61 protein-coding genes and 1 pseudogene (2 of these 62 cut by a window edge) are annotated in these 57,671 nt (G+C 51.8%); 52 read left to right on the top strand and 10 right to left on the bottom strand.

Annotation, left to right across the window (positions count from 1 at the left end; all coding sequences use genetic code 11):
- Positions 1-523 carry the 3' portion of an aldo/keto reductase gene (locus NSQ80_RS15310; protein ID WP_260071671.1) on the top strand. It extends 329 nt beyond the left edge of the window, so the window shows 523 of its 852 coding nt (coding positions 330-852); its start codon lies off the left edge, out of view; its stop codon occupies positions 521-523.
- A gap of 57 nt (positions 524-580) precedes the next feature.
- On the opposite strand, the gene NSQ80_RS15305 is transcribed toward NSQ80_RS15310, so the two are convergent.
- Entirely contained in the window at positions 581-1,126 is a 546-nt protein-coding gene (locus NSQ80_RS15305; protein ID WP_339299741.1) for a TetR/AcrR family transcriptional regulator, read from the bottom strand.
- A 182-nt stretch (positions 1,127-1,308) separates the two neighbouring features.
- Here NSQ80_RS15305 and NSQ80_RS15300 point away from each other — a divergent pair, with 182 nt between their 5' ends.
- From NSQ80_RS15300 to NSQ80_RS15245, 12 genes are all read left to right on the top strand, one after another.
- Positions 1,309-2,172 carry an aldo/keto reductase gene (locus NSQ80_RS15300; RefSeq protein ID WP_260071669.1) on the top strand — a complete coding sequence of 288 codons (864 nt, stop codon included), beginning with the start codon at positions 1,309-1,311 and terminating at the stop codon, positions 2,170-2,172.
- 19 nt (positions 2,173-2,191) lie between these two features.
- Positions 2,192-2,596: a cupin domain-containing protein gene (locus tag NSQ80_RS15295; RefSeq protein ID WP_028540255.1), complete on the top strand. Its 405-nt coding sequence runs from the start codon at positions 2,192-2,194 to the stop codon at positions 2,594-2,596.
- A gap of 131 nt (positions 2,597-2,727) precedes the next feature.
- Positions 2,728-3,426: an RNA polymerase sporulation sigma factor SigK gene (sigK, locus tag NSQ80_RS15290; RefSeq protein ID WP_339299738.1), complete on the top strand. Its 699-nt coding sequence runs from the start codon at positions 2,728-2,730 to the stop codon at positions 3,424-3,426.
- A gap of 163 nt (positions 3,427-3,589) precedes the next feature.
- Complete coding sequence (locus NSQ80_RS15285) at positions 3,590-4,222, top strand: TetR family transcriptional regulator (protein WP_009224298.1); 633 nt, start codon at positions 3,590-3,592, stop codon at positions 4,220-4,222.
- 80 nt (positions 4,223-4,302) lie between these two features.
- Positions 4,303-5,190, top strand: coding sequence for a transporter substrate-binding domain-containing protein (locus tag NSQ80_RS15280; protein WP_036644787.1), 888 nt, complete (start codon positions 4,303-4,305; stop codon positions 5,188-5,190).
- A gap of 92 nt (positions 5,191-5,282) precedes the next feature.
- Positions 5,283-5,927 (top strand): amino acid ABC transporter permease, encoded by a 645-nt coding sequence (locus tag NSQ80_RS15275; protein WP_009224296.1) that lies wholly within the window; start codon positions 5,283-5,285, stop codon positions 5,925-5,927.
- Between the two features lie 19 nt (positions 5,928-5,946).
- Positions 5,947-6,693: an amino acid ABC transporter ATP-binding protein gene (locus NSQ80_RS15270; protein ID WP_009224295.1), complete on the top strand. Its 747-nt coding sequence runs from the start codon at positions 5,947-5,949 to the stop codon at positions 6,691-6,693.
- A gap of 22 nt (positions 6,694-6,715) precedes the next feature.
- Positions 6,716-7,138 (top strand): OsmC family protein, encoded by a 423-nt coding sequence (locus NSQ80_RS15265; RefSeq protein ID WP_016311267.1) that lies wholly within the window; start codon positions 6,716-6,718, stop codon positions 7,136-7,138.
- A 111-nt stretch (positions 7,139-7,249) separates the two neighbouring features.
- Positions 7,250-8,149, top strand: a complete 900-nt coding sequence (locus tag NSQ80_RS15260) for a manganese catalase family protein (RefSeq protein WP_009224293.1) — start codon at positions 7,250-7,252, stop codon at positions 8,147-8,149.
- Positions 8,150-8,305: 156 nt separating this feature from the next.
- Positions 8,306-9,163: an ABC transporter ATP-binding protein gene (locus tag NSQ80_RS15255; protein WP_339299735.1), complete on the top strand. Its 858-nt coding sequence runs from the start codon at positions 8,306-8,308 to the stop codon at positions 9,161-9,163.
- Complete coding sequence (locus tag NSQ80_RS15250) at positions 9,132-9,812, top strand: ABC-2 transporter permease (protein WP_323077273.1); 681 nt, start codon at positions 9,132-9,134, stop codon at positions 9,810-9,812. The genes NSQ80_RS15255 and NSQ80_RS15250 overlap by 32 nt, the downstream gene beginning before the upstream one ends.
- Positions 9,809-10,174 (top strand): GntR family transcriptional regulator, encoded by a 366-nt coding sequence (locus NSQ80_RS15245; protein ID WP_085168734.1) that lies wholly within the window; start codon positions 9,809-9,811, stop codon positions 10,172-10,174. Before NSQ80_RS15250 ends, NSQ80_RS15245 begins: the two co-directional genes overlap by 4 nt.
- Here the strand turns inward: NSQ80_RS15245 and NSQ80_RS15240 are convergent, their stop codons facing one another.
- From NSQ80_RS15240 to NSQ80_RS15225, 4 genes and pseudogenes are all read right to left on the bottom strand, one after another.
- The gene (locus NSQ80_RS15240; RefSeq protein ID WP_339299732.1) at positions 10,175-11,458 is read right to left on the bottom strand and encodes a glycoside hydrolase family 27 protein; all 1,284 of its coding nucleotides are present in this window, start codon (positions 11,456-11,458) and stop codon (positions 10,175-10,177) included. It abuts the gene before it with no gap.
- A 113-nt stretch (positions 11,459-11,571) separates the two neighbouring features.
- Positions 11,572-12,453: an AraC family transcriptional regulator gene (locus NSQ80_RS15235; protein WP_339299730.1), complete on the bottom strand. Its 882-nt coding sequence runs from the start codon at positions 12,451-12,453 to the stop codon at positions 11,572-11,574.
- 472 nt (positions 12,454-12,925) lie between these two features.
- Positions 12,926-13,180, bottom strand: a complete 255-nt coding sequence (locus NSQ80_RS15230) for a TRAP transporter large permease subunit (RefSeq protein ID WP_232282256.1) — start codon at positions 13,178-13,180, stop codon at positions 12,926-12,928.
- Between the two features lie 64 nt (positions 13,181-13,244).
- Positions 13,245-13,340: pseudogene (locus NSQ80_RS15225) on the bottom strand (DNA-binding response regulator); the annotation flags it as partial.
- Between the two features lie 131 nt (positions 13,341-13,471).
- On the opposite strand from NSQ80_RS15225, the gene NSQ80_RS15220 reads away from it, so the two are divergent.
- A complete protein-coding gene (locus NSQ80_RS15220; RefSeq protein WP_009224279.1) occupies positions 13,472-13,690 on the top strand; it encodes a hypothetical protein in 219 nt (72 codons plus the stop codon).
- Between the two features lie 5 nt (positions 13,691-13,695).
- Positions 13,696-14,376 carry an S-layer homology domain-containing protein gene (locus tag NSQ80_RS15215; RefSeq protein WP_339299727.1) on the top strand — a complete coding sequence of 227 codons (681 nt, stop codon included), beginning with the start codon at positions 13,696-13,698 and terminating at the stop codon, positions 14,374-14,376.
- Between the two features lie 62 nt (positions 14,377-14,438).
- On the opposite strand, the gene NSQ80_RS15210 is transcribed toward NSQ80_RS15215, so the two are convergent.
- Positions 14,439-15,419, bottom strand: coding sequence for a glycoside hydrolase family 43 protein (locus NSQ80_RS15210; RefSeq protein WP_009224277.1), 981 nt, complete (start codon positions 15,417-15,419; stop codon positions 14,439-14,441).
- A 232-nt stretch (positions 15,420-15,651) separates the two neighbouring features.
- Here NSQ80_RS15210 and NSQ80_RS15205 point away from each other — a divergent pair, with 232 nt between their 5' ends.
- Positions 15,652-16,872, top strand: coding sequence for an oxalate decarboxylase family bicupin (locus tag NSQ80_RS15205; protein WP_260071885.1), 1,221 nt, complete (start codon positions 15,652-15,654; stop codon positions 16,870-16,872).
- On the opposite strand, the gene NSQ80_RS15200 is transcribed toward NSQ80_RS15205, so the two are convergent.
- From NSQ80_RS15200 to NSQ80_RS15190, 3 genes are all read right to left on the bottom strand, one after another.
- Positions 16,857-17,240, bottom strand: a complete 384-nt coding sequence (locus tag NSQ80_RS15200; protein WP_260071884.1) for a hypothetical protein — start codon at positions 17,238-17,240, stop codon at positions 16,857-16,859. The genes NSQ80_RS15205 and NSQ80_RS15200 overlap by 16 nt on opposite strands.
- A gap of 2 nt (positions 17,241-17,242) precedes the next feature.
- Positions 17,243-17,842 carry an ImmA/IrrE family metallo-endopeptidase gene (locus NSQ80_RS15195; protein WP_339299724.1) on the bottom strand — a complete coding sequence of 200 codons (600 nt, stop codon included), beginning with the start codon at positions 17,840-17,842 and terminating at the stop codon, positions 17,243-17,245.
- A 121-nt stretch (positions 17,843-17,963) separates the two neighbouring features.
- Positions 17,964-18,320, bottom strand: coding sequence for a helix-turn-helix transcriptional regulator (locus tag NSQ80_RS15190; RefSeq protein WP_036644664.1), 357 nt, complete (start codon positions 18,318-18,320; stop codon positions 17,964-17,966).
- A 295-nt stretch (positions 18,321-18,615) separates the two neighbouring features.
- Between NSQ80_RS15190 and NSQ80_RS15185 the strand changes: the two genes are divergently transcribed.
- The 19 genes from NSQ80_RS15185 (at position 18,616) to NSQ80_RS15095 (ending at position 34,509) form a co-directional block, all read left to right on the top strand.
- The gene (locus NSQ80_RS15185; RefSeq protein WP_009224272.1) at positions 18,616-19,104 is read left to right on the top strand and encodes an ArpU family phage packaging/lysis transcriptional regulator; all 489 of its coding nucleotides are present in this window, start codon (positions 18,616-18,618) and stop codon (positions 19,102-19,104) included.
- A 388-nt stretch (positions 19,105-19,492) separates the two neighbouring features.
- The gene (locus NSQ80_RS15180) at positions 19,493-19,978 is read left to right on the top strand and encodes a hypothetical protein (protein WP_157273365.1); all 486 of its coding nucleotides are present in this window, start codon (positions 19,493-19,495) and stop codon (positions 19,976-19,978) included.
- 6 nt (positions 19,979-19,984) lie between these two features.
- Positions 19,985-20,209 carry a hypothetical protein gene (locus tag NSQ80_RS15175; RefSeq protein WP_009224270.1) on the top strand — a complete coding sequence of 75 codons (225 nt, stop codon included), beginning with the start codon at positions 19,985-19,987 and terminating at the stop codon, positions 20,207-20,209.
- Positions 20,210-20,212: 3 nt separating this feature from the next.
- Positions 20,213-21,670: a phage tail sheath family protein gene (locus tag NSQ80_RS15170; protein WP_339299720.1), complete on the top strand. Its 1,458-nt coding sequence runs from the start codon at positions 20,213-20,215 to the stop codon at positions 21,668-21,670.
- Between the two features lie 33 nt (positions 21,671-21,703).
- Positions 21,704-22,120 carry a phage tail tube protein gene (locus NSQ80_RS15165; protein ID WP_339299718.1) on the top strand — a complete coding sequence of 139 codons (417 nt, stop codon included), beginning with the start codon at positions 21,704-21,706 and terminating at the stop codon, positions 22,118-22,120.
- A 397-nt stretch (positions 22,121-22,517) separates the two neighbouring features.
- On the top strand, positions 22,518-23,003 hold the full coding sequence (locus NSQ80_RS15160) for a hypothetical protein (protein WP_339299716.1): 486 nt from the start codon (positions 22,518-22,520) through the stop codon (positions 23,001-23,003).
- Between the two features lie 487 nt (positions 23,004-23,490).
- Complete coding sequence (locus tag NSQ80_RS15155; protein WP_339299006.1) at positions 23,491-24,690, top strand: IS4 family transposase; 1,200 nt, start codon at positions 23,491-23,493, stop codon at positions 24,688-24,690.
- Positions 24,691-25,018: 328 nt separating this feature from the next.
- Positions 25,019-26,644, top strand: a complete 1,626-nt coding sequence (locus NSQ80_RS15150) for a hypothetical protein (protein WP_339299714.1) — start codon at positions 25,019-25,021, stop codon at positions 26,642-26,644.
- Between the two features lie 19 nt (positions 26,645-26,663).
- A complete protein-coding gene (locus tag NSQ80_RS15145; protein ID WP_339299712.1) occupies positions 26,664-27,305 on the top strand; it encodes a LysM peptidoglycan-binding domain-containing protein in 642 nt (213 codons plus the stop codon).
- The gene (locus NSQ80_RS15140; RefSeq protein WP_339299711.1) at positions 27,302-28,300 is read left to right on the top strand and encodes a phage portal protein; all 999 of its coding nucleotides are present in this window, start codon (positions 27,302-27,304) and stop codon (positions 28,298-28,300) included. The genes NSQ80_RS15145 and NSQ80_RS15140 overlap by 4 nt, the downstream gene beginning before the upstream one ends.
- Positions 28,290-28,691, top strand: coding sequence for a hypothetical protein (locus tag NSQ80_RS15135; RefSeq protein ID WP_260070965.1), 402 nt, complete (start codon positions 28,290-28,292; stop codon positions 28,689-28,691). The genes NSQ80_RS15140 and NSQ80_RS15135 overlap by 11 nt, the downstream gene beginning before the upstream one ends.
- A complete protein-coding gene (locus tag NSQ80_RS15130; RefSeq protein ID WP_339299708.1) occupies positions 28,684-29,145 on the top strand; it encodes a DUF2634 domain-containing protein in 462 nt (153 codons plus the stop codon). The genes NSQ80_RS15135 and NSQ80_RS15130 overlap by 8 nt, the downstream gene beginning before the upstream one ends.
- On the top strand, positions 29,145-30,263 hold the full coding sequence (locus NSQ80_RS15125; RefSeq protein ID WP_339299706.1) for a baseplate J/gp47 family protein: 1,119 nt from the start codon (positions 29,145-29,147) through the stop codon (positions 30,261-30,263). The genes NSQ80_RS15130 and NSQ80_RS15125 overlap by 1 nt, the downstream gene beginning before the upstream one ends.
- Positions 30,256-30,882, top strand: coding sequence for a YmfQ family protein (locus tag NSQ80_RS15120; protein WP_323077254.1), 627 nt, complete (start codon positions 30,256-30,258; stop codon positions 30,880-30,882). Before NSQ80_RS15125 ends, NSQ80_RS15120 begins: the two co-directional genes overlap by 8 nt.
- A complete protein-coding gene (locus NSQ80_RS15115; protein ID WP_339299703.1) occupies positions 30,872-32,203 on the top strand; it encodes a GDSL-type esterase/lipase family protein in 1,332 nt (443 codons plus the stop codon). Before NSQ80_RS15120 ends, NSQ80_RS15115 begins: the two co-directional genes overlap by 11 nt.
- Before the next feature lie 107 nt (positions 32,204-32,310).
- On the top strand, positions 32,311-32,598 hold the full coding sequence (locus tag NSQ80_RS15110; RefSeq protein WP_009224258.1) for a hypothetical protein: 288 nt from the start codon (positions 32,311-32,313) through the stop codon (positions 32,596-32,598).
- Positions 32,599-32,960: 362 nt separating this feature from the next.
- The gene (locus NSQ80_RS15105; RefSeq protein WP_339299699.1) at positions 32,961-33,893 is read left to right on the top strand and encodes a peptidoglycan recognition family protein; all 933 of its coding nucleotides are present in this window, start codon (positions 32,961-32,963) and stop codon (positions 33,891-33,893) included.
- A gap of 20 nt (positions 33,894-33,913) precedes the next feature.
- On the top strand, positions 33,914-34,192 hold the full coding sequence (locus tag NSQ80_RS15100; RefSeq protein ID WP_009224256.1) for a holin: 279 nt from the start codon (positions 33,914-33,916) through the stop codon (positions 34,190-34,192).
- Between the two features lie 110 nt (positions 34,193-34,302).
- Positions 34,303-34,509 carry a hypothetical protein gene (locus NSQ80_RS15095; protein ID WP_339302177.1) on the top strand — a complete coding sequence of 69 codons (207 nt, stop codon included), beginning with the start codon at positions 34,303-34,305 and terminating at the stop codon, positions 34,507-34,509.
- Between the two features lie 241 nt (positions 34,510-34,750).
- Here NSQ80_RS15095 and NSQ80_RS15090 read toward each other — a convergent pair whose 3' ends face one another.
- Positions 34,751-34,864: a putative holin-like toxin gene (locus tag NSQ80_RS15090; protein ID WP_339299696.1), complete on the bottom strand. Its 114-nt coding sequence runs from the start codon at positions 34,862-34,864 to the stop codon at positions 34,751-34,753.
- 367 nt (positions 34,865-35,231) lie between these two features.
- Between NSQ80_RS15090 and NSQ80_RS15085 the strand changes: the two genes are divergently transcribed.
- From NSQ80_RS15085 to NSQ80_RS15005, 17 genes are all read left to right on the top strand, one after another.
- Entirely contained in the window at positions 35,232-36,344 is a 1,113-nt protein-coding gene (locus tag NSQ80_RS15085) for an amidohydrolase/deacetylase family metallohydrolase (protein WP_339302176.1), read from the top strand.
- Complete coding sequence (locus NSQ80_RS15080) at positions 36,310-37,413, top strand: DgaE family pyridoxal phosphate-dependent ammonia lyase (RefSeq protein WP_339299694.1); 1,104 nt, start codon at positions 36,310-36,312, stop codon at positions 37,411-37,413. Before NSQ80_RS15085 ends, NSQ80_RS15080 begins: the two co-directional genes overlap by 35 nt.
- 1 nt (position 37,414) lies before the next feature.
- Complete coding sequence (locus tag NSQ80_RS15075; RefSeq protein WP_339299692.1) at positions 37,415-38,170, top strand: KDGP aldolase family protein; 756 nt, start codon at positions 37,415-37,417, stop codon at positions 38,168-38,170.
- Entirely contained in the window at positions 38,163-39,185 is a 1,023-nt protein-coding gene (locus tag NSQ80_RS15070; protein WP_339299690.1) for a sugar kinase, read from the top strand. The genes NSQ80_RS15075 and NSQ80_RS15070 overlap by 8 nt, the downstream gene beginning before the upstream one ends.
- An 11-nt stretch (positions 39,186-39,196) precedes the next feature.
- Positions 39,197-39,919, top strand: coding sequence for a GntR family transcriptional regulator (locus NSQ80_RS15065; RefSeq protein WP_009224250.1), 723 nt, complete (start codon positions 39,197-39,199; stop codon positions 39,917-39,919).
- A 204-nt stretch (positions 39,920-40,123) separates the two neighbouring features.
- Positions 40,124-41,143 (top strand): glycosidase, encoded by a 1,020-nt coding sequence (locus NSQ80_RS15060; protein WP_009224249.1) that lies wholly within the window; start codon positions 40,124-40,126, stop codon positions 41,141-41,143.
- A 281-nt stretch (positions 41,144-41,424) separates the two neighbouring features.
- The gene (locus tag NSQ80_RS15055) at positions 41,425-42,753 is read left to right on the top strand and encodes an extracellular solute-binding protein (RefSeq protein WP_339299687.1); all 1,329 of its coding nucleotides are present in this window, start codon (positions 41,425-41,427) and stop codon (positions 42,751-42,753) included.
- 111 nt (positions 42,754-42,864) lie between these two features.
- Entirely contained in the window at positions 42,865-43,740 is an 876-nt protein-coding gene (locus NSQ80_RS15050; protein WP_260070978.1) for a sugar ABC transporter permease, read from the top strand.
- A gap of 18 nt (positions 43,741-43,758) precedes the next feature.
- Complete coding sequence (locus NSQ80_RS15045) at positions 43,759-44,589, top strand: carbohydrate ABC transporter permease (protein ID WP_028537387.1); 831 nt, start codon at positions 43,759-43,761, stop codon at positions 44,587-44,589.
- A gap of 43 nt (positions 44,590-44,632) precedes the next feature.
- Positions 44,633-46,438 (top strand): sensor histidine kinase, encoded by a 1,806-nt coding sequence (locus NSQ80_RS15040; protein WP_009224245.1) that lies wholly within the window; start codon positions 44,633-44,635, stop codon positions 46,436-46,438.
- Complete coding sequence (locus tag NSQ80_RS15035; RefSeq protein WP_339299683.1) at positions 46,428-48,071, top strand: response regulator; 1,644 nt, start codon at positions 46,428-46,430, stop codon at positions 48,069-48,071. Before NSQ80_RS15040 ends, NSQ80_RS15035 begins: the two co-directional genes overlap by 11 nt.
- A complete protein-coding gene (locus NSQ80_RS15030) occupies positions 48,058-50,367 on the top strand; it encodes a glycoside hydrolase family 3 N-terminal domain-containing protein (protein WP_339299681.1) in 2,310 nt (769 codons plus the stop codon). Before NSQ80_RS15035 ends, NSQ80_RS15030 begins: the two co-directional genes overlap by 14 nt.
- Before the next feature lie 470 nt (positions 50,368-50,837).
- Positions 50,838-53,093 (top strand): AraC family transcriptional regulator, encoded by a 2,256-nt coding sequence (locus tag NSQ80_RS15025; protein WP_339299679.1) that lies wholly within the window; start codon positions 50,838-50,840, stop codon positions 53,091-53,093.
- Positions 53,094-53,320: 227 nt separating this feature from the next.
- Positions 53,321-54,937: an extracellular solute-binding protein gene (locus tag NSQ80_RS15020; RefSeq protein WP_339299677.1), complete on the top strand. Its 1,617-nt coding sequence runs from the start codon at positions 53,321-53,323 to the stop codon at positions 54,935-54,937.
- A gap of 75 nt (positions 54,938-55,012) precedes the next feature.
- Positions 55,013-55,915 carry an ABC transporter permease subunit gene (locus tag NSQ80_RS15015; RefSeq protein ID WP_323077238.1) on the top strand — a complete coding sequence of 301 codons (903 nt, stop codon included), beginning with the start codon at positions 55,013-55,015 and terminating at the stop codon, positions 55,913-55,915.
- 53 nt (positions 55,916-55,968) lie between these two features.
- The gene (locus NSQ80_RS15010; RefSeq protein WP_260070985.1) at positions 55,969-56,844 is read left to right on the top strand and encodes a carbohydrate ABC transporter permease; all 876 of its coding nucleotides are present in this window, start codon (positions 55,969-55,971) and stop codon (positions 56,842-56,844) included.
- Between the two features lie 58 nt (positions 56,845-56,902).
- Positions 56,903-57,671, top strand: partial view of a hypothetical protein gene (locus NSQ80_RS15005; RefSeq protein WP_339302175.1) — the 5' portion only. Its footprint extends 1,127 nt past the window's final position; only the first 769 of its 1,896 coding nucleotides appear in the window; it begins with the start codon at positions 56,903-56,905; the stop codon falls past the right edge of the window.

The following is a 57,671-nucleotide window of genomic DNA, read 5'->3' as shown; positions in this document are numbered from 1 at the left end:
TAACGACTACTATGGAACATATCGAGCGATGGAAGAGTATTACAAGAAAGGGATCATTAAAGCGATTGGAGTAAGTAATTTCTATCCTGATCGGTTTATTGATATTGCCAAGTTTAGTGAGATCACTCCAATGGTGAACCAAGTGGAAACCCATGTCTTTAACCAACAAAAGCAAGCCCAAAAGATTATGGAGAAATATGGTACTCAAATTGAATCCTGGGGACCTTTTGCAGAAGGAAGAAATCATTTCTTTACGAATGAAACCCTAAAAGAAATTGGAGTGCAATATGGGAAATCGGTTGCCCAAGTTGCGCTTCGTTATCTCATTCAGCGTAATGTGGTTGTTATTCCTAAAACAGTTAGGAAAGAACGGATGATTGAGAATTTCGATGTCTTTAATTTTGAACTAACCAATGAAGACATGGATAAAATTGCGAAACTGGATCAAGAACAAAGCTTATTCTTCTCACATTACGATCCAGAAATAGTTGAATTTTTAACAGAACGCAGAATTGGTAAGTAGAATACAGCGGCGATCACTTCCCGGTATTCCACTGGGGAGAGGTCGCCGATTTACGTCTCAGATATTCCGATCCAGCAGTATCCCCGTTTGTTCAGCGATTACGCGAGGGGGCAGCGGCATCCCGTTCCTAAACCACCATTCTACTGTACCAACGATCGCTGCGCCAAAAAATTGAAGAAACATTTCTTCATTTAACCCCTGGTTTTTCCCTTCGGTAACATTTACGTCCGGCCTGTATTCTTGAATGACTAAATCAAGGAATCGACTGCGAAAATAAGCGGCACTTTTCGTATTTAACATCGTGGAAAAGAACAAATGATGTTCGGCAAAGTAATCGAACCAGACGTAGTTGCCCTCTGTAAACGTCATTTCGGATGCGGATTGGCAGAGATCCCGGAGATTATTAATATGTTCTTCGATAATCTTGTCAAGCAAGTCGTATTTGTCAACGTAGTGGAGATAAATTGTGCCTCGGTTCACATTGGCTTTGTCGGTAATATCACGGATGGTTATGTCCTCAAAGTCTTTTTCAGCCATTAATTCAAGAATCGCACTTTTGATCGCGGTTTGCGTTTTTTGTACCCTTCGATCCACTTTCGTCATTTCTTAATCTCCTCTCCAAGATCATCGTCAATTTTCAGTATTTTGTTCAATATTCAACATACCCAAAGGTATTGACGATTGTAAGTTGATTCATTCTGTTTAAAATTATAAACACGAGTTGATTAAACGATCAATGTTAATAATCTTCAATCCCAGATGAATAAGTAAAGGAGAGAAATACTATGTATAATGCTACATCAAAATTATCTAACGGAATCGAGATACCGAATATAGGGCTTGGCACTTGGTTGCTGAATAATGAACAAGCAGAACGAGCATTAAAGGATGCGGTATCCCTCGGATATCGCCATATCGATACAGCTCAGGCTTATATGAATGAAGAAGGGGTGGGCAAAGGCATACGTACATGCGGCGCGGCCAGGGAGGAACTGTTCATCACGACCAAGGTAGCCGCAGAGGCAAAGACTTTTTTTACAGTTACACAGTCTATTGATGAGTCATTAGCCAAGTTAAGCGTCGATTACATCGATCTTCTCATTATTCATAGTCCGCAGCCTTGGGTAGAGTTTCGTGGGGAGAAGCGTTACTTCGAGGAAAACAAAGAAGTATGGAAAGCGCTGGAGGCTGCTTATAAAGCTGGAAAAGTGAAAGCGATCGGCCTTTCGAACTTCCTTCAGGATGATATCGAGAATATTTTAACGAGTTGTGAAATCAAACCGATGGTTAATCAGATCTTGGCTCATGTGGGCAACACGCCATGGGAGCTGATTGATTTTTGCCAGAAAAATGACATCCTGGTTGAGGCTTATTCTCCTATCGCCCATGGCGCTGTTCTTAATCATGCGGAGATCAAGGCGATCGCTGATAAGTATGGGGTGTCGGTGGCACAGCTTTGCCTTCGATATGATATCCAACTTGGTCTTGTAGTTCTTCCGAAGACGGCCAATCCGGATCACATGCGGAATAATGCCGAGCTTGATTTTGTGATCAGTGATGCCGATATGGAAATCTTAAAAAATATTGAACCGATTCAAAACTATGGGGAGCACAGTTTCTTCCCCGTATTTGGAGGGAAATTATCATAAAATTAGGCGGGGGATATCAATGGCGAAACATGAAGAAGTGAAAAATGGAGTTCTATTCTCTCTAGGTGATAAAAATCCATTCTCTCAATTTTTTGTAGGTCAAAGCTATCTTCAAGGGTTAGTCTCTGATCCTCATGTGAATGTCAGCGTTGGGAATGTTACCTTTGAACCGGGATGCCGAAATAACTGGCATATTCACCGCGGGGGGTATCAGATTTTGCTAGTTACAGGCGGGGAAGGCTGGTACCAGGAAGAAGGCAAACCTGCCCAAAGCTTGAAAGCAGGGGATGTCATTGTCACACATGATGGCGTCAAACACTGGCATGGTGCCAAAAAAGACAGCTGGTTTGTTCACATCGCGATTACGTCAGGCAAGCCGGAATGGTTAGAACCCGTATCGGACGAAGAATACCATAAACTTTGAGAGAAGTTCGAAAGAGGGATTTCTTTTCCTCCGTACAGGCACGGATGGGCCTCCGCCCACATACAATGAATTGACCCAAAATGAAGCGAGGTTGTATTCATCGTGATGTGAATCTGCGGGAGGTGTCATCTTTGCCGGGATTGTTTACCGCAATTGCTTTATTCATTAAACAGCTGACGTTGCTCGTATCGTATGTCAAAAATAATGCGTTTCCGCAGCCCCTGACCGAGGAAGAGGAAACGAAGCATCTGCAGCGTATGGCGGAAGGGGATGCGGAGTCTCGCAATATCCTGATTGAGCATAACCTGCGGCTGGTGGCGCATATCGTCAAGAAATTCGATAACACCGGCGAGGATTTAGAGGATTTGATCTCGATCGGGACGATTGGTCTGATCAAGGCGATCGAGAGCTTCCGGCCGAATAAAGGGACGAAGCTCGCGACCTTTGCGGCCCGTTGTATCGAGAACGAAATCCTGATGCATTTACGTTCGCTCAAGAAAACACGCAAGGACGTCTCTTTGCATGATCCAATCGGAACCGACAAGGAAGGAAATGAAATCACCCTCATTGATATTTTGGGGACGGAAGCGGATGATGTGGTGGACCGGGTGCAGCTCAAAATGGAAAAGAGCAAAATTTACCGCAACCTGGACATCCTGGACGCGCGGGAGCAGGAAGTCATCAAAGGGCGTTTCGGGCTGGAGCATGGGGGAGAAGAACGGACTCAGCGCGAGATCGCCAAGGAGCTCGGCATCAGCCGCAGCTACGTGTCACGAATTGAGAAGCGAGCGCTCATGAAGCTGTATCATGAGTTTTATAAGAAGAAATAATGTTGTTGTTGATCGAAATATGACTATATAAAAGCGGGTTTGCGTTGCTGCGCAAAACTCGCTTTTTTTGTCTCCACAATACAAGAGTTGACAATATCATATAAATCCTATAGGATTTAATTACAAACTGACTGACTAGTCAATCATGTGGGGTGGGAACAGATTGAGCGGAGAGAAAGAAGCCCAAATCAACAGTGATCGCAGAGAGCATATTCTGCAAATTGCCATGAAGCGATTTGCCAAGGATGGCTATCATGCAACAAAAATTTCCGATATTGTCGCTGAGGCGGGGGTGGCTCAAGGGACGTTCTACTGGTACTTCAAAAGCAAAGAAGCGATTGCGCTGGAAATTGTGAAGGAAGGCCGGGAAAAATTGCTTGACGTCATCCGTCATGGATACCGACGGGAAGCAGGATCGGTGCAGGACATGGTACATGCCTCCGAAGCTCTGCTGGAAAGTCTGTTTCGGTTTGCCGAATCCAACCGGTATTTAATAGAGCTTATTTTCGGCAGAGGTGAAGGGGTTGAAACGATTCGCCATGCGATCCGGGAAACGAGAGCAGCTATGGAGAACTCTTTTCTTCTTAACATTCGCAGGGCGATTGAGTTAGGCATGCTCCCGGCTTCCATCGATGCTGAATTCCGTGCCACGATGATTATGAGCTTGATCGAAGGCGTCATTTCACGTTGGTTGCTCGGGTTCGCGCCGCCAGGCAGCGGGATCGAATCCAAAACGGCTCAGCAGCTTGCCGCGGAGACGGCCAGATTCGAATTTTTTGGTTTGCTTGGTGTTTAGCTTTGATTGGATAATGATCTGCCGTTTCGGAATTTTACCCATTCTGCTACCCAATAAATAAAAAGGAGAGAACATCCATGCTGAAAAGTAAGAAATCCAGAAATATGCTGTTTCTAACATTATCCGCCGTATTGCTCGTAGTTCTGGCATTGACTGGCTGCGGTTCTAACAATAACGGCAATAACGCGCCAAGCTCGGCTCCTTCCAACAATGCGGCGAACGGAGGAAGCTCCGCAAATACCGGAAGTGATTTATTGAACGAAATTAAAACAGCGGGTGTGATAAAGGTAGGGCTTATGGGGACTTACGCTCCTTACAATTTCCTGAATGAAAACAAGGAAATCGATGGTTTTGATGCTGACGTTGCGAAAGAAGTAGCCAAACGGCTCGGCGTTAAAGTCGAGTTTGCTCCGCAGGAATTCTCTGGACTGATTCCTAGTCTGCAGGCTGGAAAAATCGATGCCATTATCAGCCAGGTTACGATTACTGACGAACGCAAGCAGCAAATTGATTTTACCCAGCCGTATATTACGAACGAAGTTAAAATCATCGTAAAAGAGGATAATGACTCGATCACGAAGCTGGAAGACTTTAAAGGGAAAAATATCGGCGTGGGACTCGGCACAAACGATGAATCCTATCTCCGGAATGACGTGCTGCCGCAGGTTGGCAACTTCGAGATCAAAACTTATGACGATGTGATTACTTCCCTGCAGGATTTGAATGCGGGACGGATCGATGCCACCATCAATAACTTGTACGCCTTGAAACCCATTGTCGACAAAAACGGCTATAAAATTAAAGCGGTGGGCGATGCGATCAAATCCGACCAAGCGGGTATCGCGATCCGCAAAAATAACCCGGAATTCCTGGCCGCTCTGGATCAGGCTTTGACCGATATGAAAGCGGATGGCACCTATAACACTATCTTCCAAAAATGGTTTGGCGAAGAGCCGCCGGCAGAATAAAGAATCGTGAAAAGGATAAGGCCTTGAAGAATTCGTATTTTTTCATGGCCTTCTCGCTTTAACCATGGAATCAAAAGGGGATTCAAACGACAATGAATCTGGTATGGGATAACCTTCCTTTCTTGCTGAAAGGTGCTTATTACACGCTGCTTGTTACGGTTGTATCCATGTTTTTCGGACTGATCATCGGTTTGGTGGTTGCGATTGCGCGACTAAAAGGGAATTGGCTGGTTCGCGGAATTGCCCGCGTATATGTGTCGGTTATTCGAGGTACGCCGCTTCTTGTCCAAATTTTTATCGTTTATTACGGGGTTGTAGATTACGGAATTACGCTGGGTCCGCTGACAGCCGCTTATGTGGCATTGAGCATCAACGTGGGCGCCTATCTGTCTGAAACGTTCAGAGGGGCGATTCAGTCAATTCCGAAGGGCCAGACGGAAGCCGCTTATGCGACGGGCATGACGGGCTGGATGACGATGAGAAGAATCATTCTGCCGCAAGCAGCTCGGGTGGCCATTGCTCCTATGGGTAATACTTTTATCGGAATGCTTAAAGAGACGGCGCTGGTGTCGGCCATTACGGTCACCGAGTTGCTGCGTTCAGCGCAGCTGCTGATCGCTCAATATTATGTCTATATGCCTTTTTTCGTTGGGATCGCCGCCATGTATTGGATCATGAGCACTGTGTTCTCGGCCATTCTGAATGCGGTGGAGAAGCAGTTGTCCAAAGTATATTGAGGCATGAGGTGGAGCAAATATGATTCAAACGACAGGATTGTCCAAGTCTTTTAACGGAGCAGAGGTGTTGAAAAGCATTGATCTGCATGTAGCTCCCAAAGAAATCGTTGTGCTGCTCGGACCAAGTGGTTCCGGCAAAAGCACCCTGCTGAGATGTCTGAACGGCCTTGAGGAGCTGGACGGCGGATCGCTTGAGGTGAATGGTGTTCGAGTGGACGCATCCATGCCGTCTAAGAAGAAACAGGCCGCCTTCCGTGAAATTCGTCGTCATACGGGAATGGTCTTTCAGCAGTTTAACTTATATCCGCACAAGACAGCGCTTGGCAACGTGATCGAATCGCTGTTATCTGTGAAGAAAATGAAAAAAGAAGAAGCCGTACAGATCGGCGAACGACTGCTGGATCGGGTTGGACTGTTGGCGAAGAAGGATGAATATCCCTCGAGGCTGTCCGGCGGCCAGCAGCAGCGGGTGGCAATTGCCCGAGCATTAGCCATGGAGCCGGCGATCATGCTGTTTGACGAGCCTACTTCAGCTCTTGATCCCGAGCTTGTCGGAGAGGTGCTGGAAGTTATGCGCCAGCTGGCCCGGGATGGGATGACGATGGTCATCGTCACTCATGAAATGAAATTTGCCCGTCAGGTCGCCAATCGGATCGTGTTTATGGATGGCGGTGTAATTGTGGAATCGCAGGAACCGGAAGTTTTTTTTCAGAATACGGAGTCCGAAAGAGCTCGTAAGTTTATCAATCAACTTCAGGAGCATTAACAACAGAAAGTAGGTAATGATGATGAAGGTTATGACAACCTGGAATGGAAAACGTTTGTTTACATCAGTCGGGGATTCCGGTTATCCGGTAAGAATGGACGCTACGCCAAAATACGGCGGCGACGGCACAGGTGCAACACCCATGGAGCTTTTGCTGGCCGGACTGGCCGGATGTATCGGCATTGACATCACCATGATTCTGAATTCATTCCTTGAGAAGATCACTTCACTAGAGATCGAAGCGGACGGTACCCGGAAAGAGCAGAATCCGTCCGGCTTTACCGCCATTGAGCTGATCTTCCGCGTTGAAGGAGACATTCCAGATTATCAAATTTGGAAAGCTATTCAAATGGGCAAAGAGAAATATTGTGCTGTATCGGACTCGCTGAAGGCCGACATCAGCTACAGACTGATTCTCAACGGTCAAGAGGTTTTCCAGCCATAAACAAAAGGCACTTCCACACCAAAGCTTCGGACGATCAATACCCGTCCGGCATAATATCCGAGCTATCCCCCGTAGGCTTTTAGTAATTGAGACTTATGGGGAGGTACATGCATGTTTAAACGCGTAAACCGATTGGCCATTGAATTGCCCAGACCGAAAGCCCCGGATCCGAATGGCGCCAGCGTCGTTCAGGAACTGTTAGGCGGACGGTTTGGTGAAATGTCTACGCTAAATAACTATTTGTTTCAGTCCTTTAATTTCCGGGGAAAAAGCAAGCTCAAGCCGTTTTACGACCTCGTCGCGAGTATTACGGCAGAGGAGTTTGGTCACGTTGAGCTGGTGTCGAATACGATCAATTTAATGCTGGAAGGTACGACTCGTCCCGGGGATCCGGATTCCACTCCGTTAGGGAATACGAAGGATCTTCGTTTCTCCCCTCACTATATTGAATCCGCTCAGACCTCTCTGCCGTATGACTCAATGGGGCGTCCTTGGAACGGATCGTACGTCGTTAGCAGCGGCAACTTGATCTTCGACTTGCTGCATAACTATTTCCTGGAGTGTGGTGCACGGACGCATAAGGCCCGCGTCTATGAAATGACCGATCATCCGACGGCCAGAGCAATGATCGGTTATCTTCTTGTGCGCGGCGGCGTGCACGTGTTGGCGTATGCGAAGGCGCTTGAGATCGCAACCGGAGTGGATGTCACCAAAATGCTGCCCATCCCGAAAATTGAAAATCGGAAGTTTGATGCGACCCGTCCTTGGGAAGCCGCTGGTGAGCATCGCAGATTGTATACGTTCAGCGATCATGACTATCACGGCATCGCCCAAATTTGGCGCGGCCAGCATCCGACGGACGGCGGCAGGCTGGAAGCATTTGCCGGACTGCCGGGGTACAGCGGCGAAATTCCAGAACTGGAGCCGATTCAGGAGGAATTCGCCCCCGGCATATCGCCAGAGGATTTGGTGGAAATCGCGAAACGGCTGCAACGCGCCGCTGGGCTCTGAGTTTTGTACGAATACTCTGATTTTGAACACCCGTCAACTGCAATGTTGAGCGGGTGTTTTTTTACATATGAAAGGCGGCCTTCGGTTGACGCCTCCTCCCATCCGTGATATATTGTGTATACACGATATACACAATTTAAAAAGAGGGGGTATTCCATGCTGGCATTAGATGTTCGACATATTCATAAGAAATTCCCCGCCTTTGAGCTGAAGGATGTTTCTTTCCAGTTGGAGAAGGGATACATCATGGGCTTTATCGGAGTTAACGGTGCAGGGAAAACGACGACGATCAAGTCGATTTTAAATATGACTCGGATCGACAGCGGTGAGGTTTACATTCTGGGCAAGAACATGGCGGAACATGAGCTGGAATTAAAGCAGGAGATAGGATTTGCTTTCGGGAGCATTGATTTTTACACGCGCAGTAAGATTAAGACGTTGACGGATACCATTAAGAGGTTTTATGAAAATTGGGACGATCAAATCTACTCCTCCTACATGAAGAGATTTAACTTGGATGAGAATAGAAAGATCGCCGAACTGTCAACGGGCATGAAGGTCAAATACAGCCTGACGCTTGCTTTGTCCCATGGGGCCAAGCTGCTGATCCTCGACGAGCCGACCAGCGGGCTGGATCCGGCTTCACGGGATGACCTGCTGGATCTTTTTCAGGAGCTGATTGCTGATGGCGAGGTGAGCATTCTGTTCTCCACCCATATTACCTCCGACTTGGAGAAGTGCGCAGATTATATTACCTTTATCTCAAACGGGCAAATTGTGCTGAGCGGGGAGAAGGATGAATTCAAAGAATCCTATCTCCTCGTGAACGGTTCCGAGGGCCAGCTTGCACAGGTGAAGGAGCGGATGATTTCCTACAAAACGAACTCGTTTGGCTTTACGGGCTTGATCCATGCGGATGACTTTGACCCGACTTCGGGAATCCGAGCCGCCACGCCAAGCTTAGAGGATATTATGATTTACTATGCGAGAAAAGGGGGGCAGAACCATGATTAATTTGATCCGAAAAGATATCCGACTGGGTGTACATCCTCTATTATTGAGCATGCCTGTGTTAATGGGCGTTTTGATGTTTGTTCCTGGCTGGATTTACTTCATAGTGATTTTGTATTTTTGTTGGATCACCATCCCCAATATGTTTAACCAACTGAGAGCACAAAACGATTTGATGTTTACCTCGATGATGCCTGTTACGAAACGGGACATTGTGAAAGCGCGGATTATCGTGATCGCCGGACTGGAATTAGCGCATGTGGTGATTGCCCTAATCTTTGGCCTGGTCAGTCAGCGCTTCTATTCGGATATAACCTACTTCTTCTTCCCGCCGAACTTAGGATTCTTTGGTCTCTGTTTGGTGATGCTGGCGATCTTTAACCTGATTTTTATTCCGATGTATTACAAGACGGCGTATAAATTTGGTATGGCACTGCTGATCTCCACTGTAGCAGCTACATTGTTTGCAGGGATCACCCAGTGGATCGGGATCGCGAATTCGGGGATGAATCGTATGTTTTATGGGACGGAAGCGAATCATTTGGCAGTTCAAGCCTATATTCTGATCGCAGGAATCGTGATTTTCATTGCGCTTACCGCAGTGGCTTACCGGATGGCGGTCAAACGATTCCTTCAAGTGGAGATCCAATGAACATCGCGATATCCAATACTTCGGAGAAACCGATCTATCAGCAACTGTTCGAGCAAATCAGCGCCCAAATTCTAAAAGGGGAGCTGGAGAGCGGCTATATCCTGCCGCCCATCCGGCAAGCCGCCCATGAGCTGCGGGTGAGTGTCATCACCGTCAAGAAGGCGTGGGAAGAACTTGAGCGGCGCGGCTTGATCCATACGGTGACCGGCAAAGGGTGTTTTGTCGCTGAATTTTCCCCCGAAGAGATGCAGCGCATCCGCAACGAAATGGTGATGGAACAGTTGGCTAGCGAAGTGTCCTATTACAAGTCCTTTGGTCTGACCTTGGATGAGATGATTGAGTTGTTGAAGAAGGTGTACTGACTATTCCAACCGATACAACCGCACCCCGTGCGGCGGGATCGTAGTCCGAAGCTCCCCAGCCGTCGTAAGCTCCGCGGGAGCTTCGCTCCACAGCTCGGTTCCGGAAGAAATGCCGGATAAACCGATTTGCTCCAGAGGGAGCTCCAGCGGCAGCGCGCTTTCCCCTACATTAAAAACAGCTGCATAGTTGAACCCTTCGGGATGGTCGGCTGTCCAAATGATCAGGTCGTCTTGCCGAAGGGCTTCTTTGGCGCCGCGGCTTTCCCGGTGCATCCGCAGCACCTCGCGGTTGGTCAGCAGCGACAAGGTCCATTCGTCGTTGTCTCGGAGTTCCCCGCCAAAGATCAGCGGCGAACGGAAAATGCTCCAAAGCGACATCATCGTTAATTGTTCGTCGCGGGTGAACCGGGTCCAGCGATCCGCCCCGCCGCCGTCCACCGAGCGGATGCCGATATGCCCCAGCGGCAGCATGTCGCAGTCCGGCCATGACCCGGCTTGCGGGACGCCCTGCCATGCCCGGCAGCGGTCGAACATGTCCCTTAGCAGCGGCCACTGGTCCCAGAAATCGTCCGTCATGCGCCACATGTTGGCATGTTCGGCGAAGAAAGCTGCAAGCTCCACCGGAGCCGGTCCGGGGGATAAGCTGAGCACCATCGGACGGCCGCAGCGCTTGATCGCCTCGGAGATCAATGCAATTTCGGCTTGGTGGGTGCCGTAAAGCCGGGAAGCGGCAATATCGTCCACTTTTACGAGATCAACGCCCCATGAGGCATACAAGGCAAAGAGCGAATCATAATAGGCCTGCGCCCCTTCTTTGGAGGCATCCACACCGTACATATCGGTATTCCAGGGACAGATCGAATTGGGATGTGCAATATCACGTGCGGTTGCGGTCGTCCCCAAGATCGGTGTGGCGGCGTGAACGGCTTGCCGCGGAATGCCGCGCATGATATGAATGCCGAATCGCAGCCCGAGGCTATGCACATAATCCGCTAACGGCTTGAAGCCTTGGCCGCCGGCCGCAGAGGGGAAGCGATTCTCGGCAGGCATCAGCCGGGAATAGCCGTCCATCACAAGCGGAACAAACGGCCGATATTGAGACGAAAGGGCTCCTGGTTCATACCATTGAATATCCACGGTGATATAGTTCCAACCAAAGTCTTTCAGATGCTTGGCCATGTATTCCGCATTGCCCCGAATCTCTTCTTCCGTCACAGCTGCGCCGTAGCAGTCCCAACTATTCCAACCTAGCGGTGGAGTTGGGGCAATCTGCTGATGGTTCATTTGCAAAACTCCTTTACGGATGGATCTTTATTGCTCTTGTTAGGTTCATCTTACCTAAAGGAGTTTTGCTATATCTATAGTAACTTTGCGATATGAATAGCAAAATATTGCGTTTAATCGAAGAACAGCTTGCGATAGACCAGACTTTCGCCCCCGCTGCGGAACTCTCCGGGGGTGAGCCCGGTCAAACGGCGGAAGGCCTTAATGAAGTAGCTTCCGCTGGAGTAACCTACCCGCTCAGCAATGGTCTCAATGCTAAGTGACGTACCGCGAAGCAGGTCCATCGCTTTTTCGGTGCGGACACGGGTCAGATAAGCGCCTGGCGTAAGTCCCGTACTGTCCGAAAACCGGCGGATCAAGTGGTACTTGGACAAGCCAACATGCTCGGAGAGCTGATCGATGCTGATCATCTGCGCATAGTTGCTCTCCATCAACTCGGCGGCGCGTTTGACGCTCTCCGGCCAGTTCTTTTTGTCTTTCCGCGACGTGACCTGCATTCTGGCTAATTCTGTGACGAACTGATAAACGCAAGACGAGGCGATGAAGGGATCGGTGATGCGACCTGCCCCTGCATCGGTGACGATCATACGCGCCAACCGCACCGGTGCGGAGTCTGCGGGAAGATGAAGAACTTCTCCGGCTTCGCTGAGGAATCTTCGCCATAAGGGGAGAACCACATTCGGCCGGAACAGCAGGAACAAGAACTCCCAAGGCGCTGCAGCTTCTTCCGGGTAATAATAGCGATGGGAACTCGGAATTTCGGCGAGGAACGCTTGTCCGGCGGTAACGCGGTGAGATCGCTCGCCCAACTCAAAGACACCTTCTCCGGAGAGGGTATATTGGAACAGGAGCAAAGGCCCGTCCGTTCGCTCTAATCCATCCCAATAATAAGAGGGATCCGTGATCGAGTCATAGCCGGCGGCAAATAATACGCACAGCGGGAGTTCCTGATCTTCAGCGAACCGGAAGCCATAAGTTCCTCTTGTCATGACCATAGGGATCCTCCTTACCACTTCAAGTTTGGAACGAAAAGGCCATTATCCCATAAGTATAAAGGAGAAAACATACGGTGGACAAAGAAATGCAATAACAAGCCCTTGTCAGGCACCAACACTTTCGTTTTATAAAGCAGGTGGATAAAAGTTCCTTCTTACGCATCCCATCATGACCTGTTATAGTGGACCCGGAAAAACCATATAAGGGGAAGGTCATGATCAAAGTACTTATCATTTACGATGAATCCAATTATCCCGCATCATTGGTTTGCGACCTTAAGCGTGAAGCCATTCAGGTGGAAAGCGTGCAGGACGGGGGAGAAGGCGCTTCGTAAAACCGCTGTTTTCAAGCCGGATGTATTGATTCTGGATCTAGCCGCTCCCCAATATAAAAGGTACGAGGGTCACCGCGTGCCGCTAGATAGTAGCCAGCCAGGGGTGATTGTGCTGAGTGAACAAAACGACATTGCCGTTAAAGTGCGTGCCCTCGAACAGGTATCATGAACAAAATGATATAAGGGTTATCTGATACATCAAGGAACAGATCAGTCAGCAAAGAAGGGACTTGCAGATAAGCGAGAATCCAGCCGAAGGCATCGCTTGCGGCGATCTGGAACAGCACCATCGCCACCGTGCGAAACGTCCGCTTGAACACAAGGCCGACCTGACGAAGCGGGACGTCCCGGTAAACAAAGAAGGTGGGGACAAACGCATATACGCAAGCGATTGCCCCGGCCTTCGTCGCCGTAAACCAACCGCTGGCAATCCCGGGTCATTCCAGTTTGGCGGCTCCGCAGTACGGCATGAATCCGGGCGATAACCTCTTCCGGAACAAAAGGCTTGATCATGTAATCGTCCGCCCCGCCGTCCAAGCCCGCCAGCCGGTCCGGGGCGTACGGTGATGTGGAAGGTCGACCTACTCAATTAATGGATAGCCTCAACGCTGTGGGCGATCGCCTGTGCGCAATTTTACACCGGTGATGATCTGGCCAATCTGGATAGCTATGGCCTGGAACTGTTGACCAACGATGAGGTGATTGCCGTCAACCAAGCCGGCCGTCCGGCGCATGCAGTCTCAATGGCTACCAATCAGCAGGTGTGGTACGCTAATAATGGGGAAGGAACGTACACCGTAGCTTTGTTTAATCTGGGAACTAAAGGCGCATCCATGAATGTGAAGTGGAGCGACATCTTGTCTGGACGGCGCCGCTTCGGTCCGCGATTTGTGGGCCCATAAGGAGCTTGGCGATTTGCATATCTGGATTGTCCAACAGCCTGCACACGATCAAGCTGGTGAAAAAATCAGGCCGATTTATGCTGGATGCGTTTAGAATGCAAATTCCCGACCTGATTAACCTCACCGAAGCGACCTTTGATAAGGAGCCGTCCGCTCAAGAGGATATCCAACATTTCAGCACTTTCGCTTTGGTGAAGACGGCCGCAGCATTGTCGACGCATAAAGCCTATATCAGCGGTTATCCCGGGGGTCTGTTCAAACCGGAGAACTGTATCACTCGTGCGGAGATGGCCGCCATGTTGGCCAAGGCGGTGGATCTGAAGGAGACGGCAGAGGCGCATAGATTCAGCGATGTTCCGGCAGGTCATTGGGCCGCTGAGGCGATTGCCAAAGCGTCCAGAATGGGCTTGATGCAAGGCTATGCCGATGACAGCTTCAAGCCAGAACAGCCTGTCACACGGGCGGAAATTACGGCAATCGCCGTGAAGTTGATGAAGTCGGCTGCAGGGCAGCAAGGCGCAGGCTTCTCGGACTCCGCCGGTCATTGGGCGGAGCAGGCGATCCGAGCGGCCCAAGCGGCGGGTATCGTCAGCGGATATGCTGATGGCAAGTTCCGGTCTGCGAGATTGCGGAAGCATCGACAGAGCACACCGCGATGCCGAGAGCAGAAGGCGGAGAACTGCTGAAATAAAATAAAAGAGGAGCGCCACCCGGCTTGCTTCAGCCGATGGGCGCTCCATCTTTGTGCTTATTTATATGGATCGATGGTTTGGATGGTGCCGTCCGGATTGTAATGCAACTCGGTGTATTTGACGCTGCGTTTGTGGTTCACGCCGCCGGACAACGAGCTGTCATGGTAGAACAGGTACCATTTATCTTGGAATTGCACGATCGAATGGTGTGTGGTCCAGCCGATGACAGGCTCCAGGATTTTACCTTTAAATACGAAAGGACCTTGCGGGTTCTTACTGATCGCATAAACCAGTGTATGGGTCGTTCCGGTGGAGTAGGACAGGTAGTAATACCCGTTGTATTTGTGCACCCACGGCCCTTCGAAATAACGGCGATCCTCGTCTCCGGCTAACAGCGGATTGCCATCTTCATCCACAATCGAGATTTCCTGCGGTGCCGATTTGAAGGTAAGCATATCATCGCTAAGCTCGGCGAATCGCGGTCCCAGTGCTGGAGCGTCCGGTGCTGGTCCTTCGGCGTCCGGTTTGAAGGTGCCGGTTTGCCATTTCTCCAGCTGACCGCCCCAAAGTCCGCCGAAATACATGTATGCACGATTGTCGTCATCCACGAGCACGGCCGGATCGATGCTGAAGCTGCCTGGAATATAGCTTTCTTCCGCCTTGAAAGGTCCGGCAGGCGAAGAGCTGGTGGCTACGCCAATGCGGAAGATGCCTTCTTTGTCCCGTGCGGGGAAGTAGAGGTAATACGTATTGTTCTTGTAAGCTGCATCCGGAGCCCACAATTGCTTGCTGGCCCATGGGATATCACGCAAATGCAGCACTTCGCCGTGGTCGACGCACGGAGAGTTGAAGTCGTCCAGCGAGAGGACATGGTAGTCCTCCATCGCGTATTGGTCGCCGTTGTCGTTGTCGGGACCGTCGTGATCAATGTCATGGGATGGATAAATATAGATCTTGCCTTCATACACATGGGCAGATGGGTCTGCAGTATAAATGTGTGTAACAAGTGGTTCATTCGGACGTACAGGTTTTTCCACAAGGATTCCCCTTTACCTAGTTAGTTTGTTGACTAAACTTACTAACTTTAATTATACAGAAGCTTGGGCAACTATCAAGCTCTTGAAGTTATTTTCTCCGAAATCGTCGGATTTTATGGGAAATGTGGGAATGAATCACAACATATTTTTGCTAATTCAGGAATAGGATCACTGTGTAAATATGAATTGGTAAAAATTAACAATAGCATGTCCAGAACGAGGAGTGATGTGAATGTCGGATCATTTGGATTCATCCGATTCAAGACAGCCGGAAAACCAAGCTGCCGGGATATCGTCGATCCCCCAGCCGATCCGAGATGATGGCAGCGGAGCCACCGATACCGGCCCCCGGGACGTGATGCGGGATCGCGAAAACCCCGATATGCTGGTACCTCCGGTGACCGATAACGGATTGATTCCGAATCTGAAGTTCTCTTTTTCAGATACGCATATGCAGTTGAACCATGGGGGATGGTCCCGGGAAATTACGGTTCGGGAGCTGCCGATCGCTACGACGCTGGCGGGGGTCAATATGCGTCTGACGCCGGGGGGAGTGCGGGAGCTGCATTGGCATCAACAGGCGGAATGGTCGTTTATGATCTCAGGAAGGGCACGGATCACGGCGGTGGATCAGGACGGACGGAACTTTATCGCCGATATGGGCGTGGGGGATTTGTGGTATTTTCCACCGGGGATTCCTCATTCGATTCAAGGGCTGGAGGAAGGCTGCGAGTTTCTGCTAGTATTTGATGACGGTAATTTCTCCGACTTAAATACGTTGTCCATCTCGGACTGGTTTGCCCATACGCCGAAAGAGGTGCTTTCCGCGAATTTTGGCGTACCTCGTAAAGCGTTTGACCGCATCCCCAAAGAGCAGGTGTATATCTATCAGGACCGTGTCCCGGGGCCAATCGACACGCAAAGGATCGAATCGCCTTACGGAGAAATTCCTGTCAGCTTCAAGCATAGCCTGCTGGCCCAGAAGCCGATCCAAACGCCGGGCGGGACCGTGCGAATTGCGGATTCCAGAAATTTTCCCATCTCCAAGACGATTGCGGCCGCCCTTGTGGAAATCAAGCCCGGCGCGATGAGGGAGCTGCATTGGCACCCGAACAACGACGAATGGCAGTATTATTTGTCCGGGAAAGGACGGATGACCGTATTTGCTGGTAACGGCGCCGCCCGGACATTTAACGTTAGAGCAGGGGATGTGGGGTATGTTCCGTTTGCCTATGGCCACTACATTCAAAATACCGGTGACCGCAGCATCTGGTTCTTGGAAATGTTCCGCAGTGACCGGTTTGCCGATATATCGCTTAATCAATGGATGGCGCTGACGCCGCGGGAGCTGGTGCAGAGCAATCTGAATGTGGGGCCGCTGCTGATGGACGCGCTTCGCAAACAAAAGTGGCCGGTGGTAAAATACGACCGCCCCAATCAACCTCGCTCATAACCCAGGACTTCCGTGGCGTCGTCCATCTGCAAGACCAGGCGCTGGATATCAGAGGGATCGCCGCAGCGGGCAGCGATTTGCGGTAGACGGATGCCAAGCACCCTTCGCGATGGAACGGAGGTCGTCGTGCCCGGCTCGCAGACTGTGGTATATTCCGACGGTTCCTGCTTGGGACGAACCAGATCCTCCAGCAGGACAGATACGCAGGGCAGATCGCCAAAGTCCTCGGACGTAAACGGCTCAAATGGTCCCGAAACCGGGAGGTACAGCGTCTCCGACCAATCCACGTCCCCCGGCTGAATATCCACAATCAACTGCAACGGACGGATGGAATCGGTGTAAAAATCGCAATACGCCGCAATCCGCATCCCTATCGCCCTCCTCGACCACCGATTTGTCGTTCCAGCTGGGACAGCACCCGCCGGGTTTCCGGCGACCAATTCTGCTCCGCTTCGCGCTGGCGGCGGGTTGCCTCCTGGGCTGCTGCGATGAGGCTGCCTTGCAGCACCCGCCGTTGGATTTGGTCCAGCCGCTGCTCCGCCAGCTCCAGGGGGACCTGGAACTGTTCGGCGATGTAGACAATCGCTTCGCTGCGATGATCCGGCACCGGCAGCTTAGCGAACATAAAGAAAGGAATGGCGGCATACAGCACAAACTGCTCGGCCTCGGTCTCTTGGGCATGCATGAACAGTTCGGTCATCCTCCGCTGATCTCCGGCATGGCGCAGCACATGGCAAAGTTCATGGAAGAAGACGACCCGGGCCTGATCCGACTTCATCATTTTGTTCAGGAAGATCACATTCTCCTCGTTGTCCGAAAAGGACGGGTGATTCCCGTAAACCAATCCGATCCCAAAGGCTTCAGCGATGCGGTCGATGTCGAGATCGGCGGGGGACGATATCCCGTGGTTCAGATATTTTGTATTCATCCACTGCTCCAGATGGGTCTCACGATAATAGGCGTACAACATTCAAGTCACCTCTTGAATAAGAATGTATGTTCGGTCTAAGATCCGAAATAAGGGCCCTTAGGATCAGGGCCGTTGTACTTGTCTTGTAGACTTTATATGTAGTTATTTATCTTCGAATGATTTAGCCTTTAGCCTCGTCTCCGTCCAGCAGCTTCTTCTTCTGCTCCCGATACGCTTTGAGGGCTGCCTCCATCATGGCGATTTCATCCGCCGTATACGCTTCAGGTCCTCCGAAAAAAGACAAGCTCATGCCTTTCTCCGCTGCAGGAGACGGGTCGTTGGTCCGGCCCAGCAAATAATCGGCGCTGGTATCCAGAGCGTCAACGATATTACGCAGCACCTCCGGATCCGGCTTGCGGTCGTTTGTCTCATACCGGGACAGCTGAACGACCGAAATTTCGGCTTGGGAGGCGAGGTCTTTTTGCGTGAGCTGACGTAGTTCACGAAGATATTTGATCCGTTCGCCTAGCGTTTGCATGGTTACTCCTCTTCCTAACCGTTTCATTTAGTGTAGCACAAGTTGCCAAATTGGTAAAGCGAGATGGTAAGAATGGGATTTATTTATATTACCAAAATGGTAATTGTGAGGCTTGACATTACCAAAATGGCAACATATAATCAGGTTACGGTTACCAAATTGGTAAAAAAGAGGAGGTTGAAGGGGCTTTGTTCAAAGTTTGCAGGCTGTTCTAGACTTGGACAAGCTAATTGATTAGCCGGAGGGAAATGATATAACTTGCCAAAATGGCAATATACTATAGGAGGGGATTCAGATGGGGAGAAGACGCATTCATGTGTATCATGCTTTATTCGATTCATTGCCGGTGGACGAAGCAGCAACCCGAGCTGCGGTGGAAAAGTGGCTGGAAGAAGTCAGACGATACCGGCAGGTTGGATGGATTCGTAAGGAAGCGTTCATCACCGCACGATATGAGCCGCAGTTTCATGGTGCGACCCATGTTGTAAGTCAACCAACGGAACGAATTGCGATCGGGAACGTGGATAAGGAGGCGGAGCTGATTCGCAAATCAGAGCTGCTGGACCTTGCCATGGAGAGGTTATCGGAGGAGCAGCGAGAGGTGATACGACGCAGTTATTTGGATCAGAAGGGTGAGTACGATTTTATCAGCTGCGGCGAGATGGGCATCAGTGACCGGACCTACCGTCGCATCAAAGCCAGCGCCATCCGCCTTCTGGCGGCGGCTCTAAAGCTTGAGGTCTATAAAGAAGAACCGCAAACGGCAAAACACGGGGTCGGCTGAAAGCCGGCTTTTTTTCTGTTGTTATAAGAAAAATCAACGTTGTCCGATACCTGTCCGGTGGGTGTCCGTCAACTGTCCGTTCGCTTGGTTTTCCCCGTGTTACATTGGTAGCGTGGAAGATCAGGTTAAGGTTAACCAAATCATCGATAGCACGATGAGAACCGCTGAGCATGTCAGCGGTTTTTTGCTTTGGAAAGGAGGGGGGCGAGATGCAACATCAGAACAAAACGCCGCCGCATCCATCTGAGCCCGAATGGGTGCAGCCTTTGTGTTGCCAGGGGTGCATCTGGGGGCGGCTCGAGGGAACCAAGCAGTTTTGCAGCATGCCGCGCTGTATACACGGCGATTTCATGCTGGAAGGGAGGTGATTGCCATAGCAGAAGATGAGATGACTTTAGCTCCGGAATCGGTGCCAATCACAAGTGATCCTTGGATGACAGGATTAGCGAATTGGTCGTTAATGGTGCTGGGCTCCGAGTGGAAAGCCTACTGCGGAATGTGGCCGCAGGATGTGACTGCTCCGGGTGTGATGTGGCGGATGATCGGCATGGACGTACGGGCGTTGGGCCCCTCGTCTTATGAGATTCAAAAGCGGATGACGGCTTTTCTATTGGCGGAAGATGCGAACCAGGAACATGCTGCGCTACTGCGGCTGCTAGAAGCGCTGGGAACAGCGGTGAAAATCCCTCTGGATCCCGCGGCTAAGCGATATCTGCGAATTGTTGATCCGAAGCTGAGCTTGCAGCCGGAGGAAACCTCAGGGAGTCCGGCGGTACAAGGGCCGCTGACCGTCACGTTGCTTCAGCGCACGTCGAAACCGGTTGTGGAAGCGCCGCTGATGCAATCCGTTTTTTATCAATCGAAAATGAGGTGAATTGGTGTGGCAAGAAAAAAATCAAGGAGTCCTGAAACCGCATCGGCTTTAGCTGCGGCGGACGGCTCTAAGGGTTACCGTGTGGAGGAACTGATGGCCTGTTCCGAGACGTTGCTTGGCGTCAAGCCGGAAATTCTGGCCGGGGCGACGTTGGGAAGGGAAAGCAAATTACTTCAAATTTACGAGGCGAAACGGCTCGTTGATCAATTTTTGAGAAAGAAGGTGCTGTAAGTCATGGCAGGAGGAACATGGAATGTAACGGATCAACCGGTGTTGCCCGGGTTGTATATGAATTTCGTCAGCGCGGCGGTGAACGCCATCCAGGCGGGGGCGCGCGGCGTTGTGGTTGCCCCGGTTAAAGCCCACTGGGGGCCGGTTGGACAATTTGTGGAAGTTGGTAGTGAGGCTGCGATCCGGGAGTTGTTCCAGGAGGACGAATCGGAGGGGGCAACGGCATACAGTACGCTCTATCTCGCTTTGCTGGGTGGTCCGAAAAAACTGCTGGCTTACCGTCTGGCCGGGGCTTCCGCAACGGAGGCGTCGGTAACGCTTCAGGATGAGTCGGGTGCCGCAGTGCTGCGGGTGAAAGCGAAATATCCCGGCAAGCGCGGCAATAACTTCATCGTCTCGGTTAGCCCGAGTCTGTCGATTCCGGGCAGCAAGGAATTGAAGCTCCATGAAGGCACGGCTTTGCTGCGCACGTTCCCGTTGGGGGAAGGTTCGGTAGTTCAAGCGGCCGCAGCCATCAACGGTGATCCGACTAATACTTGGATCGCTGCTGAAGCATTGGGGGGCGGCACGCTGGCGGACGTCACCGGGGTGGCCTTAACCGGCGGGGACAGTGGGATCGCGGACCTCACGAACGCCGAGTACGCTTCGGCTTTGTCTGCGTTTGAGACGCAGGACTTCCACGTGCTAACGCTTGACGGCGTGTCGGATGCGGCTTTGCAGACCAGCGTTGCCGCTTGGGTGAAGCGCGTGCGCAGTGAAGGCAAAGGCGTCATCGCCGTGCTGGGCGGATCCGCCGCCGCCGATACCGCCGCCGACGCCATTAGCAAAGCGGTGGCGCGCAGCGCTGCCATCGATCACGAGGGCGTCGTGAACGTTGGAACCGGCGCGGTGCTGAACGGCCGGGCGTATTCGTCGGCGCAGGTGGCCGCCTGGGTCGCGGGCTTGATCGCCGGCCAGCCGCTGAAGGCGTCGACGACGTACGCGGCCGCGCCGTTCGACGACGTGACACGGCGCTGGACCCGCTCCGAGCAGGAGCAGGCGGTGCAAGGCGGCGTGTTCCTGCTCGTGCACGACGGCCGCCGGGTGAAGGCGCTGCGTGGCGTGAACAGCCTTGTCACGCTGCGCGAAGGGCAGAACAAAGGCTGGAAGAAGATCCGCAAGATTCGCGTCATGGACCAAATCAATGCGGACCTGCAGCGGACCGCCGAGGATGCCTATATCGGCAAGGTGAACAACACCGAGGAAGGCCGCCTGGCGCTGATTGGCGCAGGGAAGCAGTATCTGCAAACGTTGGCCGCCGAGAACGTGATCGAGGCGACCGGGTTTGATGTGACGCTGGATCCGCGTTTTTATGGCAACGCGCCGCAATTTACGCCGGAAGACGACCAGGTGTTCCTGGCTTGGACGGCGGATGATACCGATGTGATGGAACAAATTTTTGGCACGTTTTATGTGCAATAATTCGATTTTTCAAAATTGAGGAGGAGCTAACTAATGGCACAATTTCTTGATCCCGGCCGCGTGATTATGGGGACGTTTGGCCAGATTTTTATCGAAGGGGTATGGCAGTCGAATCTGAATCACCTGGAAGCCAGCGTTGAGGCAGAGAAAAAGAAGCTGAACCTCGTGGGCACCGATTATACGGTGTACAAGCTGGGACGCAAAAAAGGCACCGGCACGATGAGCGGCTACAAGGTCACGTCGGATATGATCACGCGCGGCTTTCAGAAATTTTCGATCATTCATAAGCTTGACGATCCGGAAGCCTACGGCTTTGAACGCATCCAGTTGAACAACTGCATGGTCGACAAAATCGTCCTGGCCAACTGGACCGCCGGCGAAGAAGTGACGGAGGAAACGCCGTTTACGTTCGAGTCGTACGAGTTGTTGGACCCGATTGTGGCGTCTTAAAGGGCCGTGGGCCGTATGGGTGGCGTATGAGGGGCGTATGGCAGGTGTCGTTGCTTACTTAGGGTAGAGGCACCCTGACGTGTGTACCTAGGCAGCTACGGGGTACGGTACTCCCTTTCGAACTCTCAGCGGCCCAATTGGCCTGGAATTAGCGGACATTTTGGGCGTTATTTCCGTTTATTTGCGCATAATGGGTGAAATAGCGGACTTTTTTGGCTCTAATTTGCGATTTGATGTCGTTGGACGCCTGGTTTGCGCTGATTTCGTGTTCATAAGGCCATGAAATGGTCTTATTTTTCGTTGGAGCCCGATTTTGTGTGGAGTAACGCCCATTTGTACCGCTATTGCTCAAGAGACACATTTGTATTTGGATTATCATCCGAAGGAGGAAGCGAGCATGAGTGAATATTCAGCTTTGGATCCGGTTCGCGAACAGGAAATTTTGGACGGGCTCTTTGAAACAGTGACGAATTTACCGGAAGAAACTGTATTTATCGGGCGATTGGGACTGCGTGTGACGCTGCGCGGCCTGACGTCCAGCAAAGTGGACGCGATCCGCGAACGTTGTACGGTGCGCAAGACGACCAAAGGGCAGGTGACCGAGAAGATCGACAGCGAGTTGTTTAACGCGGCGTTGATCAAAGAAGCCACATCGATGCTGGAAGTAGTGAAAAAAGCCGACAGCGGCGGAGATCACGGCGGGGAGCCGCAAAGTGTGAAGTTGAGCGGCTGGGACGACCCGCGCCTGACCAGCCGGTTGAAGCTGTCCGGCGGGGAAGAGGCGATCCGCCGATTGCTGCTGGCCGGGGAGCTCGACGCCGTAGGCGATAAAGTGCTGGAGATCTCCGGGTTTGGGGTCGACATCGATGACGTAAAAAACTAATCAGCTCCGGCGGCATGACGACGCTGCTGTTCCACATGTGGACGCGGCATCATCTTCGCCCCGGGGAATACTGGTCACTCCCGAAGGGAGAGCGCTTGCTGCTGCGGGCTTTTTCGGAACGTGAGTTGGAGATGTTGTGAGGTGCTGTGCGGTACTGTGGGGTGCTGAGGCTCTGGTCTTGGAGCCTTCGAGCTAGGCTCTACCCGCGTCAGTATGGTGGTTTGATGAGACTAACTGTAAAAAGTACCGTTAGTTTATTGACTTGGTGGGTGTAGAAGGCGATTAACTGGAATTCTTACCGTTAATTTTATGGAATTCAGCCCTACTCGCACTAGCGTTGCATTAACTTTTCAAACGATATTTCAAATCAACAATTTACTAAATTTGCAAATTATAGGCTGGTTTTCATGTACAAAAATAAAGAAATCCCCTAATGTTGAGTTGATCCAAAGGTTATCCATCAACCTCTCAACAAAAGGAGATTTCTATGGATAACAGTACAAATTTAAGTGTCATATGTCAATGTCTACAAATGTTAAATATTAATTCTTCCCGAGATAGCGTTTTGGATTATCGTGCTCGCAAGCTTTTTGTCGGTTCTTCCCTACTGCTGTTCATTGAAGCCCAGTTACAGCAACGAGAGTCTTATGCTGAAATGTCCGAGCATCTTGAAGCCAATGAAGATTTTCAAGCGATACTTGGTGGACTTGAAAGCATAAGCCCATCCCAACTCTCGCGGAAAATGAAGAAGCTTCCCCTAGAGAACCTTCACCTGCTTTTCATGCAAGTAACGAGACAAATCCAACAACTAACGGAGAGTAAGCCAGGAATCACGACTAAGATCGGAAAGCTCGCGATCATGGATTCTACTCAAATCACCTTGCCAGCGATTCTTTCCAAATGGGCTTACTGCTCTGCATCCAATCACGGCGTGAAAATGCACACTTCACTTCTAGTCGTCGACGCGAAGACGATGGTTCCAGATAAAATCATCGCCTCAACCAAAGATGTCGCAGACCACGAAGTTGCCCCAAACTTTACGGTCGATAAAGAAGTGACCTATGTGATGGACCGAGGCTATCAGGTGCACAAGCATTTTCAAGCCTGGGTGGACCAAGGGATGAAGTTTGTGGCTCGGGTTAAGGATAATACCCGATTGACGATCCTCAAGGAACGGGCTCTTCCCAAGCGGGGAGATTTCATTCGGGATGCGGATGTAACTCTGCCAGGGCAGCAAATGAAGTTGCGACTCATTGAGTTTCAGGATCAGCAAGGTCGTTTATATCGCCTTGTGACAAGTCGCATGGATTTGTCCGTGCACCAAATTGCAGATGTATATCGGCATCGTTGGCAAATCGAGCTATTCTTTAAATGGATTAAGCAACACCTCCGTTTAGTGAAGCCTCATGGGTACACCGCAGAAGCCATCTGGAACCAGATGTATATCGCGTTGATATCCTATGCTCTGTGCCTGTTGCTACGCCTGAAGCTAGAGTGCAAGCAAACCGTTTGGCAGTTACTTCGATTGATTCGACTCTATGCCGATCGGTCATGGACTAGGCTGCATGAAGCCTTATTCAAAAAGCCCACACGGAGCTCAAAAGGACGAACGAAGCGAAACGGTCGGCCCCCCAAGCAGGCGAACAAATCGATGAAGCCACGAATCATTGTAGAAGTATTGAACTAAATACTTAAATTTTAAAAAATGGGTAACGTGCGGGTCTAATCCCCTCTAAACTTTTTCAAATTTAAGCAAAGTGCGTCTGTAAAATATATACTAATCCGGTTTGTATATACTATATCGTTGTTCTGTATTTGTCTGAATCAAAGCAGAAAGAAGTCTTAATGCAACGCTAGTGCCCTACTCGGGAAAAACGGGCGAAATAACAGTAGGATTTCCAGTTAATTTGCGTGAAAGCGGGATTTTCCCAAAAATAACGGTAGGAAATCCTGTTATTTTTTCGTGGGATGGTTCCTGCCCGCTTAAATCCGAAAGAAAGGAGGCAAGACGACCTATGGCTAGAGATGACAATGACAAGCTTGAAATCAAGACCGACGACCGTGACGTTGATCGAACCGCGAAAAAGCTTCGCAGTCTGGACAAGCTGCTGCAGCAAACTCAGCGCCGAGCGGCGCTGCTCAGCAAAACCCGCATCAAGCCCATTCTCACCTTGGACGATCGCTTAACATCCGCAGCCCGAAAGGCCGAGGAAGCACTGGAACGTCTGCACCGGACGACGGTGAAGCCAACGGCGCAATTGAGCGATCGCGTCACTACCACAGCGCTGAGGCTTCGAGCTTCTCTCGCTTCACTAGCGGCCGAACCGTGGCAAGTTTCTATCACAGGTGTGAACTGGGAAACCGTGGTTGGTGATTCTTTTTCAAAGTGGATGAAGTCTGATGGGAAGAGCACGCTGGGACGGGTATCTGCGGCGATTGGAGAAGCGTTGGGAGAAGGAATAAAAAGTAAGATCATTGAGAGTCTAGGCATTGGAATAGATGAGGCGAGTGGAGGTAAGGGCTTAAATAGTGGAGGCTCAAGAATCTGGAAAAGAGCAAATCCCCCGCTTTTAAGTTTGCCGGTCTTTCCTATGCTAGACGCGTATGATTATCTATCTAACCGCTTGGCAGATAGGCCTCGTCATTCAATCGTTGATAATATTTTATCGATGCTGAACCCTATAACAATTGCTGAAAATTCAATGAGAGGCAATTGGGGACCTGTTAAAGTTACGCAAAAAGTCTTTTCTGGAATGGGCAAAGCATTTGAACCCATCTCTGCTCTTAGAGAAGATCATCCTAATATAATCAATTCGATAAAGTCGGTTTTAGAATTCGGCGGTAAAGTCATTAATGAAATATTCAAAGACCGATACAAAGAAGCGCTTGAAAGTAAGCTTACACAAGCCGCAAACTCCGTAAAGAAGTATTGGCTAGAAAAATGGCCAGGTTGGCGATCGCAACTTGAGACGAAAATCTCACCGAAGAAATTGGACCAACTCTCGGCGGCAGGTACAAAAGGTGCGCAGTTCTGGGGTAAAAGAGTAACTCCTTTTGTAAAAAAAATAGGAGGCTATGCGGGGCTTCTTATGGACGGCTATGAGATCTTTTCAGCTAAGCCTGGCAGGGAAAAAACTCAGAAAGTTACGTCTGCTATTTTAGGGGGGCTACTGGGCGCTGGAGGTGCAGCTCTCGGAACATTTACTGCTCCGGTAACTGGCGGTTGGGGCACGCTGCTTTTTCCTGCCCTTGGCGCTGCTGCAGGTGATTCATTAGGTGAACTATTGGGGGGGTATATATTTGATGTACTTTATGGGAAGAAAAAAACAAAACCCCTAGTGTATTCCAATCGAGTCATGGCTCCCAGCGTACAGGGAGTTACACGCCCGGGGACTAACGTGAACGTTCCCAAGGTTATGGGCACTCCAGTACCAAACTACTACCAATTGCCGGAAGAAGTGAAGTCAAAAATCGGTGGAGCTGGTTACAAACAAGCCCCAACCCCAGTCAATGTTTCCCTGTCAGAGGGTTCGATCAATTTAACGGTTAACAAAGAAAAGCTGGACTATCAAAAGTTGGCCGAAACCGCCGGCTGGAAAATCGCCAACGAAGTGCGGTTTGCGATGCAAAATCTGAAGTAGGGGAGGGGAGCAGGGACGTATGGAGATTCACTTAATTGACGGTACGGGACAAAATTTCGTGTTTCCCGTGAACCCGGAGGAGATTACGATCTCCCGGAGCAAAGGTGTGGAGACGGTGAATATCGTATCGCTGGGGGAATATGACTTTCCGGCTGGAGAGAGGGTGAAGGAGATCGCCTTCTCTTCTTTTTTTCCGGCGGCTTATGATCCGGGGTATTGCAACTATCAAAACCTCCCCGATCCGCAGGAGGCGATGAACCGGCTCACGACCATGATGAACAGCAAGTCGCCGGTTCGCATGATCATTACCGATACGGCCGTAAACGTGCTTGTGACCATCGCGGCTCATAACAGTACCTTTCGGGGTGGGGAGCCGGGGGACGTGTATTTTGATTTAACCGCTCGGACTTGGCGGGAGATGAAGGTGCACACTCAGGCGGATGCCGGCGGAGCAGCTTCGACAGCCAAATCCACCCGGCCGGACACGAAAAAGCCCGCAAAAACCTATGTCGTTAAATCAGGTGACACCTTGTCCAAAATCGCAAAGCTGGAGCTTGGTGACAGCTCGAAGTGGCAGCAGATCTATAATGCCAACCAAAAAATGATCGGCAAAGACCCGAACCGAATTAAGCCCGGTCAAAAGCTGGTGATGCCGCAGTGAGTTACGAAGTGGTGCTGCAAAACAAATACTACTTGCGGGAATTGGTTGAGAGCATCTCGCTCAAGGATTCACTCGCTCAAATTTCGTATCAGGGCACGATTGGGCTGAGGATTTCGGCTTCTTTTCCGGGGATTGAACCGGGGCAGGAGATTCGGATCAGCGGCGTGCCGTATAACGGTTCGGGCAGCGGCATTGCTGCTGGGGGCAAGATGGTTCCGTTGCTGCATCCGGGCGTGGTGTGGGATTGCTCCAGCACCTTGAGGCAGACGAAGCACATGACGGTGACGGTGTATGATCGGACGATTTATTTGGCGAAATCGGAGGATGAGTATCTTTTTCCGGCAGGGGGAACAGCAGCCCAGCGTCTTCAGAAATACGCGGCAGACTGGGGCATTCCACTTGATAAGGTACCAGATACAAAAACCAAGCTGAAAAAAGCCTTCTATCGTCCGCAAACCCTTTACAACATGATCTTGTCGGATCTGAAGGAGACGGTGAAGGCTGGCGGGGACATGTACGTGCCGCGAATGACACCAGCTGGATTAACCTTGTTCAAGATCGGCAGCAATGACGTGGTTTGGAAGCTGGAGCAACTGGAGGAAGCCACGCAAAATCGTACACTGGAAGGCTCGGTGACACGAGTGAAGGTCATCGGGACCGAGAACCGTGGCGATAGTGCACCTTCCAAGGTGTTGGCCGTAGCGAGCGGAGAGACTGCCAAATACGGCGTGCTGCAACGGATCGTGCAGGATGAGAACGTCAAAACCGCCGGTGCCGCCAAAAAATATGCCGAGTCCATGCTAACGGGCCTAAGGCAGTCTTATACCGTTACTTGCATCGATTTAAATACGATCCGGGCGGGGGATAAGGTGATTTTTAACGGGCTGAACCTGATTGTGACTTCCGTGTCGCATGAACTGGGGGATCCCGGGCATATGACGCTGGAGCTCGCGACGATGGACGACGTGAGAAGGAGGTATTTTCTTGAGCAATGATCCTTATGCGGCGTTGGCCGTTTCACTGCGGGAAAATGCAGCAAGAAAAGCTGCCGAAGTGCTAACCGGTGCGACGGCAGAGCTTGGGACCGTGACGGGCACGGGACTGAAGCTGGACAGTTTTAAGCATGAAATTCAAGAATACTATGTTGCAGAGTTCCCAGGCATCCTGAAGCTCCCGGAGTTGAAGATGACCGGAGAGGTCCGCGGGTTAAAAGACGGCGGAGGAGGCAGCGTTGAGGGCCAAGGGGAGTTTACATTTATGCCACCGGAAACGAAAGACACGGTGCTGTCGCTACAAATTCAACCCGGCGATCGCGTGCTGGCACTGCCGCTAAACGGCGGGAATGATGCAATTGTGCTATGCAGGGTGGTGAGCGGGAATGGCTAATCTTTTTCCGGAGGCGGTGGCGGATTCGTGGTTGGTTCCGGGACTGGACGAGCAGGAAGCGGTTGCGGATACGGTGACGTTTGGCCGGAGCTGGCGATTTGATTTTGATGCCGGGGAGTTCGTGATGACGCCTACGGGAAAAATCGCCCCTGCCGACGAGATCGCCGCCTGGAAGGTGTGGTGTGAAAAAGCGATCCGTACCCCGCGATATCGACATGTGATCTACTCCCGTGCGTATGGTCAGGAGTTTGAGGAGCTGATCGGCCAAGGCTATAGCCGGGCCGTTCAGGAAAGCGAAATCCGGCGGATCGCGACGGAGACGCTGATGGTGGACCCGCGGACGCTGAGCGTGGACGGGTTTGTTTTTGATTGGCGGGAGGATGGGTGTCGATTTACGTGCCGGGTCAAAAACGTGAGGGAAGATGAGTTGTTAGTGGAAGGGAGTGTGACGTGATGGCGGAATTGCCGCTTTATTTGCAGGATCAGACGGAAGAGCGGATTATGCAGCGAATGCTGGAACGGGTACCTTCGGATATGGATAAATCCGAGGGTTCTTTTATTTGGGATGCGGAAGCGCCGGTGGCCTTCATGCTGGCGGAGGCTGCGACGTGGGCACAACAATTGCTGGCGCGGGGATTTGCGAGCACGACGTATGGGGAGTATCTCGATCTCCGGGCGGCGGAGCATGGCGTTACACGGCGGCCGGCGGTGGCAGCGACTGGTATGGTGCAGTTTACTGGGGAGCCGGGGAAGACAGTTCCTGCGGGGACGATTGTGGCGACGCCGGCGGATGAGTATTCGGCGGAGGCGTCGATGGAATATGAAACGACGGCAGCCGTGACGTTGGATGAGAACGGAGTGGGGACGGCCCCAATTCGAGCGTTGGTTCCTGGCCGAGCGGGGGTTGTACCGGCGGGCGTCATCCAGGTGATGGCTACGCCCGTTAGTGGTTTGACGGCGGTTACGAACCCGGAGGCTACGCGGGGTGGAGCCGACATCGAGTCGGATGAGTTGCTGCTGGAGCGTTTTTTTTCACAGGTACGTAATCAGGGGACAAGTGGAAACAAGGCGCAATATTTGAAGTGGGCCGGTGAAGTGCCTGGCGTGGGCGGAGCACAGGTGGAACCGTTGTGGCAAGGTCCTGGCACGGTGGGGATCTACTTGCTGGATGCGGACAAGCGGGCGGCGAACGAGGAGATCGTTGCGGCGGCACAGGCATATATTGATCCGACGCAGGATGGGCAAGGCGAAGGTGTGGCACCTGCGGGAGCGATTGTTACGGTGATGGCTGCCGAGGAGGTGCCGATCGATATTCGCGTGAAGCTGACGCTGGCCAGCGGCGTGACAATGGCTGAAGTGAAGAAAAAAATCGAGGATGGCGTGCGGGCGTATTTAAAGCAGCTGGCTTTTGTTGACCCGTTGGTTCGGTTTACGCGGATCGCTGCGATTCTGCTGGACATTCCGCCGATCATCGACTATGCCGAGTTGACGGTGAATGGCAACGCAGACACCAATCTGGAGATCTATACGGGCCAGGTTGCCGTATTGGGGACGGTGGATGTGTATGAGTGAACCGATGCGGTGGGAGAAGGGAGAAGCTTTACGTGCGAGTACGAAGGAGTCTTTGCTGACCAGCCCCCGAGGGCGTGAGATGTTCTCCTATCTTCCGGGCTATTACGAGACTTCCCGGGTTATGCAGGCGGATATGAACGCCAAAGGTGCGGAGATGGACCTGCTGTTCGCGGCGCTGGACGAGACTTTTCAGCAGTTCTTTGTGCGCACGGCGACTTGGGGCCTGGACCGCTGGGAGAGCGAGCTTGGTATCGCGACTGACTTAAGTAAATCGCTGGACCAACGCCGTGCCGTCGTCGAATCCAAGCTGAGTGGCAGCGGGAAGTTCTCCGGGCGATTGGTGAAAAATGTGGCCGAGGCGTATGACCGGGGAAGGGTGGAGGTTTCTTTTCAGCCGGGGGAGTGGAGGTTTACGGTGAAGTTTGTGGATACCGTGGGCATTCCGCCGAACCTGGATGATCTGAAAGCGGCCATTGAGGAGTTGAAGCCAGCACATTTAAAAATGGAGTTTGAGTTTAACTACATGTTGATTCGTGATGTTCACGGAGTATTGACGCTTCATGAACTGGAACAAATCCCATTAAACAAATTTGCAGGAGGTGATCCGGTTGGCAACTAACACACCGAATCTCAATTTGCTTAAGAAAGATCCTATAGCCGACGGAAACGAAACCTTTAATATTCAAACAATGTTGAATGATAACTGGGATAAGATTGATGCGGCCATAGGAGAGATTGATATCCCTGATGCTTCGTTAACAGTGAAGGGGAAGGTGCAGCTTTCGAATGCAACCGATGGTACTCGGGAGGATGTGGCAGCGACTGAAAAGGCAGTGAAGTTGGTAAGTGATAGTGTTGCTTCACATTTGGCGGATGTTGAGCAGAATTTCAATGTTTTGGGAAACTGGTTTATTTCGTCACTAGAAGCAGGACAGATAACAAAGATTAGGGTAATTGGCGACTCTATAGCGGTTGGTCTTAACGTGCCAGGAGCGGGAGAAGACCCAGACGGGAGAGTAATTGTTGACCAAGGTGGCGTAGTAAAAAGAGAACCGCTAAAAACGCCTCCAGGATGGGTTAACTTATTCCGTAAGTATATTGAGGGAAAATTTCCAAATGTTGATTTTTTCAATGCTGGTGTTGGTGGCTGGTCGGTGAGCGAGGAAGGCGTGACGTATAGGGATCAATGGGTTGGTACAGACAATGACGTTGTGTTTGTCATCTTGGGTACTAACGATCGCAGTGCTGTAGCCGATGCGCAAGAGTTTGAAATGGCCTTAACTGAATTTTTGCAATATGTGGAGACAACTTGCAACCATCTTTTTGTAATTTCCCCATCTCCTACGCTAAACGATTTTGATTCCTCGGGTAATATCGTTTCGGGCAGAAATATCACGATGGATGTGATAGACCGGGTAACAACCAAGGTCTGCATCGAAAATAAATGGCCTCATTTTTCGTTTTACAGGGAGTTTTTAAAGTATTCCGCAGAAACACGAGCACCGCTGAATCAATTATTACAGTCTGATGGCGGCTCACATCCACTAGCATCTGGACATATGTTGATGTGGAAAATTATGCAATCAAAACTGGGTATTACTCAAGATACGTATAATTACGAAAATGAATTAATTACGGCAAGTAACAGCGGCAATTTGCAAATTATATACAAAACCGGGTCAACAGAAACGTCTTCAACCCCAATCACAAGTTATCCAGATCGCGCAATAACATATTTGCATGTATCGAATGCTACTGCAGCGGGTAGGGGATTTCCGGAGGGTATCGGCGGAACATTAATAACTACCCGAACAACGACAGATTCATACGCCTGGCAAGAGTATCATATAATCTACTCGAATAAAATCTATAGACGATACCAACTGCAAGGATCAGGCGGATGGTCCGCATGGACATTAATTTTTAATCCAAGTGCCTAATCGGATCAAACTATGCAACAAAAACTCGAACATTAAATAGTCTTTATAGTTTTTTCTGCCCTCGGTCCCCCGAGGGCTCTTCATTTTCCCCGAAAGAAGGTGTAATCATGGACATTACGATCATCACCGCGGTAACCTCCGTGCTGGCGGCGGTGAGCGGGATTGCGTTGGGGTGGGCGGGGCGTGCAAAGGCGGCGAGACGGGAGGCTGAGGAGTCGGCTGAAGCGGAGGCTGTGCAACGGGCGGATGTAGAGTACATCAAGCGGGGCGTAGACGACATGAAAATTGAACAAAAGCTGCAAGGCCAGCGATTTGAAGCCTTCTCCGAGCGGCTGACGCGCGTCGAGGAATCGGCGAAACAAGCCCATAAGCGAATCGATCGGCTAGAGGAATAAAGCTCTTGTGAATTATTGAGGTATATGGAAGAGTATGCTAAGATAACAATAGAAACAAGGAGGCTGCGCCACAGCCTCCCCGGTACAACACTTGGGTGGGAAACCTCCAAATGTACATCAGAGAATAACCCGCACCTTGGCGCTAACCTGGGCGGGTTATTTTAGTTAGAAAACTTCATATGCATCACATCCGATCCGGAGGCGCTACTCTCCCGTCCAAATTCATGCCAAATTATACCAGAGTCTGCTAAATATCGCAGGCTCTTTTGTTTTATGATGAAAATCCTAGAATCGTACTCACAAGTGCACAAGCGAAGGGGGCACCTTGCGGAATAGCATAAATGGAAGGGGTGAAATCGCTTATGGATACACAAAAGTACCGAATTGAAAGGCGATACATTGCAAAGCGGCCTAATGTCCGGCCAGGGACGAGGTTGACGACGGGAACCCCGGAGTTTTTTGTGGCGCATGACACAGGGAATCCGGGGGCAACGGCGGACAACCACTATGCCTATTTCAACTCGCTGAAGGATCGCACGGCCTCGGCCCATGTGTTTATTGATGATACAAAAATCCTTGAAATTATCCCGACAGGTACCGGCCCCGATCCTGCGGAGAAAGCCTGGCACGTGCTGTACAACGTGAAGACGGACAATGATTTATTTGGCTATGATGCCAACGATGCGGCCATCGGGGTGGAATTTTGCTACGGCGGGCGCATAAAATTTACGGAAGCGTACAAGCGGTATGTCTGGTATTTGGCTTATTGCTGTTACAAATGGAACAAGAACCCTTACGTCTTTATTCCATCTCACAGGCAACTTGACCCGGCGCGAAGACAGGATCCCGACAAAGCTCTGGCTACAGGCGGGAAAACGATGAACCGATTGCTGGACGATATCTCAGCCGAACTCAAGACCATGCGTACGCCTAGCCCGACGTCAAACTCGAATACGTCGTTTACGCCATTGCCCGCTTCCATCGCCCAGTCGTTGATCGATAACTATGTTTCCCCCGCATGGTTTGCTTCGCGTGCCAAGGGGGACCAGGTTGGCATGACGCATTTTCACAATTTGGCGAACAATCTTCGGGTGGCCTCAGGGATTCCGCTAGCTTCTTCGTCCACTCCCGGCCCACTGATTCCGCTGCCAAAAAGCAATGCACAGGAAATCATCTTCCGCTGGCTATCGCCGGCTTGGTTTAAGGCACGGGACGAAGGAAATATGGCACGGGCGCAGCATTTTCACAATCTTGCGAATTACCTGCGCCGGGCTGCGGGCATCCCGGAGCAATAAGAAGGAGGGAAGTCATCGTTATGCAAAACGAGATTTTAACCAATGTATTGGCGTTTGCCTCGGTCTTGTCCGTATTTGTATTAGCTTTGGTGCAACTCGTGAAAACGACCTTCAACCTGCCCAAAAATCTAATCCCTTTCATCGGCGTGATCATCGGCGTACTGGTCGGAGCAGCGGCGTACCCATTTACGGAAATGGAGCTGGTGCTGCGACTCTGGGCGGGCGGTTTGGCGGGTTTGTCGGCCACCGGGTTGTTTGAACTCGGGAACAATCGCCAGGGAAGAACGAAGGACAAATGAAGGGCTTACGGTCATAGAGCAGCGTGATCTTGCTTGGAGGGCATTTCCACTTGAATAAAGAACATTTGTTTGCATATAATACAAACAAATGTTCTTATATGGAGATGATCCTGGTGAAAAAATACATCGGTCGAACCGTAGAAATCATCTACGTTGACCGTACAGGCAAGATCACGCAGCGGCGGATCGAAGTTCATGATGTGCGGGGCGGTTTGGTTCGGGCGACATGCCTGACTTCCCATGCCCCTCGGGCTTTTCGGATCGATAACATATTAGCTTGTGTACCTGTGGCAAAAGGGCGGCATACTGCCTCCTGAGCCTCCTATATTTTGGGCCGTTCGCTTTGCGAGCGGCCCTTATTTTGCATTTTTCAAATCAGGATGGTTGGTAGGTGCATTGTCAATACGTTTTTCTTTGTGATAGAATGAAAGCAAATAATCTCCATAAAATAAAGAGTGAAGATGCGGGAACATCTTCACTCTAACAACAGCCGCTTTGAAGAGCGGTCGGCTGTAGTTGGTAAAAGGAATAGACCCTTACCTACCACAAATGGGGGGTCTATTTCTTTTTGTTTTGGTTTGACGTAGCTACGATCGTAATGACCAAACCGATGAGTGCTATTAATAGCGCTCCGAATTGGATTATCAGAGACAGTGCGTCTTTAACCTCCACAGGCATCACCTCCCATCGGGGAGACTAGCCGACCACCCATTTAAGCCTTCTGTTGTCAGGACTATTATACCATATTTGGTAGAGTTAGTATAAAAGCTGCGAATTACTAGAATCCCCCGGTCACTTGCAAAGTGATACGGGGGTTTTTTTGCTTAATGCACAGTGTAAATTTACAACTTTTTCGGATATTATCGTAATTTCATGGGATATTTCCTGGATTCCCGGGAGGTTAAGATTAAATTAAGCGTAAGAGAAATGCAACAGCAAAACATTATAACGTTATATTCTCAAGAGCGAAATTCCGTGTTATGCTAAATCCAATCGGAGGCAGGCATGACAACGATCCATTAAAAAGAGGCGAGCTATGATGAAGGAAAGAGTCGTTTACCGCCATCTCAAAAGAGTTAACGGGGAAGAGATCGACATCGTTATCGAGGACGGCATCATCGCTGAGATCACTGGAGCCGGTCAGGCTCGCGGCGATCGGGAATGGGATGGGACCGACCTATACGTGTCCAGCGGTTGGATCGATATGCATGTCCACGCGTTTCCGGAATTCGACCCGTATGGCGATGAAATTGATGAGATCGGCGTGAAGCAAGGCGTCACGACGATCGTGGACGCTGGCAGCTGCGGCGCGGACCGGATTGGCGATCTTGTGGCCAGCGGCAAGCGGGCGGAGACCAATTTGCTGGCTTTTTTGAACATCTCGCGGATCGGTCTGAAACGCATCGACGAGCTGTCTGAATTAGCTTGGATCGACCGTGAGCTCCTGAAGGCCGCGCTCGCCGATTATCGCGACTCCATCGTTGGCCTGAAAGCGCGAATCAGCCAAAGCGTAGTCCGCGAAAACGAGGTCACTCCGCTGCGCATCTCGCGGGAGCTGTCGCTTGAGACAGGAATGCCGCTTATGGTGCATATCGGATCGGCGCCGCCCGATATCAGGGAGGTCATTCCGCTGTTGCAACGAAAAGATATCATTACCCATTATCTCAACGGTAAAGCGAACAATTTGTTTGACGAAGCGGGCGAACCGCTCCCGGTGTTAACCGAGGCGATCGGCCGAGGGGTGCATCTTGATGTGGGCCATGGCACGGCGAGCTTCTCGTTTCGGGTGGCCGAGGCGGCGAAGCGACAAGGGATCCACCCCGACACGATCAGCACCGACATCTACCGGGGGAACCGGCTGAACGGTCCGGTGTACAGTATGGCCAATGTGTTAAGCAAATTCCTCTATCTCGGTTATCCGCTTGAAGAAGTTATTGCTGCGGTAACCACTCGTGCCGCACAATGGCTGGGCCGAGAAGAGCTTGGCCGTATACAGGTCGGGGACCCGGCCCATTTAACGTTGTTTGCCGTTAAGGAAGAACCTGTGGAACTCGTTGATTCGGAAGGAGAACGGCGCGTCTCGAACCGCCGTATCGAAGCTAAAGGAGTGATCGTCCATGGAAAATTCATTGAATGCAAAGTACGGGCTTAAGCGCGTGATCAACGCCAGCGGGCGGATGAGCATCCTTGGTGTATCCGCGCCAAGTGACACGGTGATGGAAGCGATGAAGCGCGGCGGCCAAAGCTACGTCGAAATCGCCGACCTCGTTGACAAGGCGGGAGACTATGTCGCTAAGCACGTGGGATCGGAGGCGGCGGTGGTCGTAAACTCGGCCTCCAGCGGCATCGCTTTGTCGATAGCGGCGATTGTGACGCAGGGCGACCGGCGTAAAAGCTTACGTCTGCATCAGGAGGAAATCCCCCGTAACGAAATCATTATGCTGAAGGGCCACAACGTGCAGTACGGCGCTCCCGTGGAAACGATGGTGTACCTCGGCGGCGGCAAGCTGGTTGAGGTTGGCTACGCTAACGAAGGGCGGGCCGAGCATATCGAAGACGCGATCGGCGACAGAACCGCGGCGATTCTATATGTGAAATCGCACCACGCCGTGCAGAAGAACATGATCTCCGTCGAAGAGGCGTGGGAGGTCGCGAAACGGAATCAAATACCGATGATCGTCGACGCAGCGGCGGAGGAGGATCTGCAAAAATACGTGAAGTTCTCCGACTTGGCCATTTACAGCGGCTCCAAGGCGATCGAGGGCCCGACCTCCGGTATCGTTGCCGGAAAACGCACGTACATCGAATGGGTGAAGGTACAGCTGCACGGCATTGGTCGGAGCATGAAGGTGGGCAAGGAAACGACCTTTGGTCTGCTGCAAGCTCTGGACGAATACGCCGTCAAACCAGACAACAGCGAGCGCGAGAAAGAGGCTTTGCAGACCTTGATGCCGTTGAGTGAGCTCCCGGGAATCCGGGTCTCCATCGTGCAGGACGAAGCCGGGCGAGCGATTTACCGGGCCCGGGTGCAGGTCGACCCGCAGCAAGCCGGAATGACGGCGAAGGAGATGGTACATGCGCTGCAAACCGGCGAAATTGCCATTTACACCCGGGATTATGGAGTTAGACAAGGGTATTTTGATATCGATCCTCGCCCGCTGATGGGGGACGATATCCAGATCATTGCCGCAAAAATTCGCGAATTGGCAGGAGGACGTTAAGATGTCGCAAATCGCAAAACGTTTTTATAAAAATCGGGTAGCCCTCAACGTACTAGCTAAAGATATTGCGAACGCCAAGGCAGTGTTCGAAGCCGCGGAAGGTCATGTTCTCGTTGGGGTCCTTTCCAAGGACTACCCTACTGTTGAGGAAGCCGTAACGGCGATGAAAGCTTACGGCCGGGAAATCGACGATGCGGTGTCGATTGGCCTTGGCGCCGGCGATAATCGCCAAGCGGCAGTCGTTGCCGAGATCGCCAAGCGTTATGCCGGCAGCCACATCAATCAGGTGTTCCCGGCTGTTGGGGCGACCCGGGCGAATCTTGGCGGGCAAGACAGCTGGATCAACAGCCTGGTATCCCCGACAGGGCAACCGGGATACGTGAACATCTCCACCGGCCCGGCCAGCGCCGCCCAGGAGAAGCCGGCGATCGTTCCGGTTGAAGCGGCGATCGCGCTGGTGCGTGATATGGGCGGCAACGCGCTCAAATATTTCCCGATGCAAGGCTTAAGCCGCGAAGAAGAGCTTCGCGCGGTGGCGGCTGCTTGTGCGAAGGAAAATTTTGCGCTGGAGCCGACCGGTGGAATCGACCTGGACAATTTCGAGCCGATCCTGCGCATTGCCTTGGAATCCGGCGTACCGCAGGTCATTCCGCACGTATATACCTCGATCATCGACAAGGAGACCGGTTACACCCGCACCGAAGACGTGCTGCAGCTGACCAAAATCATGAAACAGCTGGCGGATGCTTATGCCTAACCGCCGCATAGCAGCCTTCGGTGAAGTGATGATGCGTCTGCAGGTCCCGGGGTACGAGACGTTAGCGCAGGCGGATACGTTGAAGTATTCTTTTTCAGGTACCGGAGTAAATGTGGTGTCGGCCTTATCCCGCTATGGGCATGTTGGTGCACTGGTTACGCGGTTGCCGGATAATCCGCTGGGCGATGCCGCCGTCGCCTATCTACGCAAGCTGGGCATTGACACCGCCCACGTTGTCCGGGGAGGCAAGTACGTAGGCATGTACTTATTGGAGAACGGCTTTGGTGTGCGTCCCAGCCGCGTCACATACTCGAACCGGTTGGACAGTAGCTTTAACACCGCGCCGGAAGGAACCTACGATTTCGAAAACATCGCCGCCAGCATGGAGGCGATCCATTTCGACGGGATTACGCTGGCAATGAACGACGGCGTACGATCCCACATGAAGGCGCTCGCCGAAGCGGTTAAGCGGCAGGGGGGCAAGGTGATTTTTGATTGCAACTACCGGCCGTCCCTTTGGGGAGAAGGCGGATATGCCCAGGCGAAACCGCATTATGAAGCGATGCTGCGGTTGGCGGACATCGTGATGATGAATGAAAAGGATGCACTGCTGACCTTGGGAATGGCCACGGACCAACAGGACCGGGAGGAGCAGCTGAAGGAGCTGATTCCGGCCGTGGCAGCAAACTATGGCATTTCCGTAATTGCCGGAACGCACCGCCAAATCCACCGCAACAATACGCATTCGCTGCGCGGATTTCTGTACAAGGGGGAACGTTTTGCGTTCTCTGATCAGCTCACGTTCTCCGTCTATGATAGAATAGGGGCAGGAGACGCTTTTGCGAGCGGGATTATCCATGGGGAGTTGGAGGGCTTTGCCCTGGAGAAGACTGTCCGGTTTGCGGCGGCAGCGGGCATGCTGGCCCATACCGTGCCGGGCGATACCCCGATGGCGACGGAGGCCGAAATCCTTCGGGCGATGGAGCAATCCGCCGCTGGCGATGTGGAAAGGTAGGGAACAGGTTCGTGATGTTGTCCCGCAAAGATAGACCGTTATATTTACAAATCAAAAACATCTTGAAGGAACGTATCTTACACGGCGTATACCCGCTAGGTTCGAATATCCCTTCTGAGCCTCAGCTGGAGCAGGAGTTTGCTGTCAGTAAAATCACCGTCCGCGGTGCGATTCAGGAGCTCGTCCAGGAAGGCTATCTGGAGAAGGGCAGCGGCAAAGGCACCAAAGTGATCCGCAATAAAGCCGCCTCCAAGTGGTCGAAATGGAAGCACTTCACGGAGATTCTGGTGGAGGAAAGCCATCAGATCCGCAAGGAGTGGCTTCGCGCTGAGACGGTGCGCAACGAGGCGGGCTCCGAGCTTCACCAGCTGTTCGGGGAGCGTTGCTTGAAGCTGGAACGTGCGTATTATCTCGACGGTGAGCCGTATATTTTTTACGAGCATTATTTGGCCGCCCCTTGGAAAGAACCCTCGGAACCGGAGCTTGAAGATTTCCGCGACCATTCGCTCTATGAAGTTCTGGAGGAGTGGGGCGTATCGCTGGACAAGCTGAGGGACGAGTTCGCGGTGTCGCTTCCGCCAGCCGAGGCAAAGCAGTTTTTGCGGTTAGCCGACGGGGTGCCCGTGCTCAAGCGTTCGCGTTATTCGCGGGATGTCCAAGGAAGACTGGCCGAATATAGCATCGGCTACTATAATACGGAGCTGCAAAGTTACATCGTTGATTATGACGCATAACGCGGTTGCTCGAATGAACATCAGACCCCAGATTGTTGCTCTAAATGCAACGACCTGGGGATTTTTTATGCGAAAAAAATGATCAGAAATTATTCAGATGTTTTCGAAAGTTTATGGGATATTTCCGCCAGAACGCCGGGGCTATAATAACAATACAGATTTTTATATCTAGATTGTTATAGGGGTTTAGGAGGAGGAGCGCAGATGAAGATCACGAGACATCCGGAAAATCCAATCGTGGTACCGGGCGGTTTTGAATGGAGAAAAGTAACCGTATTCAACCCGGCGGTGATCATCGATAACGGCAAATTTTATATGATCGAACGGACGGCGGGATCGCTGACACCGTGCAAAAACTACCTGGGGTTGTTGGAAAGCGAAGACGGTGTCCATTTCACCCACGTAAAGGACGAGCCCATCGTTACGCCGGACATGCTGGGGTTCCCGTACGGCAGCGTGCAGGACCCGCGGATCGTTAAAATCGACGATACGTTTTATATGAACTATGCGCTGCGTCCATGTGCAATGAGCTACTATCCGACGGGACGAGGCGTTCCAGAGCGTTCGATTCCGAAATACCCGGACGGATGGGGCGAGCAGGAAGGCCATTGGTTGACGCGTTCATCCATCCTTGCCTCCAAGAACCTGATCGACTGGGAATTCGTCGCCGACACGACGCCGCTGGACATCAATGACCGCGACAACATCCTGTTCCCCGAGAAGATTAACGGCAAGTTCGTGCTGCTGCGGCGGCCGGAGGAATACGTAGGCGAAGCGTACGGCACGGAAAAAGCGGCGATGTGGATCACCTACTCCGAGGATTTAATCCATTGGGAAGAGCCGAAGCTGCTGGCGAAAGCGGAGAACATGGCTTGGGAATCGCGCAAAATCGGAGGATCGACGCCGCCGGTGCGGACGGATCGCGGATGGCTCGTGCTCTATCACGGCGTGGACGACGAGGTGGTTTACCGCGTGGGGGCTATGCTGCTGGATCTGGAGAACCCGGAGAAGATCATCGCCCGCACGAAAAACTTCATCATGGAGCCGGAAACGTACTACGAAAAATTCGGCTACCAGATTCCAAACGTCATTTTCCCGACGGGGAATGTCGTCAAAGACGGGTTGCTCTACATCTACTACGGGGTAACGGATACCGCGATCGCGCTGGCGACAGTGCCGTTGGATGAACTCGTGGATTATATTCTGAATGAGCCGCAAGACTAAAGGTTGCCTTTGAATAACCGCACTAAAGCGGTTTTTCAAAGAGTAAGACTTGCAAACGCTTCCCATAAATTATGTGAAAAAATATGACATGAATTTACGAGTTTGACAGGATATCCTTTAAAAATCGGCTAAATATTTCGGATATAATCGAAAATTTATGGGATATAGTCGATCGGAGTTGGCTTTTATAATAAGTCATATAACAGGTGTCGAAATAAAAGCGTTCATCTCCTGTTATGTTTATGGAAGTCATCAAAAATAACAAGAGAAGAGGGTTGATTATGGGCAAAACAAACAGAGGCAAGAAATGGGTATTGCTCGGTTTGGTTGCGGTGCTGACGCTGTTCGCGGCGGCCTGCGGCAAAGAAAACGCGTCAGGCGGTAACAGCACCGGCAACGCCGGCGGAGCAAACGAAGCGGAAACAATTACTTTGAACATGATGCATCCTTGGACTTCCCCGAACGTGGACAACGAAGTCTACAAAGCGCGGATCGCCGAGTTCGAGAAGACGCACCCGAACATCGTGATCAAGCAGGATGGCGTTCCATCCGCCCAATATAAGACCAAGCTGCGCACGCTGGCAGCCGCCAACAACCTGTCCGACATCAACGTCGTTTGGCCGGGAGCGGACTTGACACCGCTTGTTGCCGGTAATCTGCTTCAGCCGATCAACGATCTCATGGACAACTGGGGTTCAATTTTGCCAGAAGCCGCACTTTCCGGATTTAACGTGGACGGACAACAATATGCGATCCCAACCAAACAAAACTTCGTAGATATCATTTACTACAATAAAGAGATGCTTAAACAAGTCGGCTATGATCAATTCCCTGACACCTACGATAAATTCATCGATGTAGTGAAAAAACTGAAAGCCGCGGGCATCACCCCGATATCTCTCGGCAATAAAGAACAGTGGCCGCTGCAATCGTCCTACATTTCGATCATTGGCGACCGGTTCACCGGAAGTGATTTCCTCCCGGCCGTGCTTGAAGGCAAAGCGAAATTTACCGATCCCGAGTTCGTAAAAGCTCTTTCGGTCATTGACGAGTTGAGTAAACTGGGCGCCTTTAATACGGATGCCAACAACATGGATTCCGTTCAAGGCCAGGACTACTTGATCCAAGGGAAAGCAGCGATGCATATTTCCTCCGCTACCGTTGACGCAAGAGTGCGGATTAACAACGAAGAGGGAGATAAATTTGGCATCGCCTTGTTCCCAAGTGTCGAAGGCGGTAAAGGCGATCTGAAGAAGAGCGCAGGTATTGTGCAATACGGCATTGCAATTAAGAGCGGCCTAGATGAGAAGAAGAAAGCGGCTGCTGAAGAGTTCTTGAAGTTTTTCGTCAACGAAGATTTGTATAAAGAACTGATCCGCAACGGGGTTGTCGTGCCAGCGAAGGTGGAAATTCCTGATGACGCCAGCCCGTATCTGAAGGAAATGCTGGCGCTGACCGGTAACGGAACCGCGCCGGTGTTCGACAGTGTCATTCCTACGCAGGTAGTAGACGTCTTGCAAAACGGACTGCAAGCGTTGACCGTAGGCCGCGGCACACCGGAAGAGCTGGCGAAGGAAGTTCAGGAAGCGATGGATAACTACCGAAATTGATCTCTTGAAATTGATCCTTCAATATCGATGCGTGATAGAAAACCCGATCCCCGGGTTTTCTTCATTCATCGGTGTTGAATCTACATTACGACATAAAGGAGGGAACCCCTGATGCAAACGTTACGAGGTGCGAAGCTGGCCATATTTATTGGTTTATTACCTGCCCTGGTCATCTATCTGGGGATCGCCATTGTACCGATTGGCGTGTCGCTGTACTACTCGTTAATGGACTGGAACGGCATCGGATCGATGAAGTTCGTTGGTCTGGATAATTTCGTGAAGATTCTGGGTGACGACATCTTCTGGCTGTCCGTCAAAAATAACGTCATCATTATGGTGACCGGCCTGATCGGCCAAATCCCGCTTGGGTTATTGCTCGCACTGTTGCTGAACCGCGGCCTGAAGGGCTCCGGGTTCTTTCGAACGGTAGGCTTTATGCCCGTCGTCATCTCCTCTGTCATGGTGTCCTTGATTTGGGGCATGGTTTATAACACGGAATACGGGATGTTAAATAACCTGCTGGGCATCGTGGGTCTCGATAGCTGGAAGCAGAACTGGCTTGGTGACGATCGTTGGTCCATGCTGTCGATCAGCCTTGCGTATATCTGGCAGAACTGTGGACTATATATGGTTATTTTTCTGGCCGCATTGCAAAACATTCCCGATGAGGTCAACGAAGCTGCCGAGCTGGATGGGGCCACCGGGCTGAAACGCACCTTCCGTATTACGATCCCGATGATTCGCAGTACGCTGATGGTTGGGGTTGTCTATAGCATCAGTAACTCCTTCCGCGTTTTCGACTTGATTCAGATCTTGACGGGCGGCGGTCCGGCGCACCAAACCGAGGTCATGACCATCCATATGTACAACAGCGCCTTTATGAATATGCGCTACGGATACGGCAGCGCAGTAGCGATCTTAATCCTGCTGTTCAGCTTGATCGTAATCTCGATCGTCAATCGCCTAGGCCGAGAAAAAGATGCCTAAGGAAAGGAGGGAATGGCCATGAGCATGAAGTCTGTAGGCTTCCGAATTTTGGCATACACTTTTTTAAGTCTATTCGCTATCATGAATATAGTCCCGCTGTTCTGGATGGTCGTTAACTCTTTCAAAAATGAACAGGAATACGCAGCCAGCCCGTTTTCGCTGCCGGAAGCCTTGCATTTTTCCAACTACGCGGAAGCGTGGCAAGTCGCGAATATGAATGTGTATTTTCTAAACAGTCTGTTTGTTACCTTTGCTTCATTAGCAGTCACCGTATTTTTAGGAGCCTTGGCCTCCTATTTCCTATCGCGGTTTCAATTTCGACTGCGCGGCATCACTTACGGCGTATTTCTGCTTGGCATGCTCGTGCCGATTCATGCAACATTGATTCCGATTTTTCTGATCATGCAGAAATTGCACTTGTTGGATACACATTTATCGTTGATTTTGCCGTATACGGCGTTCCACCTATCTTTAACGATCATTATTCTGGAGGGCTTCATGCGGGGATTCCCCAAAGACCTGGAGGAATCGGGCGTCATGGATGGCGCGGGTATTTTCCGAATCTTCTGGTCGATCATCCTCCCCATTACAAGACCTGCAATGGCTACCGTTATCATCCTCAACTTTATCTATAACTGGAATGAATATTTGTTCGCATTGGTATTAATCAGCTCGTCGGAGCTCAAGACGCTGCCGCTTGGCTTGGCCAACTTCGTCGGCATCGAAACGGCGAGTCTTACGTTGCAAATGGCAGCGCTGACGATGGCGCTGATTCCGATCATTATCTTCTATTTATTACTGCAAAAACAACTGGTTACCGGCATGACGGCAGGGGCTGTCAAAGGGTAACCGAGGTTCTCATAGGCATCATGACCGGACGGAGGCGAGTGCGATGGCAAGCTACAAAAGGTTTCTCGGCAGCTTTGGCTTAAAGCGAAAGGCGCTTGTCATTTTCCTCATCTTCGTGATTTTGCCGACGTTTGGCGTTGGCGTGGTCGTGCAAATTCAATTTAACGAGGTGCTGCGGGATCAGTTCATCAATTCCACGAAGCGGAACCTTGATAATGTCGCTGGCCAGCTTGGCGAGCAGACCAAAATGGTGGAGGATATCGCCAACTATTTGATTTTAAGTCCGGATATGCGTAACTTCCTGCGCACCTCCCCTCCGCTAAGCAGTGAACAACAAGCGGTACTGAAGCGGAACATTGAGGATTTCCTGACGTTTCAGCTGATGTCGAAGGGGTATATTCGTTCCATTGAGATTCACGGGTTTAACGGCAGTTCGATTGAAATGGGCGAGCCGTTTCGTGGCGACGAATCGAAATGGGAGGAGGCCGCCAAAGCTCGAAAAGGCGGGATTACCTGGACCGAAGGGTATACGTTGCATAGCGATTGGAACGGCGAGGTTCGGGTGTTGTCGATGTTCCGCATTCTCAACTCCTACAGTCAAATCACCCTACCGCTGGGAAGGTTGATTATTCGTCTGGATGAAGCGAGCATAGTGGGCTTGCTGGAGAAAGGGATCTTTAAGGACGGTGCTGGGAGCGTCTTTATCGTTGGCCCAGAAGGCCAGGTGATTTTAGGGACGACTCAACCGTTGCCGGAAGCCCTTCACCCGGATGCGTCGTTGCTGGACAAGCTGTCGTCCTCCGGAAAGGGAGATCTGACCTGCGAGGTGAAAGGTCAACGTTATTTAACTTTATATAAAAGTATGGAGAACACGGATTGGACACTGGTCGCCATGATTCCCGAAGCGAAGGTTTCTGAGGAGTTCCGCGGCATTAAAGTGACGATGCTGGTCATCCTGGCGGCGATTATGATGCTGGGCTTAACCGCGTTGATCGGCTTCCATTACACGATCATTCGCCCCATTTTGCGGTTGAAAAAAGAAACCAGCAAAGTCACCTACGGGGACTTTAACGCCCGGGTTCCGGTCAATTCCAATGACGAGATCTCCGAACTAAACCGCAAGTTTAACGAGATGGTCGCCACGATCCAACAACTGATTGAGCATAAATACAAGCTGGAGTTAAGGGAGCGGGAATCCGAGCTGAAGCTCCTGCAAAACCAGATGGATCCGCATTTTTTGTACAATACGCTGGATATGATTCGTTGGACGGCACGTTTGGAGCGGGCATCGAAATCGAGCCAACTGATCGAAATGCTGTCGAAATTTTTTCGCTCCAGCATGAATAATGGAAGCTACCAAACCACGCTGCGCAAAGAACTGGAATTTGCCCAATCTTATTTGTACCTGCAGCAGCGCAGGTTAGGTGAGAAGAAGCTGAAGTATTCCCTATTTATCGAGGCGGGCATAGAGGACGCCGTAACGTTGAAGGCTACGCTACAGCCATTAGTGGAGAATTTCATCAAGCACGGCCTGGACCGCAGCAAGCCGTATGGCGAGGTAAACGTACGCTGTTACGCCCGTCAAGGCGAAATTTGGGTGGACGTCATCGATAACGGCAAGGGAATGGATCCCGGTAAAGCTGAGGCGATCCGAAACGCGCTGGAGCGGCGAGGAGCCGGCGGAACCCGGGAAGGGGCCTTGCTAAACATCCATGAAAGACTAACGATTTTTTACGGACAGGAGTACGGTTTGGAAATTGTCGATACTTCGGCCGCAGGCACGTGGGTACGGCTTCGTTTCCCTATTGCCGAGCCCGGCCATCCGGGAGGTGAGCCCTATGAATCCTAATGTTCGAGTCATGAATGTAGCACCTGCTAATGCAGGTAAACTTGTGAAAATGCTGATTGTGGACGATGAAGCTGTCATTTGCGAGGGGTTGCGTTATACGATCGATTGGTCGCAGCTAGGCGTGGAAGTCGTAGGTGAGGCGTATGATGGATTCGAAGCGCTGCGGCTCATTGAAGAGTACGGAGCCCAGCTGGTGCTGTCCGACATCCGCATGGACGGCATGGATGGGCTGGAACTGGCGAAGCAGGTACGGCAACGCTATCCTGAGGTGCAAATCGTCATTATCAGTGGTTATGAAGATTTCGAATATGCGCGCCAGGCGATCCGGGTCGGCGTAGGCGACTACTTGCTGAAGCCGGTAGATATTGAAGAATTGAGCTCTGTCGTGAAAAAAATCGTTGCCGCCATCCGCACCGGCGGCAAGGAAGAGAAGACGCGGGAGATCGAGTTGTGGCTGTCGGGCATGGCCCGGCACGGGATGGCGTTCGGCCAGGAGCCTCCGGCTTCGCTGAACGGCGCACAATTCCGCATTGCAGCGACTCAGCTAGCTGAATTCCACGAACATTTCGCCAATATGGAGGCGGAGAGATACGCAGCCGTTCAAGAGGCTTGGCTACACGGTTTGCAACGTGCTCTGGAAGGCAGTCCATTCCATGCCGTATCCGTCTTCGACCATGAAAACCTGCTGATGACCTTACTGGCAGCGGAGAGTCGCATCGAACCCGTCGTGTGGGATGAGTGGGTGGCAAAAGCTATTGGTTCGATCAGCCTTGGAACAGGGGAGCAAATTTATGGCGGGATTTCCACCGTGTACGAGGATTTGGGGGAGACCGCAGTTCGCTGTGCCGAAGCGTTACGCCTGCTGACGTTCCATGTATTGGACGGCCGACAAGTCCTGACGCCCAGTTATGGAGAGGCTGTGATGTCCGAGCGGTCGTTGCCAGCCTTCGATAGTGGAGAGGCAGTGCAGTGTCTCGTATCCGCGTTATTCAAGCAGGTTCGGGAAGAAGTTCACCGATTGGTGGAGGACATGTTCCATTTTTTCCGGGAATCGGGTTATCTTCTGCCGGAGGCTTGGAACCTGTATGAGGAATTGTTTGCCCTGCTCCGCCAGCGCTTGCGCAAAAGCGGGATGACCGGGTTGGACTACGCCCGCCGGGGGCAGCCGGACCCGAATATATATAACTCCTATGCCGGACTGGAAACGGTAGTGATCGAGGATATGGAGGAGCTGCAGCGATTAATCGATCAGAACGGAATCGACAAGTCTTATTGGATCGTTGAAAAAGCGAAAAAGTACATCATCGAACGTTACCGCACGGATCTTAAGGCTTCCGAAGTTGCGGCTTGGCTGAAAATCACACCGAGCTATTTCAGTTATATTTTTAAGCAAAGCACGGGAAAAGGGTTTACGGAATACATGAACGAGATGCGGATTGATCAAGCCAAGCATCTGCTTGCCACGACGCAAGATAAGGTATTCGAGATCGCGGACAAGGTCGGCTATAAAGAGTATAAGTATTTCGTGTCCGTGTTTAAAACCTATACGGGCATGACACCGAAGGAATACCGCGGTCTGCGTGTCAGCAGGGAAATGTCTGGAGCCGGGGGGAATACGGATGGAAATTTATAAGCTGTCGTCCGCTCCGATAGAAGAACGGGTAGCGGATTTATTGGCCCGGATGACGCTCCGGGAAAAGGTTGGACAGCTGAATCAGCGGATGTACGGCTGGGACGCCTACAACCGTCAAGGAGATGCGTTTGAGCTGACCGATGCTTTTAAGGACGAAGTGGCCCGAGGCGGCGGGATGGGCGCGCTGTACGGCTTATTCCGCAGCGATCCTTGGTCTGGCGTGAATTACGCGAACGGAATTGCAGCGGCGGACAGCGCGAAGGTAGCGAACATGGTGCAGCGGTATGTGTTGGAGCATACCCGGTTGGGCATTCCCGTCCTGTTGACGGAAGAGTGTCCGCATGGCCACCAGGCGTTGGACGGAACGCTGCTGCCGGTGAATCTCGCTGCCGGAGCCACCTGGAATCCGGAGCTGATGGTACAGGCCTACGCTCGGGTGGCGGCGGAAATCCGCAGCCGCGGGGCGCACGTCGGGTTGGTCTCGGCGCTTGATATTTTGCAGGAACCGCGTTGGGGGCGTTCCGAGGAATGCTTCGGCGAGGACCCCTATTTGGCTGCCCGCTTTACGGAAGCCGCGGTACGCGGAATGCAGGGCGAAGACCCGCTCAGGCTGGATGCACCGAACCGCATTGCGGTCGTCCTGAAGCATTTATGCGCCCAGGGGGCAGCTCAGGGCGGGCGTAACGCAGGTCCGGCGGCCATCGGGCCGCGAGAACTGCGGGAAATCCACCTTCCAGCGGCACGGGCAGGTGCGCTCGCCGGAGCTGCTGGCTTTATGGCGGCCTATAACGAAATCGATGGTGTGCCCTGTCATGCCAACCGCGATTTGTTGACAGGCATCCTGCGAGAGGAATGGGGCTTCGAAGGCCTGGTGATGGCGGATGGCTGCGCGGTGGACCGGTTGCTGGCGCTTACCGGCAGCCACGAGTCCGCAGCGGCGCTGGCGCTGTCGTCCGGTGTAGATCTTAGCCTATGGGATACCGCTTTTACCACGTTGGAGGAGGCGGTTCGTCAAGGGCTGGTTTTGGAAGCGGATATCGACCGGGCGGTAGCGCGCGTCCTGAGGCTGAAATTTCGGCTGGGCCTGTTTGACAAACCATACGTGCCGGAGTTACGGGCAATTTCCGTGGTGGGGTGTCCGGATTTCCAGAAGATTAATCTGCAGGTTGCCCGTGAGTCGGTCGTGCTGCTGAAGAACGAAAGAGATCAGTTGCCGATCGTTGGCCAGCCGCGTCGGATTGCGGTGATTGGTCCGAACGCCGATCGCTTGTACAACCAACTGGGCGACTATACAAGCGTCCAACGTGAGGGGACCGGCACGACGGTGCTTCAGGGCATCCGTGCGTGTGCACCGCAAGGTGTCGACATCGTATACGCCTTGGGTTGCGGGATTCGCGATCGCTCCAAGGCCGGGTTCGCGGAAGCGGTGGCTGCTGCGAAGGAGGCGGATCTGGCGATTCTTGTGCTCGGCGGGAGCAGCGCCCGAGAGTTCGGGGGCGAGTTCGAAGACAACGGAGCTGCGATCGTCAAGGAGGGCAGCCCGTCTGAGATGGATTGCGGCGAAGGCGTAGACCTGGCCGATCTGTCACTCGGCGGGGTCCAGCTGGAGCTCGCCGAGGCAGTTGCCGCCACGGGCACTCCCGTCGTCGCCGTCATCATTCAAGGCAGGCCGCATGCGCTTGGCGAGGTTGTTGAACTGTGCGATGCAGTCCTCTGCGCATGGTATCCCGGAACGGAAGGCGGCCGGGCGATCGCCGAGATCCTATTTGGGAAGGTGAACCCAAGCGGGAAACTGCCGGTGACGTTGCCGCGATCCTCCGCCCAACTTCCGATATATTACAACCAAAAGGATCCAGGACGGATCCGAAATTACGTCGATATGCCTTCTGCACCGCTGTATCCATTTGGCTATGGCCTGAGCTATACGCAGTTTATTTATGCCAAGCTGTCTTTATCCAGGACTGCCGTCTCGACGACTGCGCTTGAGAACGGGGAGCGGGTCATGGTGCAGGTGGAGGTCAAAAATACGGGAGCACGAAGCGGTGCAGAAACCGTCCAGCTGTACATTCGAGCTCGGGAATCGGGGATCACCCGGCGAATCGCCGAACTAAAAGGTTTCACCAAAATCGAGCTCGCCCCGGGGGAAAGCCGCACTGTTGAATTTAGCCTGGGGCGGGAAGAGCTGGGGATTTGGACCCGGGAGATGCGTTTTGCAACGGTTCCATGTAAAGTCACGGTAATAGTTGGTGGCAGCAGCCAAGCCGCCCTTTCAGCCGATTTAACTGTGACGGTTTGATAACGCGAGTACAAAGTTCATAAGCCACAGCGCGAGAGTCCAAGGTGTCAGTCAGGATGCTCGCGCTGTATTAATTTCTGGCTCCCTCCTGTTTTTGGCGCCTTTTACACCATTATCCCGTTTGATCCGTCAGTTGGTACCTCCATACCTGGCATACCCCCATACCTCCATACCTCCGATGCTTCCGTGCTTCCATTTCTCCGCACTTCTGTACCTCTGCATCTCCTAACTCCGCAGCTACATATCCTTCATATTGCCTTACCCAACCTGCTCCCTTAACAAAAGGGATAATGATGCAAAAGGCAACCCGAAACCCACCTATACCCCCTCGACAACCGCCCTGCCTTCAACAAAAAATCCTCCCTACTTCCATCTATTCGTTGACTTCGCCAATGGCTGTCCATACAATACTTAAGAAAGCGCTTTCTTTCATGAAACGACGAAAATGCATTCGATGTGGGAGTGGTGAAATGAGAGGAAATTGGTACCGACGGATGCTGTTATCGTACTTTCCCATCTTTTTGATCACGGTGGCGGTGTTGTTTTTTATCTTCGTGATTATCGTTAGCGATATCTCGTACAAGCAGACGGTCAAGGCCGACCGGATCACAACGGATTATGTGGTAGGGCGGCTGACCAGCTCGCTGAAAGGCATCGAAATGGACGTGCTGGAGGAAGTCGAAAAAAACAAACGGTACGAGGATTTCCTAAACGTGGCGCTGACCGAACAAGACAGCCAGATTATCTTGGATGTAGCGGCCAGCATCCGCGAAATGGCTTCTCGGGACAGCCTGATCGAATCCATTTATATTTTCCGGATAAAAGATCGAAAAGTGCTAACGCGCAGCGGGCTGATGGATTTAGATACGTTTGCCGACCGCGCTTTCGTCGAAGCAGCCTTAACGAAGCTGGAGGATCGTAGCTGGTCGCCGATCCGCAGCTACCGGGAGTTCAGCTCGGATCAGGGGAAGCGGGTGATTTCCAGTTACAAGCGAGAGCCTCTTCCTTTCGGTGATGATGGGCTGGTCGTCATTAATCTCGATATGTATGCAATTGAGCGAATGATCCGCTCCATGAATGATAGCGAAGTCTCCTTTCTGGATGTTCGCGATGCGTCCGGCGAGCTGCTGTTCTCCACGCGTTCCGCCGACATGCCGCAGGGAGAGAAGAGCCGCGTTGTGAATCGGGTAACATCGGAGGTGCTCGGATGGCAGTTCGAGAGCGGCCTTGCCGCCGGGCAGCTGTTTACGTGGGTCTCCTTTATCTCTTATATCTGGGTTGTGCTTGGGATTGGGACGGTGGTTGCCGCCCTGGTGTATTTGATTTTTATTACCCGAAAAAATTATCAACCGATCCGAGCGATGGTAGGCCGCATCGAATCACTGCGGCAGCGTGAGGACGAGCTTGGATTAAAAATGGATGAGCTGTCCATGATCGACCAGGCGCTGGAGGATTTAATTCGGCAAGCCGCGGATTACGAGAAGCAGCAGCGCGAGAATCTGTTGATTAGCCGCCGCCAGCTGTTTTATGACCTGATGCAAGGCGAGACCCCGGACATGCTGGGGGATCGTCTGAAGAAGCTGGGCGTGCAGCCGAAGGAGGAGCCGCTCCAATTGGCATTTGTCCTCGTGGAAATTAGCAACTACCCTGACTTTCGCAGCTCGTTCTCCGAACGGGATCAGCATACTCTCAAGTTTGCACTCACAAACGTTCTCCAGGAGCTGGCGCAAATCGATGGGCTCTACGGCTGGGCGGAATGGATCACTGAGGATCGATTGGGCATGATCGTGGGCGTTGACCAAACCCATGAATCGGCGGCGCAGGCCATCCGCGGGTTTGCGGACAAAGGGAAGGCCTGGGTCGAGCAGCATCTGCGCTTTTCCTTGCGATTCTGTGCCGGTCATGTCGAGCGCGATTGGCAACGAATCGACCGATCCTACAAAGCGGCGCTTGACGTCTTACAGCACAAGCTGTCGTTTGGTCAGGAGGCGATCCTCCTGAGTGAAGATCTGCCGCAGCCTGCCGACCGCAGATGGCATAAGGATGTGATGATGATTTCCGAGCTGGTGCGCGATATCCGGCACTTGGACGGCGAATGGCGTATGCGTCTGGATCAGTGGTTCGAGCAGATGGCAAGCGATTGCCTGAAGGACGAGGATATCCGGATGCTGCTGCAGATGCTGATCGATATGCTGGGGTACGAGTTGGCGTCCCTTTCCGGAGAGCTTCGCGACTATTTTCACGGCCCAGAGATGGAGAAACTGCAAAATGACGTGAAAATGGCCGGCACCCTAGAACAGATAAAATCGTTATATTCTGATTACTTAACCGGGCTGTACCGTTTATATGTGGCACACAGCGAAACCAAAAACCACCGTGCGATGGTGGGCGAGCTCAAAACCTATATCGAGGAGAACTTTGAAAACCCGGATCTCTCCTTAAAACATATCAGCGATCGTTTTCATATTTCGGCGAAGTACGCGAGCTATTTGTTTAAGGAAGAATTCAACATGAAATTTGTTGACTTTATCGTTCAGCTGCGCATGGAGCGGGCTCAGGAGCTGCTGGCCGAGACCGACGAGACGATCCAAAACATCTCCACTCGCGTAGGGTATGCGAACTCGATTACCTTCGGACGCGTATTCAAAAGGGTTGTTGGCGTGACGCCAGGCGATTACAGAAGGCTCAAGCTCAAACCTGCGAAGTCCCGGCATTCCGAGATATAGCGAAATAAGTTTATTGCGGGAATTTGCTTTATTTTTCCGTAATCTGGATATTTGGATGGCGGTTTATCCGCCCGAAACTAGTTTATTGCTGCCCCATCCGAGCCATGGCATACTTGGGTCAATCTGGACGGGGGCGGCAGCCGCAGTGAAAAAGTGCGAATCCGCGAATTCACGTCTTGCGTCTTCCGATCAGAGGATACATCTATTCGAAGAGGGGATGAAGAAAGATGAGGAACAAAAAAAGATCAGGGTTGGCTATCACTACGGTTATTTTGATTACTTCCTTGTTGTTTACAGCCTGTTCGTCTTCGTCGAATTCGAAATCCAATGATCCCAGCGGTGCTTCGCAATCGGGCGAATCGAACGGCAAGAGGGTCACGCTGAAGGTTGAGGTGTTCGATCGGGGTAACTCGCCGGCCGGATCAACGATTACCGATAACTACTTGACGAGATACGTACAGGAGAGCTTCGGAGATCCGAATAACATCGATGTAGAATTTGTACCGATTCCCCGTTCCGAAGAAGTCGAGAAGCTGAACGTCCTGATGGCGAGCGGCAGCGACGTACCGGACATTGTGTTCACGTATGACACCAACACGTTTAATCGTTATGCCTCCCAGGGCGGCTTGACCGATCTGGCTCCGCTTCTTGAACAATATGCCCCTAATTTAACGGCTTTCCTCGGCGAAGAAATCTTGCAATACGGCCGGTATGAAGGCACGCAATATGCAGTTCCTGCCAAACGTACGCAGCTGGGCAAATATGCTTCCTTCATCCGTCAGGATTGGCTTGATAAGCTGGGACTGCCCGTACCTCAAACCACAGAGGAGTTATACAATGTGCTGAAGGCCTTTAAGGAGAAGGATCCCGGAGAAACGGGCGGTCAAGTCATCCCAATGGCCATGACCGTAGCCAACGCTCAATATGAACCCCTTCTCTGGTCCTTTATCGAACCATTAACCGAAGAACAAACCTATACCTTGACCCAAACGCTGGGCTCCAATGATTATCCGACGCTGCTGCCAGGCTTTAAGAACGGCCTGCAATTTATGAATAAACTCTACAATGAAGGCTTAATCAGCAAGGACTTCGCGCTGGATACGGACAAGAAAAAACTAGGCGAGGACGTATCCTCGGGGAAAGTTGGTTTTTTCAGCGAGGACGATGTGAATCCATTCTATGAAAACGGCTCCTACGCCACACTCCAGAAAAACGTTCCCGGCGCCATTCTCAAGTCGGTAGACGTCTTCACGAACTCTGAAGGCAAGCATGCCAAACCGATGTACAACCCGAACGGCATGTACATTATGATTCCGAAATCAAGCGAACGTGCCGTGGAAGCGATCAAATATTTGGAGTGGATGGCTTCGGATGACCACCTGTTCCATATGCAAAACGGCATCGAAGGCGAGAACTACACCATGGTCGACGGTGTTCCGGTTGCTATAGAGAATCAAACCGAGGAAGCGTTAAACCGCTTGTATAACAGCGGCGATATGGCGATTATCTCCAACGGCAAGCAGCTGGGCAGCGATGAATTAAACCTGAAAGCTCGGGCGATGCAATTCCCGACAAGATATCAGAAGGATGTTGCGGAGGCTCAAGCGATCGCCAATACGGATCTGATTAAGCCGGTCGTGATGAGTAAACCGATTGAAGCGCAGACGAAATACGGGACCACGTTGCAGGAGAAGTTCCACGAAATGCTCGTGAAGGTGACGATGGCAAAGCCGGAGCAATTTGAAAGCGTATACGAAACGATGATGAAGGACTACATGGCCAGCGGAGGCCAAGCGATCCTTGATGAGCGCACAGCTGTCTACAAAGAAATGCAATCCAAATAAATCAAGTTGGGTCATTGCGGGGATGGGGTGTGCCTCACCCCGCAGGCAGCCTAACGCATCAGGGAGGGGACCGCTGTGAGCTGGAAAGTTTATATCCGCAGATATTGGCAGTTATACGCGTTGCTTGCGCTGCCGCTCGCTTATTTTGTGATTTTCCGATATGGCCCGATGTACGGGATTCAGATTGCATTTAAGGATTTTAACTTCTTCCAAGGGATCGGGGGCAGCAAATGGATTGGGTTTGAGGCGTTCCGGGAAGTGTTTGGGATGCGGGACTTCTATCTGACGCTTCGCAATACGCTGATGCTGAATTTCTTGGATTTGCTCGTTTCTTTCCCGGCCCCGCTCATTCTGGCCATACTGCTCTACGAAATGCAGATTCAATGGTTTAAAAAGCTGTCGCAAACGATTCTTTACATCCCGCATTTTATCTCCTGGGTGATCATTGGCGGGATTGCCGCGCAGGTGTTCGGGACGCAGTCCGGGTTGATCAACAATGTGATCACCTCGATGGGATTTGAGGCGGTTCCTTTTCTTACGGAGAAGAATATCTGGCTGGTGACTTATTTGCTTATCGGCATGTGGCAAAGTGCAGGCTGGGGGACGATCATCTATTTGGCGGCGCTCACGGGCATCAACAAAGAGCTGTTCGAAGCGGCCAGCATTGATGGAGCCGGTAGATTGAAACGAATCTGGCATATCACACTTCCCGGATTAAAATCCACCATCGTGATGCTGCTAATCATTAACTTGGGCCATTTGATTACGATTGGCTTTGATCGGCCATATGTGATCGGCAATCTTGCCGTTCGCGAGTATTCCGATGTACTCAGTACGTTCGTTTACCGCGTTGGGCTGCAGTCTGGACAGTACACGATCGCCACGGTAGTTGGCTTGTTCCAGGCCGTTGTTGGGCTGGTGATGGTGCTGTCGGCCAACCATATTTCCAAGAAGCTTACCGATGAAGGGATCATATAGGAAGTATAGGGAGGTTTAGGAGGTATGCACGTTGATGAAAGGAGCGGACGGACGTGAAAGAACAAACCGCTAATCGTGTGTTCGATGTTGTCAATTTTGTCGTGATTGCTGTCGCCACGTTGCTGTGTCTTGCTCCATTTATTCATATTCTCGCCGTTTCTTTAAGCTCAGCAGGGCCGATTCTGTCCGGGAAGGTCAGCTTGCTCCCGGTTGAACTGACGTTTGATTCCTACAAACAAGTATTCACCGATCCGTCGATGATCCGCTCTTTGGGATTTACGGTGCTGTTGACGGTTTTGTATACGCTGCTTTGCATGCTGATGACGATTGCCGCCGGATACCCGTTGTCCAAGCGGAAGCTGAGAGGCCGTAGATTCTTTATGACGGTCGTCGTGATCACGATGTTCTTCAGCGGGGGGATCATCCCGGAATATATTTTGGTTCGCAGCTTGAACCTGTTGGATTCGATCTGGGCGCTGGTGCTTCCAGGACTCATTAATCCATTTTACTTGATCATCCTGATCACTTTCTTTAACAACATTCCGGAAGGTTTGGAGGAATCGGCGGAGATCGATGGCAGCAGCCATTTTCGCACCCTGATCCATATCATCCTGCCGCTGTCGCTTCCGGTGATTGCGACGCTGAGCTTGTTCTATGCAGTTGGACGTTGGAACGGATTTCAGGATACGTTGATGTACATTAACAGCCCGGAGTTGTACCCGCTGCAATTAAAGCTGTATCAGATGATCCAAAACAACATGATTTCCGATCTGCTGGCGGCGGAAGGCGCTGGTGCGGTGACGAAGCTCGTTTCGGAAGGCTTGAAGTCCGCGAGCGTGATGTTCGCGACGATCCCCATCCTGCTCGTATACCCGTGGCTGCAGCGTTATTTCGTCAGCGGCGTTATGCTTGGCGCGGTGAAGGGGTAACGGGAACGGTTAGATCTTACGATGCTGTGGCAGCGCGGAAGGGGGAGGTGGGTTGGAAATGGAAATCTACGACAAGCTGGTGTCCATGAACGACGAGTTTGCGCAAGCGGCGGTGGAGCAGCAGGTTCTTGATCCGGCCAGCCGATTTTATGGCGGGGTGATCGACCCGGCAAACGGGATCGCCTGGCCGAGCCACGGCGGAACGCCAAAGGATATGGCCATCTGGGCATGCGCTCTGGTGAACGAGGATTCTCGGTTTTATCACGAGGAGACGCTGCTAAAGCGTTTGGAGCTGGCGGCGCAGTTTATGCTGCGGTCGCAGCATGCCGACGGCTCGATTTCGCCGCCCTGGACCAATCTGCATTCGCCGCCCGACACCGCTTTTGTGGTGAGCGGACTTGCGCAGGTCTATGAGCTGCTATGTACTCATGCGGCCGAATATGCCCCGCTTCGTAAAGCGGCAGAGGATATTCGCCTCTTCCTGGAGCGGACGATTCCGGTGCTCCTGACGGGCGGATGCCATACGCCAAATCATCGGTGGGTATTGTGCTCGGCGTTAGGGTTCATGTACAAGCTGACCGGACGGTCGGAGCTGAAGGAGCGGGCGGAAGCGTGGCTCGCGGAAGGAATCGACTGCACGCAGGACGGCGAGTGGACCGAGCGCAGCAACGGGATCTATAACGCGGTCAGCGACATCGTCTTGATTTTTGCCGCCGAGCAATTGGAGCTTCCCGAGCTGCTCGAACCGGTCCGCCGCAACCTGCGGATGATGGCGTACTTGATCCACCCGGATGGAGAGGTGGTCACGGATTATTCCGGACGCCAGG

It is taken from the genome of Paenibacillus sp. FSL K6-2441, assembly GCF_037964765.1.
In the GTDB taxonomy this organism is placed as follows: Bacteria; Bacillota; Bacilli; order Paenibacillales; family Paenibacillaceae; genus Fontibacillus; species Fontibacillus phoenicis.
This window is presented reverse-complemented; position numbering and strand designations above follow the sequence as displayed.

Bases quoted from the DNA above. Each gene is read 5' to 3' on its own strand.
- NSQ80_RS15125 (WP_339299706.1), top strand. From the start codon at position 29,145: ATGGCGGAATTGCCGCTTTATTTGCAGGATCAGACGGAAGAGCGGATT.
- NSQ80_RS15040 (WP_009224245.1), top strand. From the start codon at position 44,633: ATGGCAAGCTACAAAAGGTTTCTCGGCAGCTTTGGCTTAAAGCGAAAG.
- NSQ80_RS15295 (WP_028540255.1), top strand. From the start codon at position 2,192: ATGGCGAAACATGAAGAAGTGAAAAATGGAGTTCTATTCTCTCTAGGT.
- NSQ80_RS15120 (WP_323077254.1), top strand. From the start codon at position 30,256: ATGAGTGAACCGATGCGGTGGGAGAAGGGAGAAGCTTTACGTGCGAGT.
- NSQ80_RS15080 (WP_339299694.1), top strand. From the start codon at position 36,310: ATGGAAAATTCATTGAATGCAAAGTACGGGCTTAAGCGCGTGATCAAC.
- NSQ80_RS15245 (WP_085168734.1), top strand. From the start codon at position 9,809: ATGAACATCGCGATATCCAATACTTCGGAGAAACCGATCTATCAGCAA.
- NSQ80_RS15160 (WP_339299716.1), top strand. From the start codon at position 22,518: ATGAGTGAATATTCAGCTTTGGATCCGGTTCGCGAACAGGAAATTTTG.
- NSQ80_RS15265 (WP_016311267.1), top strand. From the start codon at position 6,716: ATGAAGGTTATGACAACCTGGAATGGAAAACGTTTGTTTACATCAGTC.
- NSQ80_RS15190 (WP_036644664.1), bottom strand. From the start codon at position 18,320: ATGCAAACGCTAGGCGAACGGATCAAATATCTTCGTGAACTACGTCAG.
- NSQ80_RS15130 (WP_339299708.1), top strand. From the start codon at position 28,684: ATGGCTAATCTTTTTCCGGAGGCGGTGGCGGATTCGTGGTTGGTTCCG.
- NSQ80_RS15305 (WP_339299741.1), bottom strand. From the start codon at position 1,126: ATGACGAAAGTGGATCGAAGGGTACAAAAAACGCAAACCGCGATCAAA.
- NSQ80_RS15235 (WP_339299730.1), bottom strand. From the start codon at position 12,453: ATGGTCATGACAAGAGGAACTTATGGCTTCCGGTTCGCTGAAGATCAG.
- NSQ80_RS15020 (WP_339299677.1), top strand. From the start codon at position 53,321: ATGAGGAACAAAAAAAGATCAGGGTTGGCTATCACTACGGTTATTTTG.
- NSQ80_RS15180 (WP_157273365.1), top strand. From the start codon at position 19,493: ATGACTTTAGCTCCGGAATCGGTGCCAATCACAAGTGATCCTTGGATG.
- NSQ80_RS15260 (WP_009224293.1), top strand. From the start codon at position 7,250: ATGTTTAAACGCGTAAACCGATTGGCCATTGAATTGCCCAGACCGAAA.
- NSQ80_RS15145 (WP_339299712.1), top strand. From the start codon at position 26,664: ATGGAGATTCACTTAATTGACGGTACGGGACAAAATTTCGTGTTTCCC.
- NSQ80_RS15255 (WP_339299735.1), top strand. From the start codon at position 8,306: ATGCTGGCATTAGATGTTCGACATATTCATAAGAAATTCCCCGCCTTT.
- NSQ80_RS15035 (WP_339299683.1), top strand. From the start codon at position 46,428: ATGAATCCTAATGTTCGAGTCATGAATGTAGCACCTGCTAATGCAGGT.
- NSQ80_RS15105 (WP_339299699.1), top strand. From the start codon at position 32,961: ATGGATACACAAAAGTACCGAATTGAAAGGCGATACATTGCAAAGCGG.
- NSQ80_RS15275 (WP_009224296.1), top strand. From the start codon at position 5,283: ATGAATCTGGTATGGGATAACCTTCCTTTCTTGCTGAAAGGTGCTTAT.
- NSQ80_RS15060 (WP_009224249.1), top strand. From the start codon at position 40,124: ATGAAGATCACGAGACATCCGGAAAATCCAATCGTGGTACCGGGCGGT.
- NSQ80_RS15250 (WP_323077273.1), top strand. From the start codon at position 9,132: ATGCGAGAAAAGGGGGGCAGAACCATGATTAATTTGATCCGAAAAGAT.
- NSQ80_RS15170 (WP_339299720.1), top strand. From the start codon at position 20,213: ATGGCAGGAGGAACATGGAATGTAACGGATCAACCGGTGTTGCCCGGG.
- NSQ80_RS15075 (WP_339299692.1), top strand. From the start codon at position 37,415: ATGTCGCAAATCGCAAAACGTTTTTATAAAAATCGGGTAGCCCTCAAC.
- NSQ80_RS15100 (WP_009224256.1), top strand. From the start codon at position 33,914: ATGCAAAACGAGATTTTAACCAATGTATTGGCGTTTGCCTCGGTCTTG.
- NSQ80_RS15240 (WP_339299732.1), bottom strand. From the start codon at position 11,458: ATGAACCATCAGCAGATTGCCCCAACTCCACCGCTAGGTTGGAATAGT.
- NSQ80_RS15070 (WP_339299690.1), top strand. From the start codon at position 38,163: ATGCCTAACCGCCGCATAGCAGCCTTCGGTGAAGTGATGATGCGTCTG.
- NSQ80_RS15300 (WP_260071669.1), top strand. From the start codon at position 1,309: ATGTATAATGCTACATCAAAATTATCTAACGGAATCGAGATACCGAAT.
- NSQ80_RS15150 (WP_339299714.1), top strand. From the start codon at position 25,019: ATGGCTAGAGATGACAATGACAAGCTTGAAATCAAGACCGACGACCGT.
- NSQ80_RS15155 (WP_339299006.1), top strand. From the start codon at position 23,491: ATGGATAACAGTACAAATTTAAGTGTCATATGTCAATGTCTACAAATG.
- NSQ80_RS15205 (WP_260071885.1), top strand. From the start codon at position 15,652: ATGTCGGATCATTTGGATTCATCCGATTCAAGACAGCCGGAAAACCAA.
- NSQ80_RS15030 (WP_339299681.1), top strand. From the start codon at position 48,058: ATGGAAATTTATAAGCTGTCGTCCGCTCCGATAGAAGAACGGGTAGCG.
- NSQ80_RS15200 (WP_260071884.1), bottom strand. From the start codon at position 17,240: ATGCGGATTGCGGCGTATTGCGATTTTTACACCGATTCCATCCGTCCG.
- NSQ80_RS15085 (WP_339302176.1), top strand. From the start codon at position 35,232: ATGAAGGAAAGAGTCGTTTACCGCCATCTCAAAAGAGTTAACGGGGAA.
- NSQ80_RS15185 (WP_009224272.1), top strand. From the start codon at position 18,616: ATGGGGAGAAGACGCATTCATGTGTATCATGCTTTATTCGATTCATTG.
- NSQ80_RS15165 (WP_339299718.1), top strand. From the start codon at position 21,704: ATGGCACAATTTCTTGATCCCGGCCGCGTGATTATGGGGACGTTTGGC.
- NSQ80_RS15055 (WP_339299687.1), top strand. From the start codon at position 41,425: ATGGGCAAAACAAACAGAGGCAAGAAATGGGTATTGCTCGGTTTGGTT.
- NSQ80_RS15050 (WP_260070978.1), top strand. From the start codon at position 42,865: ATGCAAACGTTACGAGGTGCGAAGCTGGCCATATTTATTGGTTTATTA.
- NSQ80_RS15195 (WP_339299724.1), bottom strand. From the start codon at position 17,842: ATGTTGTACGCCTATTATCGTGAGACCCATCTGGAGCAGTGGATGAAT.
- NSQ80_RS15045 (WP_028537387.1), top strand. From the start codon at position 43,759: ATGAGCATGAAGTCTGTAGGCTTCCGAATTTTGGCATACACTTTTTTA.
- NSQ80_RS15025 (WP_339299679.1), top strand. From the start codon at position 50,838: ATGAGAGGAAATTGGTACCGACGGATGCTGTTATCGTACTTTCCCATC.
- NSQ80_RS15110 (WP_009224258.1), top strand. From the start codon at position 32,311: ATGGACATTACGATCATCACCGCGGTAACCTCCGTGCTGGCGGCGGTG.
- NSQ80_RS15270 (WP_009224295.1), top strand. From the start codon at position 5,947: ATGATTCAAACGACAGGATTGTCCAAGTCTTTTAACGGAGCAGAGGTG.